This is a genomic window from Paenibacillus sp. TCA20, assembly GCF_000732325.1.
Classification (GTDB): domain Bacteria; phylum Bacillota; class Bacilli; order Paenibacillales; family Paenibacillaceae; genus Paenibacillus; species Paenibacillus urinalis.
On sequence record NZ_BBIW01000001.1, the window covers coordinates 749,730 to 792,375 of the forward strand.

At 41.7% G+C, this 42,646-nt stretch carries 48 protein-coding genes and 1 riboswitch (1 of these 49 running past the window's edge); of the genes, 9 read left to right on the plus strand and 39 right to left on the minus strand.

The window, feature by feature from the left end:
• From TCA2_RS03515 to TCA2_RS27965, 8 genes are all read right to left on the minus strand, one after another.
• On the minus strand, window positions 1-345 hold the 5' portion of the coding sequence (locus TCA2_RS03515) for a YcxB family protein (RefSeq protein ID WP_047910125.1). The gene continues 156 nt to the left of window position 1, outside the view; only the first 345 of its 501 coding nucleotides appear in the window; it begins with the start codon at window positions 343-345; the stop codon falls past the left edge of the window.
• 144 nt (window positions 346-489) lie between these two features.
• Window positions 490-762 (minus strand): hypothetical protein, encoded by a 273-nt coding sequence (locus tag TCA2_RS03520; RefSeq protein WP_047910126.1) that lies wholly within the window; start codon window positions 760-762, stop codon window positions 490-492.
• 661 nt (window positions 763-1,423) lie between these two features.
• Window positions 1,424-1,609, minus strand: coding sequence for a hypothetical protein (locus TCA2_RS03530; RefSeq protein WP_047910128.1), 186 nt, complete (start codon window positions 1,607-1,609; stop codon window positions 1,424-1,426).
• A gap of 27 nt (window positions 1,610-1,636) precedes the next feature.
• The gene (locus TCA2_RS03535; protein ID WP_047910129.1) at window positions 1,637-1,939 is read right to left on the minus strand and encodes a hypothetical protein; all 303 of its coding nucleotides are present in this window, start codon (window positions 1,937-1,939) and stop codon (window positions 1,637-1,639) included.
• Between the two features lie 195 nt (window positions 1,940-2,134).
• Window positions 2,135-2,917, minus strand: coding sequence for an MBL fold metallo-hydrolase (locus TCA2_RS03540; protein ID WP_047910130.1), 783 nt, complete (start codon window positions 2,915-2,917; stop codon window positions 2,135-2,137).
• Window positions 2,918-3,086: 169 nt separating this feature from the next.
• Window positions 3,087-3,638 (minus strand): GNAT family N-acetyltransferase, encoded by a 552-nt coding sequence (locus TCA2_RS03545; RefSeq protein ID WP_052511710.1) that lies wholly within the window; start codon window positions 3,636-3,638, stop codon window positions 3,087-3,089.
• 132 nt (window positions 3,639-3,770) lie between these two features.
• Window positions 3,771-4,118 (minus strand): cupin domain-containing protein, encoded by a 348-nt coding sequence (locus tag TCA2_RS03550; protein ID WP_047910132.1) that lies wholly within the window; start codon window positions 4,116-4,118, stop codon window positions 3,771-3,773.
• 231 nt (window positions 4,119-4,349) lie between these two features.
• Complete coding sequence (locus TCA2_RS27965; protein ID WP_370510313.1) at window positions 4,350-4,478, minus strand: hypothetical protein; 129 nt, start codon at window positions 4,476-4,478, stop codon at window positions 4,350-4,352.
• A 555-nt stretch (window positions 4,479-5,033) separates the two neighbouring features.
• Between TCA2_RS27965 and TCA2_RS03555 the strand changes: the two genes are divergently transcribed.
• Entirely contained in the window at window positions 5,034-6,257 is a 1,224-nt protein-coding gene (locus TCA2_RS03555; RefSeq protein ID WP_047910133.1) for an IS110 family transposase, read from the plus strand.
• A 375-nt stretch (window positions 6,258-6,632) separates the two neighbouring features.
• Here TCA2_RS03555 and TCA2_RS03560 read toward each other — a convergent pair whose 3' ends face one another.
• From TCA2_RS03560 to TCA2_RS03580, 5 genes are all read right to left on the minus strand, one after another.
• Window positions 6,633-7,430: a hypothetical protein gene (locus tag TCA2_RS03560; RefSeq protein WP_047910134.1), complete on the minus strand. Its 798-nt coding sequence runs from the start codon at window positions 7,428-7,430 to the stop codon at window positions 6,633-6,635.
• An 87-nt stretch (window positions 7,431-7,517) separates the two neighbouring features.
• The gene (locus TCA2_RS03565; RefSeq protein ID WP_047910135.1) at window positions 7,518-8,198 is read right to left on the minus strand and encodes a hypothetical protein; all 681 of its coding nucleotides are present in this window, start codon (window positions 8,196-8,198) and stop codon (window positions 7,518-7,520) included.
• A 968-nt stretch (window positions 8,199-9,166) separates the two neighbouring features.
• Window positions 9,167-9,640 carry a DUF2716 domain-containing protein gene (locus TCA2_RS03570; protein WP_047910136.1) on the minus strand — a complete coding sequence of 158 codons (474 nt, stop codon included), beginning with the start codon at window positions 9,638-9,640 and terminating at the stop codon, window positions 9,167-9,169.
• Between the two features lie 263 nt (window positions 9,641-9,903).
• Window positions 9,904-10,257, minus strand: a complete 354-nt coding sequence (locus TCA2_RS03575) for a hypothetical protein (protein WP_152557604.1) — start codon at window positions 10,255-10,257, stop codon at window positions 9,904-9,906.
• Window positions 10,258-10,504: 247 nt separating this feature from the next.
• On the minus strand, window positions 10,505-10,870 hold the full coding sequence (locus tag TCA2_RS03580; protein WP_047910138.1) for a MerR family transcriptional regulator: 366 nt from the start codon (window positions 10,868-10,870) through the stop codon (window positions 10,505-10,507).
• Between the two features lie 120 nt (window positions 10,871-10,990).
• Between TCA2_RS03580 and TCA2_RS03585 the strand changes: the two genes are divergently transcribed.
• The 4 genes from TCA2_RS03585 to TCA2_RS03600 all read left to right on the plus strand — a co-directional run bounded on the left by TCA2_RS03585 (window position 10,991) and on the right by TCA2_RS03600 (window position 14,688).
• Complete coding sequence (locus tag TCA2_RS03585) at window positions 10,991-11,641, plus strand: nitroreductase family protein (RefSeq protein WP_047910139.1); 651 nt, start codon at window positions 10,991-10,993, stop codon at window positions 11,639-11,641.
• Window positions 11,642-11,856: 215 nt separating this feature from the next.
• On the plus strand, window positions 11,857-13,011 hold the full coding sequence (locus TCA2_RS03590) for a sensor histidine kinase (protein WP_081872173.1): 1,155 nt from the start codon (window positions 11,857-11,859) through the stop codon (window positions 13,009-13,011).
• Window positions 12,998-13,645, plus strand: a complete 648-nt coding sequence (locus TCA2_RS03595) for a response regulator transcription factor (RefSeq protein WP_047910141.1) — start codon at window positions 12,998-13,000, stop codon at window positions 13,643-13,645. Before TCA2_RS03590 ends, TCA2_RS03595 begins: the two co-directional genes overlap by 14 nt.
• Before the next feature lie 149 nt (window positions 13,646-13,794).
• Window positions 13,795-14,688, plus strand: coding sequence for a CPBP family intramembrane glutamic endopeptidase (locus tag TCA2_RS03600; RefSeq protein ID WP_052511712.1), 894 nt, complete (start codon window positions 13,795-13,797; stop codon window positions 14,686-14,688).
• A 447-nt stretch (window positions 14,689-15,135) separates the two neighbouring features.
• On the opposite strand, the gene TCA2_RS03610 is transcribed toward TCA2_RS03600, so the two are convergent.
• From TCA2_RS03610 to fabZ, 4 genes are all read right to left on the minus strand, one after another.
• On the minus strand, window positions 15,136-15,768 hold the full coding sequence (locus TCA2_RS03610) for a LysE family translocator (RefSeq protein WP_047910143.1): 633 nt from the start codon (window positions 15,766-15,768) through the stop codon (window positions 15,136-15,138).
• A 138-nt stretch (window positions 15,769-15,906) separates the two neighbouring features.
• Window positions 15,907-16,452, minus strand: a complete 546-nt coding sequence (locus TCA2_RS03615) for a GNAT family N-acetyltransferase (protein ID WP_047910144.1) — start codon at window positions 16,450-16,452, stop codon at window positions 15,907-15,909.
• Window positions 16,453-16,582: 130 nt separating this feature from the next.
• Complete coding sequence (locus TCA2_RS03620) at window positions 16,583-17,515, minus strand: acetamidase/formamidase family protein (RefSeq protein ID WP_047910145.1); 933 nt, start codon at window positions 17,513-17,515, stop codon at window positions 16,583-16,585.
• 112 nt (window positions 17,516-17,627) lie between these two features.
• Window positions 17,628-18,068 (minus strand): 3-hydroxyacyl-ACP dehydratase FabZ, encoded by a 441-nt coding sequence (fabZ, locus tag TCA2_RS03625; RefSeq protein ID WP_047910146.1) that lies wholly within the window; start codon window positions 18,066-18,068, stop codon window positions 17,628-17,630.
• Window positions 18,069-18,396: 328 nt separating this feature from the next.
• Here fabZ and TCA2_RS03630 point away from each other — a divergent pair, with 328 nt between their 5' ends.
• Complete coding sequence (locus TCA2_RS03630; protein WP_193745976.1) at window positions 18,397-18,873, plus strand: hypothetical protein; 477 nt, start codon at window positions 18,397-18,399, stop codon at window positions 18,871-18,873.
• Window positions 18,874-19,108: 235 nt separating this feature from the next.
• Window positions 19,109-19,375, plus strand: a complete 267-nt coding sequence (locus tag TCA2_RS03635) for a hypothetical protein (protein WP_152557608.1) — start codon at window positions 19,109-19,111, stop codon at window positions 19,373-19,375.
• A 507-nt stretch (window positions 19,376-19,882) separates the two neighbouring features.
• Here TCA2_RS03635 and TCA2_RS03640 read toward each other — a convergent pair.
• From TCA2_RS03640 to TCA2_RS03655, 3 genes are all read right to left on the minus strand, one after another.
• The gene (locus TCA2_RS03640) at window positions 19,883-20,998 is read right to left on the minus strand and encodes a hypothetical protein (RefSeq protein WP_047910149.1); all 1,116 of its coding nucleotides are present in this window, start codon (window positions 20,996-20,998) and stop codon (window positions 19,883-19,885) included.
• A gap of 186 nt (window positions 20,999-21,184) precedes the next feature.
• On the minus strand, window positions 21,185-21,742 hold the full coding sequence (locus TCA2_RS03645; protein WP_047910258.1) for a DUF2441 domain-containing protein: 558 nt from the start codon (window positions 21,740-21,742) through the stop codon (window positions 21,185-21,187).
• Between the two features lie 510 nt (window positions 21,743-22,252).
• A complete protein-coding gene (locus TCA2_RS03655; RefSeq protein ID WP_152557612.1) occupies window positions 22,253-22,756 on the minus strand; it encodes a hypothetical protein in 504 nt (167 codons plus the stop codon).
• 290 nt (window positions 22,757-23,046) lie between these two features.
• Between TCA2_RS03655 and TCA2_RS03660 the strand changes: the two genes are divergently transcribed.
• Window positions 23,047-23,673 (plus strand): hypothetical protein, encoded by a 627-nt coding sequence (locus TCA2_RS03660; protein ID WP_047910151.1) that lies wholly within the window; start codon window positions 23,047-23,049, stop codon window positions 23,671-23,673.
• Between the two features lie 100 nt (window positions 23,674-23,773).
• Here TCA2_RS03660 and TCA2_RS03665 read toward each other — a convergent pair whose 3' ends face one another.
• Window positions 23,774-24,538: an SDR family NAD(P)-dependent oxidoreductase gene (locus TCA2_RS03665; protein WP_047910152.1), complete on the minus strand. Its 765-nt coding sequence runs from the start codon at window positions 24,536-24,538 to the stop codon at window positions 23,774-23,776.
• A 170-nt stretch (window positions 24,539-24,708) separates the two neighbouring features.
• Between TCA2_RS03665 and TCA2_RS03670 the strand changes: the two genes are divergently transcribed.
• Window positions 24,709-25,308: a TetR/AcrR family transcriptional regulator gene (locus TCA2_RS03670; protein WP_047910153.1), complete on the plus strand. Its 600-nt coding sequence runs from the start codon at window positions 24,709-24,711 to the stop codon at window positions 25,306-25,308.
• A 133-nt stretch (window positions 25,309-25,441) separates the two neighbouring features.
• Here the strand turns inward: TCA2_RS03670 and TCA2_RS03675 are convergent, their stop codons facing one another.
• The 18 genes from TCA2_RS03675 to TCA2_RS03765 all read right to left on the minus strand — a co-directional run.
• Window positions 25,442-25,759, minus strand: coding sequence for a hypothetical protein (locus TCA2_RS03675; RefSeq protein WP_052511714.1), 318 nt, complete (start codon window positions 25,757-25,759; stop codon window positions 25,442-25,444).
• A gap of 179 nt (window positions 25,760-25,938) precedes the next feature.
• Window positions 25,939-27,546, minus strand: a complete 1,608-nt coding sequence (locus TCA2_RS03680; RefSeq protein ID WP_047910155.1) for a PH domain-containing protein — start codon at window positions 27,544-27,546, stop codon at window positions 25,939-25,941.
• Window positions 27,543-28,040, minus strand: coding sequence for a PH domain-containing protein (locus tag TCA2_RS03685; protein WP_047910156.1), 498 nt, complete (start codon window positions 28,038-28,040; stop codon window positions 27,543-27,545). Before TCA2_RS03685 ends, TCA2_RS03680 begins: the two co-directional genes overlap by 4 nt.
• A gap of 289 nt (window positions 28,041-28,329) precedes the next feature.
• Complete coding sequence (locus TCA2_RS03690) at window positions 28,330-29,082, minus strand: metallophosphoesterase (RefSeq protein ID WP_047910157.1); 753 nt, start codon at window positions 29,080-29,082, stop codon at window positions 28,330-28,332.
• Window positions 29,083-29,463: 381 nt separating this feature from the next.
• The gene (locus tag TCA2_RS03700) at window positions 29,464-29,886 is read right to left on the minus strand and encodes a hypothetical protein (protein WP_047910159.1); all 423 of its coding nucleotides are present in this window, start codon (window positions 29,884-29,886) and stop codon (window positions 29,464-29,466) included.
• Complete coding sequence (locus tag TCA2_RS03705; RefSeq protein ID WP_047910160.1) at window positions 29,883-30,080, minus strand: hypothetical protein; 198 nt, start codon at window positions 30,078-30,080, stop codon at window positions 29,883-29,885. The genes TCA2_RS03700 and TCA2_RS03705 overlap by 4 nt, the downstream gene beginning before the upstream one ends.
• Window positions 30,081-30,098: 18 nt before the next feature.
• Window positions 30,099-30,530 (minus strand): GNAT family N-acetyltransferase, encoded by a 432-nt coding sequence (locus tag TCA2_RS03710; protein WP_047910161.1) that lies wholly within the window; start codon window positions 30,528-30,530, stop codon window positions 30,099-30,101.
• A gap of 46 nt (window positions 30,531-30,576) precedes the next feature.
• On the minus strand, window positions 30,577-31,314 hold the full coding sequence (locus tag TCA2_RS03715) for a WecB/TagA/CpsF family glycosyltransferase (protein ID WP_047910162.1): 738 nt from the start codon (window positions 31,312-31,314) through the stop codon (window positions 30,577-30,579).
• A 16-nt stretch (window positions 31,315-31,330) separates the two neighbouring features.
• Window positions 31,331-32,047, minus strand: coding sequence for an HAD family hydrolase (locus TCA2_RS03720; RefSeq protein WP_047910163.1), 717 nt, complete (start codon window positions 32,045-32,047; stop codon window positions 31,331-31,333).
• Complete coding sequence (locus TCA2_RS03725; RefSeq protein ID WP_047910164.1) at window positions 32,038-32,577, minus strand: nucleoside deaminase; 540 nt, start codon at window positions 32,575-32,577, stop codon at window positions 32,038-32,040. Before TCA2_RS03725 ends, TCA2_RS03720 begins: the two co-directional genes overlap by 10 nt.
• A 228-nt stretch (window positions 32,578-32,805) precedes the next feature.
• The gene (locus TCA2_RS03730) at window positions 32,806-36,540 is read right to left on the minus strand and encodes a non-ribosomal peptide synthetase (protein ID WP_047910165.1); all 3,735 of its coding nucleotides are present in this window, start codon (window positions 36,538-36,540) and stop codon (window positions 32,806-32,808) included.
• Window positions 36,541-36,560: 20 nt separating this feature from the next.
• On the minus strand, window positions 36,561-38,324 hold the full coding sequence (locus TCA2_RS03735) for a methyl-accepting chemotaxis protein (protein ID WP_047910166.1): 1,764 nt from the start codon (window positions 38,322-38,324) through the stop codon (window positions 36,561-36,563).
• A gap of 164 nt (window positions 38,325-38,488) precedes the next feature.
• Window positions 38,489-38,573, minus strand: a riboswitch (cyclic di-GMP riboswitch).
• A 286-nt stretch (window positions 38,574-38,859) separates the two neighbouring features.
• Window positions 38,860-39,354 carry a GNAT family N-acetyltransferase gene (locus tag TCA2_RS03740; protein WP_047910167.1) on the minus strand — a complete coding sequence of 165 codons (495 nt, stop codon included), beginning with the start codon at window positions 39,352-39,354 and terminating at the stop codon, window positions 38,860-38,862.
• Window positions 39,355-39,447: 93 nt separating this feature from the next.
• Window positions 39,448-40,506: a GNAT family N-acetyltransferase gene (locus TCA2_RS03745; protein ID WP_238546271.1), complete on the minus strand. Its 1,059-nt coding sequence runs from the start codon at window positions 40,504-40,506 to the stop codon at window positions 39,448-39,450.
• A gap of 51 nt (window positions 40,507-40,557) precedes the next feature.
• Window positions 40,558-41,067, minus strand: a complete 510-nt coding sequence (locus tag TCA2_RS03750; protein WP_047910168.1) for an isochorismatase family protein — start codon at window positions 41,065-41,067, stop codon at window positions 40,558-40,560.
• Window positions 41,068-41,269: 202 nt separating this feature from the next.
• Window positions 41,270-41,686: an AAA family ATPase gene (locus TCA2_RS03755; protein ID WP_202964126.1), complete on the minus strand. Its 417-nt coding sequence runs from the start codon at window positions 41,684-41,686 to the stop codon at window positions 41,270-41,272.
• A gap of 8 nt (window positions 41,687-41,694) precedes the next feature.
• Window positions 41,695-42,315, minus strand: coding sequence for an NUDIX hydrolase (locus tag TCA2_RS03760; RefSeq protein ID WP_047910169.1), 621 nt, complete (start codon window positions 42,313-42,315; stop codon window positions 41,695-41,697).
• A 28-nt stretch (window positions 42,316-42,343) separates the two neighbouring features.
• Window positions 42,344-42,646 (minus strand): GrpB family protein (locus tag TCA2_RS03765; protein WP_047910170.1); only part of this gene is annotated, 303 nt, incomplete at its 5' end.

A 42,646-nucleotide genomic window follows, 5' to 3' on the forward strand; every position in this document is an offset into this window, starting at 1 on the left:
GCTCCATGGGTAATTCGTTTGGTTAATCGAGGTTGTTTCGGTAAAGCCCTGTTCATTTACTTCAATCGTATGCTCACCGATCAGGCCTTTGTTCGTCTTCACATGTCGCTGCACCTTTAGCTTCACAGAAAAAACAACATAGAGATCCGCAAGTATCCCAATAAGCAGACCTAGTATAATCGAGACCTCCCAAGATCTGCCGAGCACTTTTAATGCAGCGCACATCAGGATTGGCAATAGGATCATGACCAGGAGGATCATATTCTTAAATTGTGGCATATGGAACATCACATACTTATTCAGCTTCCAATAATCGTCCTTTGTAAAATCTATACTCATCTTCATCTACAGTACTCCTCTTGTCATTGAAGCGTAAAAACATAGTTAAGATTATAGATATCGTTAAATTTTTTGTCCAGTAAATCTATATTATTTCGTATGAAAGCAAGCAAATAAGACGGATATTGTTCTATATTAAATACCATTTTCTTACCCTTCCGGCAGAATCACTCTTGAAACATCATGTGTTTTGTTATATTCTTCAAGATCATCAATTTCATTTTGAAGATTGTTAAAGTTGAAACTGTACGTTCCCGTACCATTTTCAATGATCCCATTTGACTGAGTATCGACACTGAATTTTCCTTGGGTTAGTCCGACTACATAATATCCAAAGTAATCTTTATCCGGTAAAGATCCTTTATTATGACTCAGAAATACAACGACTTCTTCTCCGATGTCAAACGTAAGGGGGTCCTTCATTCACTACGTAAATCATATCATCAGTCTCCCCGCCACTTGCCCGCACTTCTACCGTTTCAGCAGGCTCTCCCTTATATACCGTTTCCACCTGAATGAAAGTATCCGTGGCAGGATGTCCTTTAAAATCTTTTTGTACTTCCTGAGAAAGGACCGTTCCAAAGATAATCACATCGGAGTCATTAACAAGCTGATTCTTTTCTAAAAAAAGGCAATAGTTCCTGAGCATGCAAAACTGTTTTACTATGCTGATCCGAATTAACTTCACTTTGTTCGTGCTGTGATGCCGAGTCGGTTGCGTTGCTTGTACAAGCTGTCATGATGAGAAGAAAAACAAAGATGAAAATAATGGGTATGGACTTGTACATAATGATCATCCCCCTTTTAATCCTATCTATAAAAATTAACGCAATAAAATTTAGAAAAGTTGCTTTCTTTCAAGAAACATCGCTCTTTCAACTATTGGTACGTCAGTTCTGAATTTAGTAACCTATATAAAAAAGCTCACACCGAGTTATTGAGGATTAGTGTCACCACCAACACCGACAATAAGAATTCAGCATGAGCTTACAGCTCTTAGGCATAATTGATCCAAGCAAGAGTATACCTGCACTAGCACTTAAAAGGGAAATATGTAGAAATGAATAGACCATTTCTTATTTGATCATTGGTCTATAGAGTCCTGACGAGGTGCTCGCAATTCTTCATCTCTTTTTCTCAGATATTCATTCATCTCTCTTAATTCTCTTAAGATGAGCTTGTTATATTTGGTGTTCTTGGAATCATCAATTGCCAGCTTAATGATAAAAAAAGTAATAATCAACCCTATAATCGAAATAATAATACTCAACTTAATCCCCTTTCCTTGGTACCCTTGTTACTTTCGATCACTTGGCATTGTACTTTTGAGCTTTTCCCAAGCTTCAGTGGGCCCAAATGCATATCCATCCATTATACTGTATTTGGTATCAAAATCATCGGATTTAATCCATATCGTGCTGAAATCCTTCGAAATATGAATGGCCCCTGCCGTCCGTGGCACTTTGTCTTCACCCCATTGCACTATGTGATGAATATAATCCGTACCATCCAGGTCTGCCGTGATGGGATATGTCAAATCCTGATCTACTGTGACACTGCCGACAATTCGATGCTCGCCGGAGAGCCGTTTATATCGCACACCTTCTATATGTATCGTTGTATTCTGCTTATATGAATCTTCTGTGGAATATATTACGCTATCGAATGTCCGCTCAAACGGAGTCCCGCGATGATACAGGACAAGGCCAAGGATAATTAAGGCAAGACAGGCGAAGATAACATATTTCTTATGTGGGGTGAGTTGATTTGCAGTAGAAATGTTGGCCCCTCCTCTTTAGAACTGCACACTAAAACGTCCAAAATGATGTACCCCGGTTCCGAATTTAACAAGATCGTTCTCTTTCATGTACGTTGTCGCTCTCTTTACTTCCTCTAAAATGCTAGGGTCAAGTCCTAATGTATTATGAGAACCATACACCATCTTGACACCTGGAATCTCTGCAATTCGTTCTAAGGATTGAACTAAATCAACTGGGCTTGTTGAAGGGTAAAAAGCATATACAGGGGTCTCATCATAGAGCAGATCACCGGTAAACAAATACCCGTTAGCCTCATCAAATACAGAGATGTGACCTGGAGAATGACCTGGCGTATGATATATGACTATTTTTCTGTTACCTAGCTCGATGATATCCCCATCTTCTAACAGACCTGATGGCTGTCCTTGAAAGGGTCTATATGTACTCGGATTAAAGGCAGATGGTGTGGGGAGTGTAATGTTTCTGCTCATATCCTTTCTAATCTGCTCGATGGTTAAGCCTTGAATTCCGTTTATTAACCAGTCTTCATCGGCGGGATGGACGTAGATTCGTTCAAATTCCCCATGACTTCCAATATGATCTGCATGGACATGTGTTGTAATGACATCCAGAGGTAAAGTCGTCAACTGGTCGGTTACTCTCCTCATATTATCGATGCCAAGACCTGTATCAATCAGTGCGGCCCGCTCTTCCCCCAATAATAGAAAAGAATGCACCTTCTCCCAATGTCCGTATTCACTGATTGCATAGGTACGATTGTCAATGCTCTGTACTGTAAACCATTCATCCTTAATCATCGTAGAAGCCTCCTTATAAAAATAAACACCCGTACTTAATGTAAAAAGAACAGCTACCAACTGGCAACTGCTCCTGACTGATTTAACTAACGTTTGCCATTAGATGAACAAAGGCATCCATCCTTTTCGCCAGCTGCCTTCGTGAAATCTATCTCATAAATAAATCTCTTCAGTATTGAAATTCCTCTTTCAATAACCCCAGCACAACAGTATCATAGTACTTTCCATCTACAAAAGAATGGTTCCGCATCCGTCCCTCGACAACGAAACCGCATTTTTCATAGGAACGAATAGCTCGCTCGTTTCCACTCCAAGTATCAAGCTGCACACGGTTTAAGTTCATCGTTTGAAATAAATAATGGATCAGTGTCTTAAGAGCATCAGATCCAAATCCTTTGCTCCAATACTCTTTATCGCCAATTCCCATTCCAATCGTGCACCGCCGTGCAACAATATTCATTTCACGGTAGACAATGAAACCAATATGCTTTGGATCTTCCTCCTGCGTATAAATGGAAAATTCACCTTTTTCCCGTCGATCAAGTGTTCTAATTTCCTTTTCATACGTGGACTCAATCTGGTCCAAGGTAACATGACTATATCGGAATAAGTCCGTGCCTGCACTCATTTTCGCAAATTCTTCATCGTTTCGCCATTCGAACGTCCTTTTAAAATCCTCTAACGAAACAGGGCGTAGCTGGACTTTTCTTCCTGTAATCAAGAGTGTGATCATCCTTCCAATTGTTTTTTTAAGTCTTGTAGCAAAATCAATAAAATAAGTACCTAACGATTATATCAAAAGTAATTCTTGATTATGGGGAGAGTTCTAATATAATTAACCTGCCCATTCGTATTATAGACTTTCTGCTGTTTTGCCAGATATATCGTTAGAGGATTTTTCAAAACATAAATTAACCGTTCTTTCATTAGACCTAGTACGATGCATAACATTACGTGGAATAGTGAAAACTTCTCCAGGTTTGAGTGATATCGTCCTATCTTCCAAATCAATCAAAAGTTCTCCTTCAAGAACCATGAACAACTCATCACAATCTTCATGCTTATGCCAATGATATTCACCATTAATAACCGCAATACGTAGGACATGATCATTTACTTCATTCACAATCCAGTTTCTATATTCGGATATCTCCTTAGTAATGTCATATAAATTAATCTTTTCAAAATGTCCTTCTTTCATTTCTTAAGACCCCTTTTTCTACGAATGTGATGTTGTATATTATATGGATGACTTAGAATTGAGCAGCCAATTTATAGGGATTGTTTTCTCTATTCATTGAATTTACGTTTCCTGTTAGATTATTCCTGCTGAATACAGGAGACGCTGGCGAATGCTCTATCAGGTTACATTCAAGATAATGTCCTTTAGTTCAATCAGAGTCTTGATTCCGCGCTCCCGCTTTGTGATCAGTTAGCGAGTTCTTCTATTCATAAAACGTTCAGTATTTCTCATAAATCCATACTTTTCGTAAAGCCCATGACCGTCTAACGTACCGAGTAAGCCCATCATACCTTCAAATTCTTCGGTTATAACTTCAATTAATTTCTTCCCTAGTCCCCTACCTCTATATTATTCATTTATGAAAACATCACATAAATTAATAAACCGTTGCCCAATCAGTAATGATACGTGCAAAACCAATTTGTCTGTCTCTTATTAGAAATTCGTCATACGTTAGTTCCATATAAGCACCCCACTCTCTCAAGTAAATACTATTTTCTCCAAGAGATTTACAAGTCCTTCCTAAATTTCGTGCTCAACCAAACTGCCAGTTTGCTTAATGAAAAAGAGCAGCTGCCAATCGGCAATCTGCTCTATACTGTTTTTAAACTAACGTTTCCCGTTAGCCACCCATGCCCCTCCCGGGGCACCACAGAATAATGAAAATTTTATGGATACGTTCTATACTATTCTTACGGCTGGCGAGGGAGGTCGATAAACTATGGTGTCCTGAACCCTTCCGTTAGTCTGACCCCAGCGACCTCGGTGCACCATTGAATGTCGCTCCTGTTTAGGAAGCACGCAGGGTAGATTAACCCTTTTTGGTTGTTGCACCAGCCCCCAATTTCACTTTGCCGTAGAAAGGTGATTGTCATGGATGTTCTCATCGAACGAGCATGCGGTTTGGATGTTCACAAGAAGAACATTACTGCATGCATCATTACACCTGAAGGAAAGGAGATTAAAACCTTCCGTACCCACACGGTCTTTATCTTAGAACTCATCGATTGGATTAAGAACCACCGCTGCACTCATGTGGCCATGGAGAGCACCGGTGTGTTTTGGAAACCCATCGTGAACCTGCTGGAAGCCGAAGATATCGAATTCCTAGTCGTCAACGCACAGCACATAAAAGCAGTTCCCGGACGGAAAACCGACGTGAAAGATGCGGAATGGATTTGCAATCTACTTCGGCATGGTCTGCTTAAACCTAGCTATATTCCCGATCGTAACCAACGTGAAATGAGAGAACTTGTTCGCTATCGTCGGAGTCTGATTCAAGAACGTTCTCGTGAACATAACCGTGTGCAAAAAGTTTTGGAAGGTGCCAATATCAAGCTCGCTTCTGTCGTCTCAGACATTATGGGGCTCTCGAGCCGAGACATGCTTGAAGCCATGGTTAATGGTGAAACCGATCCGGAGACACTGGCTGGCTTTGCACGCAGATCCATGAAGAGAAAGAAAGAAGAACTCGAGCTCGCGCTGAAGGGCAACATGAGTTCACATCAGCGGATGATGTTAAAAACCATGCTTACCCATATCGACTTCCTGAACGAACAAATCATAGAGCTGGATATGGAGGTAGCCAAACGGCTCGCCCCTTTCCAAAAAGACCTGGATCGACTGGATAGCATTCCGGGAATCGCAGCCCGAACGACAGAACAAATCCTCGCCGAGATTGGCACGGACATTGCTTCTCGTTTCCCGAGTTCAGCCCATTTATGCTCATGGGTTGGTCTTGTTCCAGGTCACAATGAAAGTGCAGGCAAACGCAAGTCCTCCAAAACACGTAAAGGCAACAAATATCTCCGATCCGCACTCATCGAAGCTTCTCATTCCATACGGGGATCTGATAATTATCTCGGTGCCCAGTACAGGCGAATTGCAGCTCGCAAAGGAAGGCACCGCGCAGCTGTTGCTGTAGCCCATTCCATCATGACCATTGCTTACCATTTACTAACCAGGCAAGAAGATTATAAAGACTTAGGCTCCGATTATTTTGAGAAACGACACCAAGATGCGATCGTCAAACAAACCGTTCGAAAGCTAGAAAACCTTGGATTTACCGTAACCCTGGCCACATCTGAAGTATCCTAATTAACCTGCTCAAACCAAGCGACGCAGCCTTTTTAAAAATCTTGCAAGCTGCGCCTAGTTTCGTATTGTCTTTTTTAGAGTTACGCTATGAATTAATTTTCAGGGTAGCTTAATGAAATAGATGTAAACTTCAGTTAGATATTTATCTAATCGGTAATCGGCCCATGTTCTTGTCCCCCGACAAAAGATGATGAATGCTCAAGCGCTTGCTGTGGTTTTTGGGTTTTACACTCCCTGTATTTGCATCTCTTGGATCTGCAATGTTCTAGTCTTCTGACAGTTGATTGGCGATGTTACTTTTAAACTTGTGATCCGCTCTATACTTAAAAATCCTGAGCAATTTCGATGTTACATCTATCTAGTCCGGGTTTTTTTCTAGTTATATATTATAAGCATCTGTGACACAAATTGATCTTCTTTTGATAGAAAAGCTATTTTATTGAAATGTTTTGCTAGTTTTTGTAACTCTTCACTTGTTCTAACCTCTTCTTCAGTCCAGCCTACAAAATAGAACATAATATAAGGAGCTAGAGTAAGATGCTTATAAATAGAGTTTATGAATGATAATTCTTCCTCGTTAACCTCAATACCCATTAATTGATCTCTATTAGGCCTATACTTGTAAGTAATCATATTAGAATGACTTTCGTATAAATGATATCTATCCTTACTCAAAAAGGATAGAATAAAAGAATTTAAACGGGATTCTTCATATAGAGTTTTATATATACCAAGGATTTTCTTTTTCGTGTCCATTCTGACCATGTTGATTTGAATATGGATCGTGCTTTTTTTGTATACCACACGTATATTATCAAAGATTGAAAGCAATTCACATATTAATTGATCGTTTACTGGATCATTGTTATTAGGAATTTGCAGTTCGCCTCCATACTGTGCTTGAGAGTGTTCTGCTTTATTTCCCACTGCTCTATACATTATGTAGAATTGATACAATGCGAATTGTACTTCTATATTGGCGAGTATTACTTCTTTGATAGACTTCAATTCAAACGGAATCTCTTTTACGTTTAATCCAGAATTTAAGATCTCTCTCTTTATTATTTTATTATCTTTTATTGTATAGCTTTCCTGCTTAAGTACATCTTCATGTACTTGGTTTGCATTATTAATTAGATTGCTGTGCGTTTTAAAAACAACTTTTTCAATCATTAATTACCCCTCCTTAAGAAATGATACAAGCGCATAGCTCAATCGCCACGCGCTCATAATGAACTTATTTTAATATTCGAAACAGAATTAAAAATCACTCTCCCAGTCAAAGAATAAGTCAGCATTATTCCAACCACCTAATAAGTAAACTTCTACATAACCTTCAACCTGTATATTATCGGAGACAAAATTAATTAGTATTTCATCATGCACAGCAACATGTAAATTTCTCATCGGGGGAATATTCCATTTATTTATATCCATCCTTACAGATCCAACATTTGTACCTGCTCCAGCATATCCTTTAGCTCTAGATATCGATGTTTCAATACCACCACCTGTAACGTTGATGTCTAAATATACATATATTTCTCCTTTATTTGAACTTATTTTATCAAATATATAAGTTGGCGTAGCACTGACTTTAGCAACTTGAGTTTGAAAGGGACTTACCTCTAAAGATTCAGAAGTGTCAACGTTAGAATATGTACTATCCCTGTAAACTTCAACAGTGACTGGTTCCAACCTTTCAATTCTCTCAATGATTCTATTAGCCTCTTCCTCACTGTTCACCGGAATTGAAGTTAAAGACCCAGCGTGGTTCTCGTAAAGGCCTTCTATTATTTCCTGTGCATTCTCTTCAACAAAAAAAGTAGTCCAACTTTGAGACGTGTCACTACTATCAACACGTTCAGTTGCAAAGGCAGTTCCAAACATAGTAGTTACTAACGAAAAAACCAAGAAAAATGACAATATCTTCTTCTTCAATGACTCTTCCTCCATTTCGAATTGGAATTTGTTTACTAATTACAACATAATTATACATCATTTCCTTACATGCATGTGACATTCGACAAAGAATCTAATGCTCTTACAAAATTAGTCATCAAATTGGTTTTTTATACAATTCTTCTATCAGCCTTAAAATCCTTCATGGGGAGCAATATCAGGCCCCCTATTTAGAAGAGTTTCATACGACTTTTGTCCAACACTCAAATCAGAAACGCAACGCGTATTATGCCCTTGTTTAATTGAACTAACCTGCCCGTTAGCTTAATGAAAAAGGAGCAGCTGCCAACCGGCGAACTGCCCCGTGTTATACTGAACTAACGTTTCCCGTAACTTTTCCTCTTGTAGAGCCTATCTATAGAAAGTATTAAAATATGTACTATTGTAATAAGAGATGCCATCTGTATAGACTTTATAAAGCTAACTCCTACAAAGTAATAACTCATAAGCAAAGTTGCAAAAAATAAACTCCCACACCTAATATAAACTTAAACATATTTGATCGGTATCTCCTCATATTACCAGTACTCTTTTATAGACTTCTACAAATAGTTCCAGTATCATTTCCAATGTATCTAATATGTGGGGTGGTTTAATGCAGGGCATAGCAGTAGTCTATGGTTTTTATCTTATGCCTATTTTTTTATTCATTTCTATTTACCTTTTTTACTTAACGAGAAGAGAACGACAGCAAACAGAATGTTTATCTCTTTTAGCTTAACAATGGCAGCGTGGTCTTATTTTGTGGTTATCCTTATCGGAAAGTAAGAGTTATGGATCCCTTTTTGAGGTTTATAGAGCAACAAGAATAAGCCTACTATTTAAATCCATCATCAGCCTTTTACAAGATCTACCGTGGTGGATCTTGTAAAAAAGTATCTGCGGACTGGAAAACTACTCCGTTGTTGTTTTGATCTAATGTGTCCCATTAGCGGAATCAAAAATGATCAACTTTGTCGTACAACTTTCCCTAATATAGATGGAAAGTTGATTTCAAACTGTTGTAATAGTTCAGCTCCAAAAATAGTAATTGTCTGTTCCCATGGGTGTCCTAAGTATCCCCATTTGAATTCATTATGTAAATAAAAATAATAATCGCCGTCGGGGTAAAATGGCATTTTCCATTTCGCCGATTCTTTTTCCAAGTGTGGATAATACAAGAAGGACTCGTGCTGCCAGTCCAAAGCAAAGACATACTCATCTTGTTCAGTTATTGCTTTTAAAGCGTTGATACATTTCTCTTCTAAATCATCAATATCTGAATCCTTATGTTCAGTTATCTTGTAAGTGATATAAGGGTTCGGTAAGGTATAAGAAGGCCAGTCCTTACTGCGAGTACTTGGGTTAAAATTAAAAACCTCGTAGAACTTATCCCAAACAATGCGATATTGCTCATCTGTTAATGGAATCCAATTCTCCATTTGAAGTACCTCCCAATGCCATTTCCCTTTATCTTACCATTGAACTATCCCTGCCCGTTAGTTCAACAAAGTTGCTCCAATGACTAATTCTCTCCTTGCGATCTTGTGATAAAAATTTGTAATCCCTTCTATACCGAGTGTCCCATCATTCAATTTTTTATCCTCATTGAAAGGATATATAGAAACTAATCCAGTCTTAATTCTTAAGTTTTATATGGGGAATGTTCTAAATTAGTCATCGTGAACAGGTCTTCAACAAGATATCACTTCACTCTTTCGGAAATATTTTTACTTATTTCTTCAGGATTTTGAACACCAATGATCAACTTTGATATTTTGAACATGCCAACTTTAAAGCTATTCAAATCTAAATGGAGGGTTTCAAGCTCTTTTTCAAAAAAGTGTAGTTGAAAGCCACCATTGGATCTAAATAACCCATTTCTCATTTCTCCGAATAAAGCACCATATAGTTTAAAACCATCTGGTATCGGCCTACCTGTTGTTGTTCCCTTGATTGAAGAGTATGGAATTTGCAACCCTTTATCTAAGTTTAAAAACGGAGAGTTTCCAAAATCGATATTTACGTAGGTTTCCATTAGTTGAATTTTTCGTTCCATATTTTGATCCCCCCAACGCCCTATAATTACATATAATACCATGAATACCTCTTTTGTTTGAAAAAGTCTACGCTCTGCCTGTTAGCTTAAAGGAATATCTGTAAACTTTAGTTGGATATTTATCTATTCGGGAATCGGACCACGTTCTTCTCATTGGCTCGGGATAAGAACGTGAACCGATTAAATAAAAAAGTCGCTTATTTAGCGACTTTCAATGGGAATATGCTCTTGTCCCCCGATAGGAGATTTAATACTTTCCAAACCCATCTTCACACGTAGTATCGGAATGAAGCATATCGTAAAGATTTTGTTTAGAATTTTCCAATTTCTTCTGAGCCTCTTCAATTTCTGATATCTTCTCTTGGATAATGCCAGTTTGTTCATTTTTTGAGAATCCGTTTTTGGATATCATGGACTGTATATTCTGAATCGTAAAACCAACAGACAAACAATTTTTGACCACTTTCAGATGTTGAATAATACCTGGTGCATAGTTCCGATAGTTGTTCTGGTCTCTTAGCACATACTCATCCGTGATAATTCCTATTTTCTCATAATATCGGATAGTTGATATGGGAAGGTCTGCTATTTTGGCTACTTCACTAATCTTCATATGAATCACCCTCGATTCTTATTATTGCTATAAAGTATACTTCATAGTTTACACTCCTCATAGTGAGACGGATTAAAGCTTAACCCAACTCACAAATATGATTTTAAGGGGAGATCCTACATGAATACAATTACTGGCCAATACGCCAAAACAAATGATTTTAATAAAATCGTCTTGGAGCGTCGTTCTATTAAAGTCTACGACCCCGAAGTGAAAATCAGACGTGAGGAAATGACCGAAATATTGGCGAAAGCTTCCCGAGCCCCTTCTGCCATTAACATGCAACCATGGCGTTTCCTTGTCATCGACACCGCTGAAGGTAAAGAGAAGCTCGCGCCACTGGCCTCTTTCAACCAAACGCAGGTCCTTACCTCATCAGCTGTTATTGCTGTATTTTACGATGCTAACAACATTGAATATATGGACGAAATATTCAGTAAGTCAGTAGAACTTGGATATATGCCACAAGACATCAAGGAAATGCAGATGCAACAGGCGAAACCTTATTATGCGAGCATGAACCCATCTGATCTGCGTGACATGAACCTCATTGACTCGGGTATCATATGTATGCAGCTCATGCTCGTTGCCCGTGCCCACGGATATGATACCAATCCAATGGCCGGGTATGCCAAAGACCAAATCGCTGAAGTTTTCGGCCTGGATAAGGAACGGTTCCAACCTGTGATGTTAATCTCCATAGGCAAAGCTGCCAAAGAAGGCTATCCTTCCTATCGCCTCCCAGTTCAAACGATCGCCACTTGGGTATAATTCACTCTCAAGATTAACACGAAATTAAATGAAGGCATTCGTCGCTTACCTAATGAGAGGCCCACGGCATTGTCGCCAAGGGCCTTATTTTTCACCAATTTATAGAATTCGGGCCTACAACCTTATTCTAGAGGAGGAATCTAAACTGCTGAATACGAGGTTCCAAGTTTATAAATTTCCTGTAAAATGATGGTATGAAAAGAATATTATCGTTCATGGATTGGGGTATATTTGCTCTTCGTCTGTACCATTATATTTTGCTGTTGTCCCAGGTTCTGATGGTAAATGAGTTTTCGATCCGAACGTTATTTCATGCGGTCTGGCTGAGCATAGCCTTTGTCGTCCCTTTGCTGTTCTGGTTTCCTCAGCGCCGGATGAACAAAGTCTGGTTTTGTATACTAGAGTTGTTACTTGGCGGTTCTTATTATGTAAATTCTGTGATTTATCCGGATTTGACTTCAAAAGCGGACTATTTGCTGCCGAGTCTTACAATGGGATACTTATTGACTAAGCAAATTTTTTGGATCATTCCCATCGTTGTTTTCATTCCTTTTTCCTTTCAGTCTCACCTCAGATTAGCTTGGGAGCAAGCCCTAAGTATCGGAATAGACAATCTGCTGTTCTGCTTCATCGGCATGTGGGCAAGCTTCGTCGCCAAGGCGTATGATCAGAAGAATAAACTGGTAGCCGAAGTGGAACGTCAAAATAAGCTGTTAACTCACTATTCGGCCGAGATTGAGAAAATGACTTTGCAAAAAGAACGAAATCGTATGTCCAAAGAGCTTCATGACACACTGGGGCATTCCTTTATCTCACTCATCCTGAGTCTTGATGCCTCTATTGCCCTTATGGATAGCAAGCCTGCCGAGGCCAAAGATCGATTAATTCGCTTAAGATCATTAGCTGAAAACAATCTGGATGAAATGAGAAACATCGTACACGAGATGGGAGAAGAACAGGAATCAAGTCTGATTCGACAGGTTGAATCCCTAGTAGTCCGTTTCCGGGAGCATACGGGCACTGCTATAACTCTAGTTCTCCCTGAGACAGAGCGGCCCATACGTTTTGAAGTACGGCAGGCGATCCTTCGGGTCATCCAGGAATCCCTTACAAACGCACTAAAGCATGGAAAGGCATCTCTGCTTCATCTAGAGCTTAAATTTTCCGAGAATGATCTGCAATTGTCCGTTCGAAATAACGGGAACCCGATCGACAAGCTGAATTACGGCTTCGGCTTGACCACGATGAAAGACCGAGTTGAGCAGTTAGGCGGTCGCCTTCAGCTATTATCTAGGGAAGGAAATCCAGCAATGACCGAAGTCCGATGTGAAATCCCGCTGAAAGAAGTGCTGCCGCATGGAGAAAATTAAGGTACTGATTGCTGATGATCAGGAATTGATTCTCGAAAGTTTACATATCGTGTTGTCCATGGAAGAAGATTTGGAAATTGTCTGTTTGGCCAAGAATGGCGAGGAGGCACTGAAGGGCTGTGAGCAGTTTTTGCCGGATATTGTGTTAATGGATATCAATATGCCAGTCATGGACGGCGTCGCTGCAACGACTCTGATTAAAGATCGACTACCTGCAACCAAAATCATTATGCTGACCTCTTATAAGGAAGTTGAATATGTATTAGCGGCGTTAAGCTGTGGAGCAGAAGGTTATCTGCTCAAAGCCCTTCATCCCAAAGAACTGGCTGCAGGCATTCGGGTAGTTCAGGCGGGAGGGACTTTAATCTCGCAGGAAATGGCAAGTAAAATGATCAAGAGGATCAACAATAACAGCCCTGCGGTAAATAATGAATTCGGGCTCACTGCCCGTGAAATAGAAGTGCTGCATAAGCTGGCATCTGGCCTTCGTAATCAAGACATTGCCGAGGCGCTGTTTCTTAGTGAAGGGACGGTCAAAAATTATATCTCAACGATTTATTCGAAGCTGAATGTGAAAGGAAGGCGGGAGGCCGCCCGTATAGCCCGAGATTCGGGAATGCTGGATCATTCATAAGCCGATCGTCAAGAAGCTGGTAACTCATTAGAGTTACCAGCTTCTTTCACATATAGCCATAGATTAAATGATGACAAAAGCGCACTGTCTCATATGACTTTTTCAGCCTATACTCATGGCATCAAGCAACAGAGGAGGAGATGTTGAACATGAAGAAAAAAGCATTTGAAAATAAAGAGAGCCTGGAGAATGGCGTCAAATTAAGCGCTCGGAGTTCATTTTGGAGTTTTCCAATCGTCTGGATGCTTGTGGGAGCTATCGGTATTGTTCTTATAGATACCTTATTCCGGCAGCTGACTGAGCGGGTAGATGGGACGATTTCCCTTGTCCTTACATTAGTGATGGGGTCGCTGGCTATCTTAGTTTATAAGCTCACGCTAACATATCTGGCCCGGCGCTCCACTCCAGAGATCTCTAGACAACGAGCAGGGATTGAAACCTTACTGGGCGTACTTACCGGGGCACTCTTTATCACAGGGTCCGTCTTTATTATTACGGCCCTGGGAGGTTACTCCTTTCAGTGGGCAAGTTCTGTGAATGCGGGTCTTGTTCTACGATCCTCCATTGGGGCAGCTCTAGGAGCAGCCATTGTCGAGGAGCTTATCTTTCGTGGACTTATGTTTCAAGCCATTGATAGATTGGGAGGGAAACCGCTCGCACTCACTGTGACCTCACTATTCTTTGGAGTCGCGCATCTTGGCAATCCAGGGGCAACATTATGGAGTGCGTTCGCTATAGCCCTGGAAGCAGGTGTTCTGCTCGGAGCGGCCTTCCTGTGGCGGCGGAACTTATGGTTTATCATGGGTCTGCATTTTGCATGGAATGCCATTGAAGGGTTGCTAGGCTTTCCCGTATCCGGACACTCAGTTGCCGGTCTATTTACTGTAGAAATGAACGGTGCCGCACTTCTCACAGGAGGCGAGTTTGGACTTGAAGGATCCATTGTTCCGGTTGTGGTCAGTCTTCTGATCTCCATTCCAATGCTAATTGGGGCTGCACGTTATCGAAGGGCTGAGGCTCGGAACCTTCCTGTATCAAAGTAAAGGGCAGACATTTTTTTCGAAGGCTAGTCTATGCGAGATCCCTTGTCATGAAAAAGAAGTTTCATAAAAGCTTTCGTTCACCTTGTACTCGTCCGAAGGCGTATCCCTGGGCTTCGAAGGGAGGAAGTCGCTTATCTTGCTAATGCCAATCTTACTTACTATACCTGGCTAGAGCAGGGCTAGAGAAGAATCCTCCCCCTGATGTGTTGTCTTCAAATAAGCCAAGAACTACAGCTGAACGATGACGAGCTGAAGCACTTACTCGATCTGTCCGCACCCGATCCGGTCCGTTTCAGTATGGCACCAAAACAGAAGAACTCGATGCCTGATTGTATTGAAGTAAAGACACCACCAGTTCGAGGTGATGTCTTTTTTTTGCACAAATAGTTATTAAACTATCCTGCCCGTTAGCTTAGCGAAGTGAATTTTTAAAACTGTGTTGCCAATTTATTGAGGTGCTTTCGTTGCAAGTAATTTTAATCCTAATCCGATAAATATAACCCCAGTTATTTTGTTTAAGTAGGTACCAATTCTTTCGTTTACATTAATCTTCTTAGTGATGAAAGAGGAAAAATAAGCAATAAAAAGGCACCACATCAATCCAGTGAATGAAAATGTTAGTCCTAAAATTATGAATGGCATTGGACCAGAAGACTTTGTATCAATAAATTGTGGAAGAAAGGATAGGAAAAATAAAGATACTTTTGGATTTGTAAGACTTGTCAACATCCCTTGTATGTATATTTTTCTGGGGTTAAGGTTATTTGTTTTCGATGCACTGAAATTTAAATTTGATTTATCAAGTAACATTCTAATGCCCAGATAAACTAAATACATAACTCCGACTATTTTTATGATATTGAATAATACAATGGACTTTGTAAGTATAATCGACAAACCAAAAGCAACTAACAAAGTATGTATTAACGATCCACTAATAATACCGAAAACAGAATATACTCCAGCTTTTCTACCCTGCGAAACACTTCTTCCAACAATATACATTGTATCTGCCCCAGGAATTAAATTGATAAGAATTCCTGTAAGCAAAAATATTTCGTAATTTATTATTCCAAACATTTTGTTAATTCCCCCTCTCCATTATGAAATACATAAAGAAGAAACAATACTATAGATAAAATAGTAAGTCAATCATTGATTAACATGCTATCTTGTTAATATCCTGCCCGTTAGTTGAAGCATCTAAAAATCAAAATCCTATTCGTTAATTCTCCCCATTAATATAGTGCTATAGAATTTATTATCAGACAAAACTTTGTCATTTTTTAAAATCCCTTCTATTTCAAAACCATTACGTTTATATAGCTCAATAGCTTTTTTATTTATTTCTAGAACATTTAAACTAATCTTTTTAATCCCATTAGATTCAGCCCACCGAATAGATTCTCTTAATAGATTTTTACCTATCCCATACCCCCAGTACTCTTTTAATACACATACCCCAAATTCTACTTTATGAGAAAATCTTTTTAAGATATTCCCTTCACATCTAGAGAAACCAACGATTTGTTCATTAGCTTCAACTACTAAGAATAGATTATTGCTGCTCTTAGAATCGTTATCGATTAATTTTCTAAATCCTAATTCATCTATGTATCCTTCACCCTGTTCCCTGTCTAGATATTCAGTCTCTCCATCTATCTGTATTCTTACTTCAGAAAGCTTCTTTGCATCCTCTTCCTTAGCGGATCTTATAAAGTAATGTAAATTATTTACATAATATTCCACTTGATTAATCCTCATTGGGCCCTCCCTCTTAAAAATCTAATAAATCATACTATATATTTTGAATACACAGTAGAACTATTAAACCAACCTGCCCGTTAGCTTAATGAGGTAGACTTACCTCTAATTACTTTTCATTTTTAAACTCTCATTTGATGGAGCCATGGTTCAATACTGCATGAACTCCACGAACACCATTCACCAATTGTGTAATGCGCAAATCGACGACGAGACTTGCAAGAGCCAATGCTTCTTTACGCTCAAATCCGTACATTTCACCCATTAAGTCCAACATACCTTCTAAAGCTATCATTGACGCTTCATTTAAATCCTCATGGAAACCCATTGTAATCCAGGAAGTTGGAGTTTTAGCTCGAGGCATGTTAATGCTCATCTCTTCATGTACGATAAATTCCAGATCAACGATATCCATTGGGCATTCTAATGCCGGACATCCTACTTCACCATCTCCTTGTACGGCGTGTCCATCACCGACTGAAAATAATCCACCTGGCACTGGGATTGGCAAGTATAATGAACTCCCCGCGATTAGTTCTTTACAGTCAATGTTTCCACCACAGTAGCGCGGTGGAAATGTAGAATGAACACCAGGCTCATTAGGAGGCATACCCATTACACCCATAAAAGGGTTTAAAACTACCTTATGTCCTTTATTACTTGTGCCAACCATTAACTCGCTGTCTATATTCCAATTCAGATGAAATTCTTCACCATCAGCTACCCCTAATCTCTTATTAATTGGATGTTGAAACCCACCCGCACTATTCCATCCCCAAGATCCTGGACGTATTTCATTAATTTTTATTTCGAGTGTCATCCCGGGTTCTGCGCCACGTATAGCAATAGGTCCACACAAAGCATGTCCCCCATCTCTTGTACGTTCTCTAGGCTCAAATCTTTTCCTTGAACCTGAAGAGGGAAATGGTTCCATTCCCCAACCTGCATCCAAAGTTTTATAACAAATTGAATCTCCGGAGTTAATGGTTAGAATCGGATTGTATTCCTTTGAGAATGAGCCATGAAGTGTTGATCTTTCAGGATGTATCGAAAATTTAGCCATCGTATTCCTCCAGAATTTTATTTACTTATAAGTTTACAATTATTTAAAATTATGTAATAAATATATGTCAATTTACTCTTTTCAAAACTATTTTATTAAACTAATCTGCCTGTTAGTTGAATGCCTCAATAGAATTAAACGCAAACATTATTTCTGCTTCACAAACCAATTCATTGTTTACCATTGCGATGCCTGTTCCTTTGACAATCTGTCCCTTGGTTCGGGTCACTTCGAATTCAAGATGGAGCTGATCCCCTGGTTTAACTTGCTTTTTGAACCGACAATGATCAATACCAGTCAGTAACCCTATCTTATGGTTATTGCTCTCTAAGTTAGACATAACGATACCACCCACCTGTGCCAATGCTTCTACAATCAAGACTCCAGGCATGACAGGATAGTCAGGAAAGTGACCAAGGAAATAAGGTTCATTGAAAGTCACATTTTTAATTCCAACAGCTTTCTTTCCTTCAACAATTTCTAAGATTCTATCGACCAAAAGAAAGGGATATCTATGGGGAATAAGCTCTTTAATTTGATTAATATCCAGCATGGATTTTCCTCCTCTAATATTGGGTTATAAGCATTCTAACGTCATTCATTAGAAGATGGTTAGATCAATAGCCGAGAAACTAGTGCGTCAGCCTCATGATTATACCCTAATAAACAAAGATTATTGGGAATTCGATCAATTATAGTTTTTTCACTAGAGCAAGTATATTGAAGATGGTGAACGAGGGCTAACATGGCTATAATTTCATTAGACACTGCTGACATGAATTGTTTGATACCTACTGTATCTAAAGTATTTACAGTTACTTGGAATGATCTTTCTAGACGAAGCTTCTTCTTTGTTAAATAGAATTAAAAGGATTGATGATGTGTTAAAGTTAGAGGAATGTTTTAAGAAAGTAATAATTTATTTTAATGAGGAGCATATGTTTATATGCCCACATCAGCCGGTGCTTAATGAAGCCGGAGAGTTTCTAAATTTTTTAGATGATGGACCCGTTCTAGAATTAGAGCGTAATATTACTATTGAAGAGTTACAGAATGCGATATTCGAAACTCTTAAGAAATCCAATCTGTATATTCTCAGTCAGCGCCCTAAACGTTTAGGGATTGAAAGACATCTAAAAGTAAGGAGCTACAAAGCAGCTACAAAAGATAAGAGCTTAATATCACTAGGTTATTCTCCTGATGAGTCTATTGAGTATAGAATAATTGCTTACAGGAAGGAAAATAGTCTCGTCTATCTCAAGGAAAAAGAACTTTTAATAAAACAAGAAGATGCAATGCAGAATAATCAACTTGCTAAAACAGTGATTGAATTTATGGAACTATTACGAAATAAATGAACTAAACACTAATCAAATACCCTACCATTATACTAATGGTAGAATTTAATTAGTTCATATTCCCACTCGTTCGTACAAGGGATAAGATAAACCTTACCTTTCGGTAAGCCCCACATGGTTATTTACTTCATTATTTAAACCAGACAGCCCGTTAATGAAGTTTATTAAATTTGTAATCAAACCTTAGTTGAAAAAGCCGTGTTAAAGTAGTATCGAACAAATATTCACAAAAGGAGTGGGCAAAATCAAATCACATTTTCAGAGTTTGGCTGTCATTTTCTTAGGTGTTTGTTTAGTAATCAGCTCATGGTTAATTTCAGATGCTATTAAAGATCAACCAAATATTCAACCAAATATTCAAATACCAGATAATAGCCTTACCACTAACAAGTACGAATTTATCCCTGTATCAGAAAAACATTTTATTATTCTCGATACCGAAAGTGGCACCTATTTAGAAAAAAAGGATAACTCTGAAGCATGGACTATAAACTCACCTTGAATATATATTTCCATATGACAGATCGTGATTTGAAGTGCGAAAGGAACAGCTACCAATCGGCAACCTGCTCCATTGAATATTTAATTGATGATCATTAATAAAACCATTACAAAAATCATTCCTATAACCCACTCAGTAACACCGAGGCCTTTCCACGCATTTTGATTACTTTCCATTTTTCTTGTTTCTCTTATCAATCTGAGCAATTTCAATCAATCTCACCTCTAATAAATTGATCTTACGATATTTACAACCAGTAAGTTACAATGCATTTGGATTTTACTGGAATAAATCAAAGACACTAATTTTATATAAGAATCACGATTAAAGAAATCACAAATCCTTGCGCCGCAGCTATAATCAAATCATTTTTCCAGTAGGATTTTGTGTATAGACTAAATAATCTGAAGATAATAAAACCGCAAATTGCCATTAGAAACCAGTTCATTAACATTCCAACCACTCCTTCGTGAACTGTTGGTAAAGTCCCATTGGATCGTTATGTCATCAAATTTTATTTATGTAATATGATTCGAATTCAGTGACAGAGTCAAACTTGTTTACAGCTACACCTTCTGTTTTGAGGTGATTTTCTAGCTTTTCCATTAATTGCAGTACAGCTAAACGCAACGGTTCAAAATTTGTGGGATTTAACAATGCGATAAGATCGGGGTATCCATAACTATCATAGAATTCACGATATTCACCAAGGTCAGCAGTACTAGGCCAACGTCCTTTCTCTGCAGCATACAAAATTCGAGATAAACTGTCTTGTACACTTATTGCTACGAAAAATGCCGTTTCGTAGTGGCCTGTTTCGCACGCGGTTAGCAGTTTATTCATCATCCCTCTCTCTTCTTCGTAGTATCCACTCATGTGTCCTTTATAGAAGCGCACCACTTCTTGACTATTTCGTCGCATCGAGATAAGACGAAGTGTATCTGTAGTTAATTTTTCACACGCTAACATTATTTCTTCTGGAATTAAACTAAACATTAGGGTATCCAGGTGCTTGTCCAGTTGCTCCGGTTTAAGAGAAAGATTCCGGACTTGCTTACGATAGTGCCCCCACATACGTGTATAATAGGTTTGATTCAACAACCCAAGAGACTTAAAGATATTTGCTGCGATCTCTTGAGATTGGGTTCGGAAATAACTCAGATCTTTGGCATTCTCAGCAATTCGCATTTTAGCTATGCTAATAAGACAATTGTTCAATATCGATTCGGCTTTGGTGATCATTTCAGCTGTTTTGGATTCACTTCCCATGTTGGATATAGTCTCACGTAGTTCTATTAATCTCGCAAGATCATCATCTGATCGGACATATAACAGCTCACAGTCTGCTATAATTGTCGTGCTCCAATCTTCAGCAGTTGCCATTCTCTCTGCACGTTCCCACCCAATTGGCCAGAAGTCAAAACTTATACCATCAATAATGAACTGACACTCTACTTCTCTCCCTCTGGTTGTAGCTGGAATGAAAAAGAAATCCAAATCTGATCGTTCAGTCGCTCGACCCTGCAGATATGACCCATAAAATCCTACAATCGCTACATCTTGAGGATAATGATCCTTAATATGCCTGATAATAATGTCAGCAACAGCAAATACATCAACCATCAGATAACCTCCCTGTAATTTGGAATCAACTACGTGGCTGTCCGAAGTACTTTCTTTCTAGAGTAACTTGCAATCCTGATGAACAAAACGGAGAGATTACATATAATTATTATCTACCTGTTGTTTTATGAAATGACAATTAGGTTTATGAATGTCAATCCCTTGATAGAGTCAACACTCCATTTTTCAAAAATCATTAGTCGGAAAGTAATCTTCAACAACCTCAACAACCTCAATTTGTCCGTTAATTAAGAGCTCAGGAAGTGTGTTGTTAATATTCCTCTTCCAGTATTCTCTAGCCTGTTCAATTTTGCGTGAGAACGAAGCACCATCTTCTTTAGGTAATAAATTTGCATCACCTTCGAAGATCCCACCTACAACTCTTAGTTTAACAAGCCGCAATACCTTTCGATTATACGAATCAAATATCGCTTTCCACTTTAATGCGTCTTCATAGCTTTTTGCAGCATATAAGCAGGATAGTCTCGAAGGATACTCAGGATATTCCTGTAGTCTCACCATTTCGACAATCGTTTCTCTAATCGCTCTAATCGTCTGTCCTACATAATTAAGTGCTACATCGGCATTTTCTCTGTCCAACTTCAAACCCTCATGGTTATAGTTACCATATAAAATATGTATAAAATCCCCTCCCTTGGAATTCAAACGCTCCTTCTCAAAAAAGAAATGATATAGAGAATTTTTTTGGTTATTATCATAGAATATCCTCTGTCCAGGGATCATTTTTTTCTTAGTAACAATGTGATATACATACAAATCTTTATATTCCACGGATTTCCTCCTAAAATAGCAATCGCTTATTTTACAATAGAAAATTAAGAAACTACACTGCTATTACGTCAAAATAATTTCCATATTATTATGTAATTAAGATTGTCTTTTGTAATTCATCAGGGATTGTTACAATACCCAAGCTTGCATGAGAAAGACGAAAGAGAATGCGTAACATAGGATAGCCATTGCACGTGAACCTTTGTTATATAAGTTTCTCCCAATAAAAAGAACAGTAAGGGCAGCCGCACAGAAAAACAGATACAGGTACTTGTCTATACCGAGCACTGTTGAAACCATGATACAGACGGCTATAACAGCCATTGCAATACATGCATGCAACAGACTATATAAAAATCGCATATTTACCTCCAGTAAATCTATTACCTTGAATATAAAAAAACAGCCAGGTCCCTCATGGAAGTGGCTGTTCATATCGTTGAAGTATATTATATTAACAAATTAAGAGCTTACATTTTCTGCTCGGTTAGCCTGACTTGCATGAATCTTCTTCATTGCAAATCTTGCGATCGGCTGTGCGACAAGCAGTTCAATCCAAAAGGCAACACCAAAATTTCGAAACCATGTCGGAAAGAAGTTGTGGAAAGGTTCTAGAGATATTTGTCTCATCCCCACCCAGGTACCGATAATCGTTAACAGAACCGATAGAACCGTCACGTTCATTACAATGTTCAATAACACTCTGGCGTTAAAACCATCTGTTTTACCCACAAATTTGGGTAATACCTTGCGAACCAAAGGTCCTGCCACCAGCTTCACTAACAGAATAACGATAACCCACATGAACGGGATGACCTTCAATGTTTCTAAGTAATTGGCTACGCTAAAGCCTCGTTCCAACCCCAATATGATGGGCCCAATGGTGTTTACCGAAATAATGGACACGATCAACATAAAAATAATGCCTTCTCTAGCATTTTGCGGAAGTCTATCTTCCTTGAACAAAATAATCCCCTCCGAAATTAAAATTAAAATTAAAATTTCAGATGGTAGACGTATCTTGCGACATATATTTTTGGCGATCAAATAGTGCCAATATCTCTACACACCCTGAATCAATTTCATATCGCGTTATAACGAACGAAATTGGTTCAACAACTGAACAATTATAACATTTTACCTTAAGTTTAGGTAAGAGCGAATTTTGAATAACTCTTAATAATGATTCATTTCTCTTCCAACTCTGCTACACTGAGCTTAGAACTAGAACTCAAAATCTTGAAGAAGGTGCCTCCATGCAGCTCGAATTTGCTAATCTCCCTCCGACCTATTATGCTAATCTGCCTAACCCAGGAGGGCATTTTCCGTTTACATTTAACCAAGAGCATGCTCCGTATATTATGGATTTTCTAGGTACGAACTCAGTCTTCCTCGATGATTCCAGTGCTCCGTTTATGTTAGAGTGGATGAACAATCTCGATAGTTACCCGATCTGCTTCTGTCTGAATACCTCCGTTCTCTGGAAGGAAGATCTCGCACAGCTGTGTACGCTGCATTCGTTAGAACACGAGCTGTTGAACAGAAGAATTACGTTACTATATATAAGAAACAAGAGCCAGCTTGCTAGTAGCTTGCCGTTATTTCTAAACATGGCAAGCTGCAATGAACAGGTGATCTGGTCTATAGGCTCGAACGAGTCTCCCTTTGCCATTGAGCCGATATCTGTGACATATCAGGGCGGGATTCAGATTCAGGATACGGTTGTTATTGATATGACGATTGCCCGAACGATATTTTGGCCGGGGTACGATGGTAATTGTATCTCTGTTTTATCTAATGATCCATACTTCTCTAATATATCGAAGATCAGATCGAGCTTTCCTGCAGGTGTTGAGCTGATCGAGATTGAATTGTCATCTTAGAAGTTGTAAATACGAATTAACAAAAAGACCGCCAGCTTACTCCATTCCCAGGAGTAAGCTGGCGGTCTTTTTAACTATTGAACTATTGTATACTTAGAAATTAACGGGCAGTCCATGCGCCATCCACCGTGATGACTTCACCATTAATGAACTTCGATTCGTCCGAACCAAGGAACAAGGCCGTTTGTGCAATGTCCTCTGCTTCTCCTCCGTTGAATGGTCCGAGGTCACCGAAGGTTGCCGCACCAAGCGGGTCCAGATCTGCAAAATTAGGAGTCATGCCTGTAGCAATAGAGCCTGGTGCAATGACATTCGCACGAATCTTGCCGTTTTCACGTCCGTAGAAGGATGCAATATTTTTAACAAGACCAATCGCTGCATGCTTGGACATGGTATAAGCGGCACCACCGCGTGCACCAAGATAGCCAGCTACGGATGCAACGTTCACGATCGTTCCGCCTGTCTCTTGGGTGTTAAATACTTTGATCGCAGAGCGGCATGCATAAAATTGACCATTCAGGTTAACGCCCATTACACGCTCAAACAGCTCATTTGAAGTATTTTCTACGGAAGTCATGTTATCGAAAATACCGGCAACGTTAGCCAGGATATCCAGCTTACCGTATTCGCTAACCGCCTTTTGAATCATTGCTTCAACATCAGCTTCTTTAGACACATCTGTTCTGATGGCTACAGCCGTACCGCCTGCTGCTTGAATATCCTGCAAAGTCTCGTTCATAGAAGCCTCGTTGAACTCGGCGAGTACCACTTTTGCTCCTTCTTGTGCGTATAATTTCGCAGTTGCGCGTCCCATTCCGGACCCTGCACCTGTTACAATTGCCACTTTACCTTCTAATCTAGCCATGAATGTCGTCCTCCTTACCTTGAAACCGAATTCAAGGAATGTCGAAATTTTGTAACAAATTCAGTATAATACGACTATATACATGGCCCAATATGCAATATTTTTTGTTTTGTACGAAAACATACATAATCACGGTTTTTGTCCGTTAAAATTTTCAAAAGGAGTTTCTCATGCCCGTTCAACATCCAGACAAGCGAGTTAGACGAACCAAAGAAAATTTCAAATTAACACTGTTATCTCTGATGGAGCAGAAAAGCTTTCATGACATCACGATCACTGAGATTGTGACTGCCGCGGATTATAACCGGGGAACCTTTTATGCTCATTATGAGTCGAAGGAAGATCTGCTGGATGAAATGATAGAAGAAGTATTCGAGCTGATGACGGAAGCTCACCGCAAGCCGTATGTGGGTCTTCAGATTATTGATTTTAACAAGCTTCCACCGGATTCGATCGTATTATTCCACCACTTTCTCACGCATAAGCGATTCTATAAGGTGATGTTCGATGAGAAAACAAACTATAATTTTTATGAAAAAATGTCTAAACGATTAGATCAGCTGTTCCGAAAAGAATTTGATTTTTCCTATATCGACATTGACCCTCATATCGACATCAGCCTGTTCAGCACCTACCGGATTCACGGCATCATTGGACTCATTATGGAGTGGATCAACAATGACTTTGATCAATCCCCTGAGTACATGGGAGAACAGCTGATTCATATATTAAAATTCAAGACCCCTGTTGTGTTTGTGAAGAAAGAGTAAGTGTATTTAGTACACTTGAATTGAAATGAAAACAGTTCTTTTCAATGTAAAAGTTCTTATCAAAAAGAGCTTTAACACAGAAAAGGACTGTTTTTCAGTCTGCAGCTATAATATTGAACGGTCGAGGTAACGATCACAGCCAACCTTTGCGATGCAGCAGTGCCTCTATTTGAGCAGTGTGATGTCTATTATGCCAAACGAATCTTTGCAGTGCCGTATCAAGTGTGATCGTCCCCAGTAGTTCGGTTCGGAGCATTCGGTAAAAGTCTTCATCAAACAGACTGCTTACCAGAATATAGAAACGTTTATGCAGAATGGCTAGCAGTGTTATTGACTCATCCACTTCTGCTCTCCTATACTCTTCGAGCTCGGCCCACAGGTCCTCCCTGTAAGAGCTGGCGATCGGCACATCCTCGGTCAGAGTACGTTTAAACCGAATATAGGCATTCATATCATTATCCGCCATAGCCCAACAGGTACAAATCGACCTATAGGATAACGTAGTGGATCCATGAAATCACCAACTCCCTCTCAACATGTTATTATAAAAAATAACCCAGCCTTAAACCACGTGGATTACAGGCTGAGTTATTTTCCGAGAATATCCTTTATAGCTATTGTATCTGTTATTCACTGCTCATGTAGAGTTGAAACATCCTTGGACCGTTCCATATACCACATGTAAAAATGATCTGCTGCTTGCACCGGTACATCCTGCGCTTTATGATGAAGGACAGGCTTTGCACGATTGGTGGTTTGGATGGAAGCCAGGTCTAGACGGCGCTGGAGTATGCCTTGCGTTACTTTGACTTCGGTGATCTTGGCTCTCTTGGAAATAAACAGACTTGTAGCAAATCCTCCGCTCTTAAACTGAACGAAATGCTCTCCAATGCTGTATCTGCAGTTGAGATAATCCAGTACTCTCCATAGCACGACACAGACAAGCAAGCCAGCGGATAATACCCACCAAGCTTCATCCCAGCCAAATAGGTTCGGCTTAAAATAAACGAGCAGCGCTGTTGCAACGATCCAGATCCAGCTTGGCCTCACAAGACGCAGCCATAACGATGTACGAGGCAAACGCTGCATATCGAGAGATACTTCATAGGCCGGCAGCATCTTGGGGATCATGGCGTGGACTTTGCTCACCGGTAAAAAAGGATACAGGCTGTTCACTTCATGCTCCGCTTCCCCCACACTGCCTGCCGTGACCAGCTTGACCTCTGCCAGTCCGAGCAGCCTCTTGATGAAGGATTGGGTAATTTCAATCGCCTGTACCTTTTCTTTTGCAATGGAAAACGCAGTTTGCTCCATGACCCCTTTGGCAATATAGATCCGTTCCTCATCTGAAGAAATTTCAAAGTTTCCGTACTTAAGAAATGTAGTCACGATCCCAAGAATGACAGCCAGCACGATGATTCCGGCAATGACCAATGAGGTCATCCACCAAGAGGATAACACCGTGGACAGTATCCCCTCGGCCTGCTCCTCGATATCGATAAACTCCTGCACATTAGAGTACAGTGTCCCCACAATGGGAATAAGGACCAGGAAACTGAGCGATGTAAAAGAAGCCTTTAATACTTCCTTCCTGGTCGGCTTGAAATGGAGCGTGCGCTGCTGTGCTTCAGGAGCTTGTTCATAAGTCGCGGCATGGACCGTGTCGTGGGCCTGATCCGAAGAATCTTGTATCTGATCTGCTGTCAATTCGATCTCGTTCTCATCATTTGGAGCGCTGTCCATTTCGTTAGTTGTGTTCTTGGAATGCATAGCAGAAGCGACACGCTCTTTATTCACTTGGTCAGCGATGTACTTCTCAATGCGATCTGCTTCGGCACGAGATATCACTTGAAACTCCACAGCCGCTTCGTCCCCCGTCATCCCTGTCTCAAACCTGATGGAGGTCACCTTAAAAATTCGATGAAACAATGAAGCATGACGGTTTACATTTTGAATTTTTCTGAATGGAATCGTGCGCTTCGATTTGACGAATACCCCTTGCGCAAGATGAAAGGAGGTATCATCGAGGCGGTAACGCTCGGTGATCCAGCGCCACACGATAGTAATAAGACAACCCACGATAACCAGATAAAAAAGCCATCTTCCGTATATGACCCACTTCGCTTCGGAACCCATTTGGATAACAAACAACAAAATAATAATGGAGAAGGTATTTTTAATCAGCTTCCATACTTCAAATAGAATTAACAATGGATGATAACGTTTATCTTCGGTCATTCATCCACCTCTTTTATTTTGGCATAATAAGCGATTTGGTCTCTCAGGTCCAGCGCAACCTGCTCAGGCAGAATAGGAATACTGTGTGAAGATCCCATCGTATCTACCGATAAAGCGTACAAATTATATTTGCGAAGCAGCGGACCCTGACGGGTAGCCACCGATTGAATCTTGGTCATGGGAATTAGCTGATGGACCTCAGTCAGCGTACCGAACTTCAGCTGGAGAAACTGCTCTGTTACATCATAGCGCCAGTGTGCGTATAGCAGCTTGGGACGGATCAAGATATCCCAGACAGCATAGAGCACCGAGATGATCGTGAGTCCGATGAGAACCCAGCCGATCCAAGCATACCAGGAGAAATAATAGTCGAGAAATAACAACACCCCGAGTACTACAAACCCGATCACATTACTGATTACTGCACTGATCCACCATATTTTGACCGCATTGTCTGCTAATCGCTGCTGCGGCTCTTTCGTTTGCGAGTACAATGTACCACCTCTTATTCCGACCACCCTTATGTCTTGGTCTTCGTTTCGTCTGAATGATCGTCTAATGACAATTTTTCATATATACCTTCATTTAATGTAACAGGAGAATACTCATTTGAAAATGCTAACTCATTAATTGGTATGACTTGTTTCTACATGCTCTTCTTTGAGCCATTCATTTTTGAACTGTTCCAGCAGCTCACCAAACAAAGAATTAATCGTAGAATGAAACGAATTCACATTCATATACTCCCCCCTATCAGAGCTTGAGTCATCAGAGCAAACACTCTCAACCCTTAACAAGTGCTCTTCCTGTCATAATGGCATAAGCATAGTCGTTACGCCCGTTCTGGTTGGCAATGTCAGCCGCACGTTCCCAGTCATAGGCGATTTGGAGATGTGCAATATCCCAAGAACCTCGATCGTTTCGCGTTAGTATGACATATTTGGCGTGAGGACTACCCGATTCCATTACATGTGGAACAGGCAAATCATCTTCGTATGCGGGAAGTCCGACACTCCCTGCGTTAATAACGATTTTATCATCCAGCAGGAACTGAGTCCTGCTCACGTGACTATGCCCGCATATGATATATTGCTCCTGTATAGAGCGAAGCTCGTCCGAGAGCAATTCAGCACTTTTATAGACAATACCTGATTTAGTAGCTTGCTCCAATAAATAGGTACGATTAGATCCTGGCGTTCCATGGCAAAACAAGATATCTTCATACTTCCACGTTGACTTATAGCTGTGGACCCACCTGAGCAGCTCTGAATCCAGCAACGGTTTGACAAATTGATATGTAAGAGAATCGCTATGATCCTTCAATAATTCCTCGTCACAATTGCCCATGATATGAATCATCTGGTCGTGATCCATCAAGCGCTGAGCAGTTCCTATTGGATCGATTGGTCCGAACAACGAATCTCCCAGATTCAAAGTAATATCTATATCTCTCGTTTCAATATCCTTCAGCACCGCATTTAAAGCATATACATTACTATGAATATCTGAAATGACTGCGATCTTGTTGTACAGCATTTTAGCTATCCCCCTGCTTTTTTCAATTCAGGATGAGATTTATATTTCTTTCCCAATACCCTTATGTTTATATTTGTGCTTTAGTGATCTAATCACCAGCAGCACGCTATAGATTGCAGCAACATTAATTATGAATGGTAGGATGTCAATGGAGATATTGTCGAGAATCCAAGAACCATTATTAGGTGCGCGATCATACCGAGTAATATACTTGAACGGAACTCCAAATTCTGTTCTTTGATTACCATCAAAAGCCTGTCTTCCCGGTATGAATAATACCAATAACACGGTCAGCCAAGCGGATAGATTCAATAATCTGAAATGGATGTACATCGCAGAACACTCACCATCCTTACAGAGATTACTTTTCAAGACATCTTCTCAATGAACGGGTAACACCTGCTCGGTTGTGATTTTAAAATTTTGAATATCGAGGTCCTCATCAATGATTTGTTGCTTAGACATCCCTTCCGTATTTAGATTAAAGAGACCTTCAATATACACAGAGGCTTCTGGCTCTATTGTTTGGTTCAGCTCCATACGGATGTCTTGACCTTCCAATCGCTCCATTGCTGCTTTCGACAGAACGGGTTCAATAGATGAAACAGTAATGGGCTCCTCGCTCAAGTTCCATAGTGTAAAATTGTAGGAAACGATGGTGCCATTAGCTCCCCCGCCGAAAGCAACCATAAGAGATCTGACTTCAAGACCTTCTTGCTCTTGTTCACCCACCAAAGAACAGCCTGAAATAATTACACCAAAGAGTAACAAAATAAGTGTATAATTTATTCCTCTCTGTCTCATTTACCCTCCTTGCTCTTCAAGTGGATTCTTCGCTGTTCTTCCAGCTTTAATTTGATCTGACAGAGGTATGTATCCAACACACGGATCCGGTGACAGCTAACGAAATGAATGCAATATAGCAGCACATATAGTACGGTGAGGAAGTCCCCGTTTGCCCTAAGCTTCTCACTGCTGGAATCTACTAGCCTTTCCATATCCGCCTGCCTCCTACATTACTTTATTTCACGGTCATGAATGACGCCGAACATGCCGGTCATGCCTTGATGCATATTAAAACCGTATTTCTGATAAAAGCTTTCTTTGCCCTGAGCGGAAAATAGCCCGACAAATGCCTTCTCAGCCGCATGCTCACTTAAATATTGCTGGATCGCCCTCATGATCAGCTGTCCCAGCCCCTTACTCTGATGCTCCGACTTCACGACAATATCCTGGACGTAGAAATACATGATGCCATCGCCCACGACTCTTCCCATGCCGACAGCCTCTCCATTATATTCTATAACAACGCCATAGCAGGAATGCTGCAGTGATTGTTCAGCTGCATCAAAATTCATGACCTCTTGCCAGCCGACTGAACTGCATAAATCAATATATTCCTTCACACTTGGCATCCTGTGAATCGTTTGATATTTATGTTCGGACATTGTCGTTCGATCTCCTATTCATTGTCTTGTTGTCTGATCACTCGTCTTAATTTGGATCTCTGTAAAGAATAGCTCTCACTGCAAATCTTGGCAAGATCAGCTGCCTTCTCCACCTTGAAGGCTGATTTATAAGTCTGTACATCCACTCCAGATTCAGCCTCTGCCAGATGCGGGGTGCTCTTTTTACTCTTCCAGCTATAATATCAAGCGTGCCTCCAACGCCGATCGCGATCCGCGCATTCAGTTGATCTCGGTGCTTATCGATCCATTCTTCCGCATAAGGCGCGCCGAGTGCAACGACAAGGATATCCGGATTCGCTGAACTGATCTCCTCTAGGATTCGCCCTTCCTCGGAAGGATGGAAGAAACCATGATGCCTCCCCTTTATGATGGCACCAGGGTAGGATGATCGTATATTCGCTTCCGCGGCATGGCTCGTCTCCTCATCCGCACCTAGCAGATAGAAAGACCAATTCTTCTGATGCCCGGCGGCAAGAAGATGATAGAGAAGATCGCTGCCCGTTACCCGCTCAGGAAGGGGATCTCTTTTGACCCTTGAGACCATCACAATTCCTGCACCATCGGCGGTAAGCAGCCCGGCACGATCTACAATCTGACGAAGCGCAGCATTATGCTGACAGGACATCGCGATCTCCGGGTTCAAGGTAACGACATGGTAAAGCTCTTCCCGCTGCTTCTCTATGACCTCACTCAAGATTTGGACCGTCTCTGTCATCGTGAGCTTTGGAACTGGAATGCCCATAATTTTCGAATAGTTCTCCATGATGATAACCTCGCTTCTATACTTTATGTCCTTCGTTCGATGCATTATTTAATCCTAACGCGTTCTCATATATCGGCACTAACTCCTGCAGGTTTCTGATCGACTTGTGTGGCTTATGCTCGAGCTGATCATCCCATACGTTGTCTCTTGCCATCCATATGGCCTGAATGCCGCATTTTACTGCCCCTGCTACATCATTCTGAGGATGATCTCCGATGAACCATACATCCGCTGGGGCCATGTTTAACCTTTGTAACGCGATGGCATAGATATCCGGATGAGGCTTCTTTATCCCTGCTTCCGCTGATATGATCACGGTATCAAAATAGTCCCGAATTCCAAGCTGAGCAATCTTAGCGCCTTGCACCTGGACCGAACCATTTGTGATGACAGCCATGGGTACGCCTTTGGACTTAAAATAATCCAGAACCGGATATAGATGCTCCATCGGCTTAATGCAGCGTGGCAGCTCTTCTTTGAAGAAGGCAATGTACTCCTCAGCCGTGGGCGGATCAGACCAGCTGAGCTGACTTACCAGCATATCGTATACTTCTTTTTTATCACGGTAGCCATTCTGATCTGCTTCTCTAAACCGTTCAGCGATGAAGGCTTGCCTGCTTGCATCCGCTTGAGGGAAGTACGTTGTAATGAATCTCGAAATATAGTCTTCAATGGAAGCCTGTCGATCGGACAGCGTATCATCCAGATCAAATATTAATGCTCTTACCGGCACGAAGATCCCTCCGCTTCTTGATTCCAATGGGTATCCGTATAGCCGCGATTGATATTCCACTCTGCCAGCAAGGCTCTTTGACGCTCTTCTAAATCTGGATACGGTGCCGCGGTGTACTCAATTTGATTAAACAAATCATCATATACAGGAAGTGGACTGCCCGCGTTTTTAAACCTTCTGAACGCACCAATCTCTTCATCATTGGCTGCCCACACTACTTTTCGAATCAACGACAATACGATTGTACCTGTACACATCGGACAAGGCTCACAAGTAGTGTATAACGTCAGACCATTGTTGGGTATGAATTTACGGGTTGCTGGGTTTACGATAAGCTGTCCTGCTTGTCTAATCGCATCCACTTCGGCATGGGCTGTTGAATCACATTCCGAAAACACCCGATTTCTTCCCCTGCTGATGACTTTACCGTTCTCATCCACAAGGACTGCTCCAATGGGAAAGGTCCCTTCATCTCTTGCTATCATCGCTTCTTCAAATGCCATCATTAAGTATGTATAATCTGTGTCCATCACTACACTCCTTTGAATTAAAGCATCTGTTGTGCTGTGTCTAATTTATTATATAAAAAAGAAGGCCCGGCCTCAGATATCTTCTATCTTGGGCAGGGCCTCGGAAATCATTACGAGCTTATGTACATAAAGCCCAACATTCCATTATTATACAATTGTTGAATACAGCTTGAAAACCTAATCTTGATATTCCTCTATTTCTACTGATGCTCGAATCCATTTCTTAACTTATCTTGTAACATTATCAAATGAATTCGGTTGAATAAAATATCCAATCTCCACCGCATGATGAATCAGCTTATTAAAGTACGCCGCGTCTGGCTCGGCACACTGCACCCCAGTGCCTGCAAGGAACTCCATCGTCTGCGGACATGTGTACCGGAACATGGAATTCTTCGCTCCATCCCCTTCCAGCTGAGCCATCGCAAGTTCGACTCCAGCTGAATCCTTCGGTTCGTTGGGATTAAGCAGCCAGCCCTCAAACTCTTTCAAGTCCATTAACGTGATGTCATAGCCAGCGTCTGTAAAGTACTCGACCATACGCTCATATGGAATCGTAACCGGATTACATATGTGAAAGACTCTTCCTACGGTCTCATCCTGAAGCGCAAGCGCGGTAACGGCTTGTCCTGCGTAGTCGATCGGAGTCATATCCACTTCCCATCGAACCCGAGGGGCTCTTCTCAGCAGCAGCATCGCCTTCAGCATGCGGTAAAAGGCGTTGTTATCGATATTATTTTGGAATACCCCATTATCTGAGCGGCAGGATAAATTACCCACTCGATAAACATTCACCGGCACTCCTTCTTCACCCGCCTGTATTACCAGTTTCTCCGCTTCAAGCTTGCTATTCGTATATACATTCTCGACATATGATGTCATATAGTCGTTCCCTTGAACGATGTCGGCCCATTGTCCATTCTCAGCAAGCTCTTCCGGAATACCAAGTGTGGAAATAAAGTGGAACCGGATGCCACTTCCTTCTCTCGCGAGAGACAGCAGGCGATTCGTGCTCTCTACATTCACATTAGCAAAATGCTTGGCATCTCCAAAGTGTCTCACATCCGCACCGCAGTGGATGATAGAATCAATCTGCTTAGCCACCAGCATTTGGTCTGCCTCACTAAGCCCCAGGTTCTCCTTCTCCAGATCTCCTTCCAATACAACAACCCGGTTCTCGATCCATTCTGCAGATTCACTGCCGAAGTAGCCCTCCATAATGTGAACCAAACGTGAGTAGGGATCGACTCCCGAAGAAGAGCGAACGAGACAGTACACGATAGCATCTGAACGCTGAAGCAGCTCTGCCAGCAAATGAGAGCCTAAATATCCGGTTGCTCCGGTTAGCAAAATGTTTTTCTGTGCAGACCTCTTTATGCTGAAATGATCTGCAGTACCAATGACTGCCGGATGTTCTGCTAAATCCTCAATCGGACGATTGACGATATCTATATCCCTGGCATCCTTCTCTACCGCCTGATTAAGCTCCTCGATCCGCTCGGCCAATCTGGCAATCGTTGGATACTGGAAGAAGTCATTGATCTTGAGCAATGGATAGCTTGGCTTCAGCAGAACCAGAATCTCAAGAATCTTGAGCGAGTACCCGCCAATCTCGAAGAAATCATCATGAATACTGATTCTCTCTAAGTCCAGTACCTGCTTCCAGGACGCTGCGACCGCTTGCTGAATCTCATTCTCCGGTGCCATATATATCGAATCATACTCATCTGCCTTAAGTTCATAAGCTGCGAGTTGTTTACGGTCCACTTTTCCCGTAGGAGATAACGGCATTTCCACTACATGCTGCATATACGTAGGAACCATATATCCCGGAACCTTCTTACTTAGATATTGCACAAGAGCCTTCTTAGGTATTGCTGCCCCATCGTTCGTTGTATAAAATGCCGCTAACAATTTGTTGCCATCCTCAGTAATTGGAATGACTGCAACGTCCTTGATATTCTCGTGCTTGGCAAAACTATTTTCAATCTCACCAATTTCAATTCGGAATCCTCTGATCTTAATCTGCGAATCCCGTCTGCCTCTGTATTCAACCTGTCCATTCGGCAATAGCCGCACCAAATCACCAGAGCGATAAAATTTCTTCCCTGAACCCGGTCGAATCGGATCTGAGATAAATGCTTCCTTCGTCTTCTCCGGCTGGTTCAAGTAACCTTTGGCTACACCTACAGAGCTGATTAGCAGCTCTCCTGTTACTCCGATGGGACACAGGTCATTGTTCCCGTCCACAATATACAGCTCGTAATTGGCAAGCGGAGTCCCGATCACAATCGTGGAGACATCCTCCGGCACGGGGTAGTCTACCTTATGTCCGGTTGCAACAACGGTAATTTCGGTAGGACCATAGAGATTCGTCACCGGAATCTGCAGCTTTTTCTGAAACATCCGTACCGTCTCTCCTGTCAGGGCTTCTCCCCCGACAGTGATGCTCTTAATCTTCTCATATTTTACTGCGGCATCTTCCGGCAGATAGGCGGCAAGCCTGTTAAAGAATACGGTTGGCAAAATGGCGATACGGGTCGCTTCTAACTGCTCCACAGCTTCTGTAAAAGCGTCGATAGAGAACCGTTCTTCATCGGACAGCAGATGCAGTCTGGCACCGCTCCCGATCGAACCGAAGATATCATACACGGAAGCATCGAAACTGAAGGTAGAGTACTGCAGAATCATATCCTCTTCCGTTAAGCCAAGATCCTGCTTGGTCGCCATCGCCAAATTGACAACCCCTTTATGGGCAATCAAGGCTCCCTTCGGCTTGCCTGTTGATCCCGAAGTATAAATGACATAGGCCAGATCATCCTCGTCAATACGGATCGCTGGCGCCGTCTCGGAATAGGAACCGTCAAGCTGATCTAAACAGACGATTTCCGGTCTATGCTCGAATCCGGCAAGCAGTGAATCCAGCTTCGGAATATAGCTGCTCTCGGTCAGGATCACCTTCGATTTCGTATCTTCGATGATATATGCATTTCTCTCCTCCGGATGGGTCGGATCAAGCGGGATATAAGCTCCTCCAGCTTTCATTACACCCAGCAGGCTTACAATCGTCTCTAAGCTTCGCTCCATAAAGAGGGATACAAATTCACCCTTGCGTATCCCCTTCTCCAAGAGCATATTTGCAACTTTGTTTGACAGCAGGTCGAGCTCCTGATAAGTAAGCTCATCCTCATTCGCGGACAAGGCGGTTCGATCTGGAAACTGTGCAGCTACCGAAGTGAACATGGACACGATGGTGGTCTGCTCAGGGACACTCATCTTCGTGTCGTTCAGCACATCGTAGGCTCTCCAGTCTTCTTCTGTCAGAATGGGAAGACTAGAAATCGTCGTATCCATATCTCCATCTTCAAGCACACCGCTCAATAACCGCTCAAAGTGCTGCATGTATCGGCGAATGGTAGCTTGCTTGAACAGCTGCGAATCATACGAAACATGAAGGAGCCAGGTATCCGGCCCCTCCTGCACGTACCAATTCAGTCTGCTGGCTTCATGATGAAGCTTCATGCCGTATATCGTTTGATATTGAACCGTGTATCCAGCTATATGCTCCACATCCGCATGGCTCAGCTCTGTTGAATCCAGTTGTACAAGCTTATCCAACACCTGCTCATACACACGTCTGAACGAATCTGTTCCACTTATGGAGATACGCATGGGAAGAAGCTGTTCTCTTCTGTTTTGCACACCAATCAGCATCTCATTGTCCTGAGTCATTCGGTGCAGGAATACCGCGTATCCGGCAAGCATCCATGCCTTCATATCATATAGTTCACTGTAACGCTTCAGCATTACGGGCTCGAGGTTCAGTACCTGTTCTGTCTGAGCTGCTGCCTGCTTGGCATAGTTCAATGACCCATCTGTATACAAATGAAATCCAGGCAAAGGCAGCTGCAGCTCGTCAGACCAATACTGCTTGGTTTGTTCTAACAACATGGTGGTATTCAACAGATATCAGCCCCCTTTTATTATTGCACTCTAAGTTTGTCTACTAATGATTCTAATTCGCTTGCAACCTCATTCATTTGTTCCGCTGAATCAAAAATCTTGGCAAAAGCAGCCTGCTGCTCTTGAGCACTACGCTCAATTTGACCGGAGACTACTGAATTCTTCTCAGCCATATCCGCGAGTGATTTAATTGAAGCTGTAATTTGCTCTGTTTCTGCAACCATCTGCTGTGTAGCCGCAGATACTTCTTGAATTTGACTTGTGACGGAATCGGTTGAAACCAGAATGCCTTTGAAGATCGAGCCGGTTTCTTTGACGATCTCAATACCTTTGGCTACATTTTGCTCTCCATCACCAATGGCCTCTACAGCAAGAGCCGTCTCATCCTGGATGTATCCGATCAATTCTGCAATCTGATCTGCCGATTTCTTGGAGGCTTCGGACAGCTTCTTCACTTCATCCGCTACGACCGCAAATCCTCGTCCCTCTTCACCAGCTCTTGCTGCTTCAATACTTGCATTCAGAGACAACAGGTTCGTCTGTGAAGCAAGCTCTGTAATCACTTGAACGATCTGGCCAATTTCGCCGGAACGCATCTGCAGCTTCTCAATAATATCTACCGAGTTCTTAACCGAACGATTGATGGAATTCATCTGCTCAATGACCTGATCTACATTCTGATGTCCTACCTCAGACTGCTCCTTCATCTGCAAGGATATCTCGGACAGCTCGGACGTATTTCCGGCAATTGTGGTCACACCGGATGAGATCTCTTCGAGCGAAACAACGCTCTCTGATATCGACACACTTTGCTTCGCAACACTATTGGTCATTTCTTCAATATTTTTCGTAATATCTACCGTATTTTCGTTGTTAACTTCAACCGCACTGAACAAGAATTTGGATTGCTCCGCGGATTGCTCGGATACCCTCTTGATCGTAGTAACCAAACGACCGATGTTACTTGCTGTGGTGTTGAATTTCTCGTTGACTTGTCCAAGCTCATCATCACTCGTTCTCAGCTGTACGGTAAAGTCACCCTTACTTATCTTATCAAGTGCACCCATCAGCTCTTTGACCGGCTTGAAGGTCTGTCTAAGTGTAATGTATTGCAATGCAAGAACGATAACGAGCGTAATCAGCAGTGCAAGAAGTGTGTATGTCAGCAGCTCCTGCTTGCCTGTTGCAATCAGACTTGCATCCACATCAATTCCCATATATGCAAATACTTCGCCTGCTCCATTCACAAAGGGATACAGTACCGTAATCCATGTACCATAATCATCGTTATAAGCAGCGGTGTAGGCTATTTCCTTGGTCTCAAGCATCTCCTTCACGCCGTCTGCATGAATTTGAGGCTGTGCGTACATGTCGCCAAGTGCCATATCTTCTGCAGCGAACATCTCAAGCACTGCAGTTGGCAGTGCAATGATCGAGGTTTGCGTACCCTCTTCCAGCTCCGGTCCAAAGATATAGCCTTGTGCTACATTGGGATGGGTCTTGGATAACTCATCAAATACAGCCGTAATTTGCTGTTGAATCGGAGAATTCGGATCCGGGTTATTTTTCGCTGCTTCCGCATCTTCCACAGATACCTGGCTTCCCAGAGCCTCCATTAATTTTCCGGAATCGGATTGAAGCTGTTTGGTCAATACATTACCTTGAATAAACTGACTGCAGCCAATAACGACAGCACCTGTAATAATGATATAGAAGCTTGTGAGTATCATATTTCTAGCAACAATGCTCAGGTTTTTGAAGCTCCATTTTTTTAACTTACTCATGTCTGACAGTTCTCTCCCTACTCATCCATATGTATTTCTATTTCATCTTAAATTGCATGGTAAACCTTCCAGCCTTGGTCGTTGTTGTCTACTTCCTCCTTTCTCATGGATTGCTTTAATAAACAAAAAAATGAACCTATGGACAAAATAATGCCATGGCTCATTCAAGCAACTGGCTGACATTTCCTTACGGAAGTAGTCCCTCTAGCTTTGCGTCACTGCTTTTCAACAGCTTTGCCACGTATTCAATTTACAAGTAGTGCTTAAGAACTATATAATCTTACCTTCACTAAAAGTAAACTGGTGTTCACTTTTTCTAATCGGCTTTTTTTGTTAGTTTTTTAATACTATAAGACTATTTTTTGCATAAATTCTCTATTCTCAAGTTAAATATGACCCCGTCATGACTAGTTTCTAATTGCAAGGAATTATTTCACATTTCGACAAAAAAAGCCCCCATTCCTAAACGGATGGAGACTCTAACCTATTTTATAATCCCTAAACTAAAAAATTTGAATCGATCTTTGAAAGGAGATTACTCCTTCTCATATAAATTGATCTTCCAGCCATTATCCCAGTGGAGCAGCTTCTTATGGATATATCCAGAAGTTACATAGTACTGATTTAGCCTCTCGTTATCTGCCATGCAGTCCAGCCTAATCTGCTTCTTTCCTTTACTTCGTATGTAATCTTCTGCCCACAACAACAGCTCTCTGCCTACGCCTTGACCCAAATGTGATCTCTTGACGGCAAACCTGTGAATATATCCGGACGACACCGCATCATTCAGATCGCCCCAGACAACCGGGTCAGACCAGCAAATGTACAGCGTACCTATGATGATCCCGTCCATTTTTGCCACAAAAAGCTCCAGCTCACGATCCATAATCAATTGTTCGGTCTTCGCGAGGTTAAATTCATCAGGATGCCACTGGTTGATCCCTTTGGCCTGTATCCAGCGGGCCGCACCTGTCCACAGCTCTAATATTTCTGGACCATCCGTTAATCTTGCAGGAAGTACTTCAAGCATGAACCGATTCCTCACCTTCTGTGTCAGCGAATCGTAAAACTCTGAATTCTCTTTCCTTGTTCGTATCTGACTGTAAGATCCTCGCCAGCGGCTTCAGTCAGGACCCGATTCCAAAATGAGATCTACTTTTACATTTGATTCGAGTTTAGCTGCTTTGTTCACTAGAGCATTATTCTCTTTAGGCAGTTTCTTTACCATCTTATATCTTCCCGGCACCGGCTTATATCCCAGCAGGTCTCGATTGATGTGAAGCATGGGATGGTTCAGAGAGTCATTATTCGTACGCAAGTACTTGATCTTCAACTGCTTCGCAAGCTGTACAGCGCTTACCTTCAATGCAAATCCGATCCCTCTGCCGCGGTACGCTTTATCTACCCCTGTATACTCATGGTACATGCTCTCCGTGGAGGTCTGATGCAGCAGATGCGCTACTCCGACGTAACGATCTCCATCCAGGGCGATCAGCACATACTCGGGCCTTGAGCCGGGCAGCTCCAATGTCCACTTCTTCCATTCGTGAAAATCAAAATAATTTCCGCTAATTCCCGGAATATCTCGGCTCGTTCCTTTATACAGCTCATACAGCTTCTGTTCGGCCTCTGTCTCTAGCATCTCGGATAAAGGCTGAATAACAATAGAGGACTGTGAAGGCATCGATGATTCCAGGCCATCATTCGATAGCTCTAGGACAGATTCGAATTGATGTCTTTCTCGTTCAAATCGACGATGCTCGGCAAATGCGATAGACGAAGCATCATTATCGTTTACTTCATAATTCAGCTTGCTTGCTCCGTTCAGGACAGCCCAATTCTCAAGCTCTTTGTACAGTGCTCGGCCAATGCCTTGCTTGCGGTAATCCGGATGAACAGCCAGAAGATGATTCAGCTCTCCTGCCTCGGTCCAAGGCGCTCTCCAGGATATTCCGTAGCCCACAACCTCGCCTTTCTCATTCACAGCGACCAAGCGATACCGGTCAAATCCGGCAAGTTGTCCGTCCTCATTGATCCAAAGTGATCCGGCAGCAGGAATTTTGGCATCCTCGTCAGCCAGATTCTCTGCAGTTGTCGGTTCAGAGAAAACATAACCGAGAATCTCCGCGATGGAAGTATAGTCTTCTGGAGTTCTGATTTTACGAATGATATAGCTCATCATGTTCCCCCAATCTCATATTCAGCAGCATATAAAAAAAACGCCCACCATATATTAATTCTTCGGGTGGGTAAGGCTTGCTGCAAATAACTCGACGACAGTATAAGATATGATCTGCCTGTCACGATATGTCGTTTGAACTGCATCTTCCCTTGAACTTAGAATACCTCCTTGCAGCATCGCCGTGTTGAAGCCCCTCTCGATGGCACCATTATATGTGAAGAGCACACAATGCTCCGCCGCGAAGCCAGAAACGATGACGAGCTCGACACCTTTTTCAGTAAGCATCGATTCCAGCTCTGTCTGCCAGAATGCATTGGAATGGACCTTGTTAACGGTGGTATCCCCAGCTTCTACATGTATCTCTGGTATAAAATCATAAGCCGCATCGTCAGGATGATCTGCACCTTCTATATCCTTGATATGGACGACGACCTGATCATTCTCGCGAAGCCGATCCGCTACGTAATTGATATACTCACAGGCATTGTGCTTATCCTGCGGTTTAACCTGGTCCTTCAGTAATAGCTCCTGCATATCCACGATCAGTAAAGCAATCTTCAAATCGTATCCCCCATTCATTTTTCTAATCCTGTAATTCACTATACTTCATCACGGCTCATTCGTCTTGGTAGTAAATTTCTATAACCATCTTGTCTCCTGCAGGCTAAACAATGTCTTGCTTATCTCAACTTGATCTAATGATATACCGTATCTGCTCCACTACCTGATTCATTGTTACAATGCTTGTATCTATTAGAGTGGTTTACATATGCTCATACCCTTGGAGTCTATCCACGCTTCGCTTAATCTCTTCCTCGGTTCGCTGATCCTGCTCCATTCTCTTCCTCAAGGCAGTCTCAGAGCAATTCAGCGTGATCGTATCGACTTGGAACTCCAGCCCACTGAGCCTGTCCAGCAGTTCATCCCTGATCTCTTCCTTATGCAGAACCCAGCTCAGGATGACGTAGTCAAATGTGGAATTGGTAAGATAATTACGAAGCAAATAGGTAATGTTGTCCATGACCATCCGAATGTTCTCCTCACTGAACACCCAAGGATTCATCATCCAGCACCAGTCTCCATCGAGCCAGACGGATCTGTCCAGTGATTTATGGACCTCTTTGCTTACCGTTGTTTTGCCGACACCCATCGTTCCGTTAATAATAATTAATTTCTTCATTGCCACCTCTAGTCACAAAATACGTCCCTTGAAGGATCTCTCAAGTCATTGAACAATGCCTTAATCTGCTTCTCGGTGTTTCTGTCGATGGAGAGCTCCGGCAAATGATCCTCATCAAAAAAGCCAACATCTGATGTTTCCACACCTTCTTGAGGTTTGCCGCCAATGAGCTCACATCGAATAAACATCTTGTATACATAAAAGGGGGACGGCGGATGATCGTGGAACTTCTTATCATATACGCCAAGCAGGCGGACAGCCTGTACTTCATAGCCGGATTCTTCCCGCACTTCCTTTACAACAACCTCTTTGGGAGACAGCCCGATGTCCGCCCAGCCCCCAGGAAGCGCCCATGCTCCATCGATCTTTTCTTTCACCATTAGAATCTTATTGTCTTGAAAAACAACCCCGCGGACGTCCACCTTCGGTGTTGCATATCCAGTCTCACTTGCGAAAAGGTCTCGGATCTGATCGACTTCCACATCCACATATTCTTTCATGATTTCGATGCTGATTGCTCTAAGCTGCTCAAAACGCTCCAGGTCATATACGTCCTTCGAATAAGCCAAACCGGTTTGACTAATGGCCTGAATCTGCTGTGCCCACGTGAGCCATTTAAGCTGCTCCATTGACGTCTCCCCCTTGTAATAGACTAGATTACAATATCAAGCCCTTGCTATGCAGTTTTGCAATCAATTGCTTATCTTCCCTCGCCTGCTGGATCGTCTGGATAATAAAATCCGATTTCCCTTCGGTATAGGCCACACGGTCATAGATATGCGCTGCTTGCAGTTTCTTTTTGAGCCGATCATATTCCTGTTTGACTTCTTCATGGGAGTTCAGATACTCGCGGAACAGCAACTGGTTAATCCAATGCGGACCCTTGTACTTGTACACATGCAAGTGATGGGTTCCAGCTCTCCATTTTCCTTTTCGAAAAAAGAGCCGCTCTGGAAATTC

Excerpts from the sequence above, each read along its gene's own strand:
- TCA2_RS03665 (WP_047910152.1), bottom strand. The coding sequence starts at position 24,538 with ATGGCTAGATTAGAAGGTAAAGTGGCAATTGTAACAGGTGCAGGGTCC.
- TCA2_RS03585 (WP_047910139.1), top strand. The coding sequence starts at position 10,991 with ATGAATACAATTACTGGCCAATACGCCAAAACAAATGATTTTAATAAA.
- TCA2_RS03645 (WP_047910258.1), bottom strand. The coding sequence starts at position 21,742 with ATGATCCCTGGACAGAGGATATTCTATGATAATAACCAAAAAAATTCT.
- TCA2_RS03705 (WP_047910160.1), bottom strand. The coding sequence starts at position 30,080 with ATGGAAAGGCTAGTAGATTCCAGCAGTGAGAAGCTTAGGGCAAACGGG.
- TCA2_RS03560 (WP_047910134.1), bottom strand. The coding sequence starts at position 7,430 with ATGATTGAAAAAGTTGTTTTTAAAACGCACAGCAATCTAATTAATAAT.
- TCA2_RS03555 (WP_047910133.1), top strand. The coding sequence starts at position 5,034 with ATGGATGTTCTCATCGAACGAGCATGCGGTTTGGATGTTCACAAGAAG.
- TCA2_RS03550 (WP_047910132.1), bottom strand. The coding sequence starts at position 4,118 with ATGAAAGAAGGACATTTTGAAAAGATTAATTTATATGACATTACTAAG.
- TCA2_RS03745 (WP_238546271.1), bottom strand. The coding sequence starts at position 40,506 with ATGATGAGCTATATCATTCGTAAAATCAGAACTCCAGAAGACTATACT.
- TCA2_RS03580 (WP_047910138.1), bottom strand. The coding sequence starts at position 10,870 with ATGAAGATTAGTGAAGTAGCCAAAATAGCAGACCTTCCCATATCAACT.
- TCA2_RS03760 (WP_047910169.1), bottom strand. The coding sequence starts at position 42,315 with ATGGAGCAGCTTAAATGGCTCACGTGGGCACAGCAGATTCAGGCCATT.
- TCA2_RS03755 (WP_202964126.1), bottom strand. The coding sequence starts at position 41,686 with ATGAAGAAATTAATTATTATTAACGGAACGATGGGTGTCGGCAAAACA.
- TCA2_RS03575 (WP_152557604.1), bottom strand. The coding sequence starts at position 10,257 with ATGGAACGAAAAATTCAACTAATGGAAACCTACGTAAATATCGATTTT.
- fabZ (WP_047910146.1), bottom strand. The coding sequence starts at position 18,068 with ATGCTGGATATTAATCAAATTAAAGAGCTTATTCCCCATAGATATCCC.
- TCA2_RS03570 (WP_047910136.1), bottom strand. The coding sequence starts at position 9,640 with ATGGAGAATTGGATTCCATTAACAGATGAGCAATATCGCATTGTTTGG.
- TCA2_RS03675 (WP_052511714.1), bottom strand. The coding sequence starts at position 25,759 with ATGAATGCCTATATTCGGTTTAAACGTACTCTGACCGAGGATGTGCCG.
- TCA2_RS03735 (WP_047910166.1), bottom strand. The coding sequence starts at position 38,324 with ATGAGTAAGTTAAAAAAATGGAGCTTCAAAAACCTGAGCATTGTTGCT.
- TCA2_RS03610 (WP_047910143.1), bottom strand. The coding sequence starts at position 15,768 with ATGTTTGGAATAATAAATTACGAAATATTTTTGCTTACAGGAATTCTT.
- TCA2_RS03615 (WP_047910144.1), bottom strand. The coding sequence starts at position 16,452 with ATGAGGATTAATCAAGTGGAATATTATGTAAATAATTTACATTACTTT.
- TCA2_RS03670 (WP_047910153.1), top strand. The coding sequence starts at position 24,709 with ATGCCCGTTCAACATCCAGACAAGCGAGTTAGACGAACCAAAGAAAAT.
- TCA2_RS03640 (WP_047910149.1), bottom strand. The coding sequence starts at position 20,998 with ATGGTTGATGTATTTGCTGTTGCTGACATTATTATCAGGCATATTAAG.
- TCA2_RS03700 (WP_047910159.1), bottom strand. The coding sequence starts at position 29,886 with ATGAGACAGAGAGGAATAAATTATACACTTATTTTGTTACTCTTTGGT.
- TCA2_RS03620 (WP_047910145.1), bottom strand. The coding sequence starts at position 17,515 with ATGGCTAAATTTTCGATACATCCTGAAAGATCAACACTTCATGGCTCA.
- TCA2_RS03660 (WP_047910151.1), top strand. The coding sequence starts at position 23,047 with ATGCAGCTCGAATTTGCTAATCTCCCTCCGACCTATTATGCTAATCTG.
- TCA2_RS03680 (WP_047910155.1), bottom strand. The coding sequence starts at position 27,546 with ATGACCGAAGATAAACGTTATCATCCATTGTTAATTCTATTTGAAGTA.
- TCA2_RS03740 (WP_047910167.1), bottom strand. The coding sequence starts at position 39,354 with ATGCTTGAAGTACTTCCTGCAAGATTAACGGATGGTCCAGAAATATTA.
- TCA2_RS03595 (WP_047910141.1), top strand. The coding sequence starts at position 12,998 with ATGGAGAAAATTAAGGTACTGATTGCTGATGATCAGGAATTGATTCTC.
- TCA2_RS03725 (WP_047910164.1), bottom strand. The coding sequence starts at position 32,577 with ATGGACACAGATTATACATACTTAATGATGGCATTTGAAGAAGCGATG.
- TCA2_RS03715 (WP_047910162.1), bottom strand. The coding sequence starts at position 31,314 with ATGGAGAACTATTCGAAAATTATGGGCATTCCAGTTCCAAAGCTCACG.
- TCA2_RS03600 (WP_052511712.1), top strand. The coding sequence starts at position 13,795 with ATGAAGAAAAAAGCATTTGAAAATAAAGAGAGCCTGGAGAATGGCGTC.
- TCA2_RS03590 (WP_081872173.1), top strand. The coding sequence starts at position 11,857 with ATGGATTGGGGTATATTTGCTCTTCGTCTGTACCATTATATTTTGCTG.
- TCA2_RS03690 (WP_047910157.1), bottom strand. The coding sequence starts at position 29,082 with ATGCTGTACAACAAGATCGCAGTCATTTCAGATATTCATAGTAATGTA.
- TCA2_RS03520 (WP_047910126.1), bottom strand. The coding sequence starts at position 762 with ATGAAGGACCCCCTTACGTTTGACATCGGAGAAGAAGTCGTTGTATTT.
- TCA2_RS03710 (WP_047910161.1), bottom strand. The coding sequence starts at position 30,530 with ATGTCCGAACATAAATATCAAACGATTCACAGGATGCCAAGTGTGAAG.
- TCA2_RS03540 (WP_047910130.1), bottom strand. The coding sequence starts at position 2,917 with ATGATTAAGGATGAATGGTTTACAGTACAGAGCATTGACAATCGTACC.